Genomic DNA, 57,671 nt, shown 5'->3' on the forward strand with positions numbered 1-57,671 from the left:
CAAGCCGGGCGGTGTGCTGGTCCGCAGCGCCTACTCGCTGATCTCCACCGGGACCGAGCTCATGAAGGTGTCCGAGGCCGGCATGTCGATGCTGGGCAAGGCCCGCTCCCGCCCGGACCAGGTGGCCAAGGTCATGCAGAGCGTGGCCACCAACGGGGTGCCCGCCACCTACCGCAAGGTGATGGGCAAGCTGGACTCCTACACGCCGCTGGGCTACTCGCTGTGCGGGGTGGTCGAGCAGGTCGGCGCCGGGATCGACGACGTGAAGGTCGGCGACCTGGTGGCCTGCGCCGGCAACGAGCACGCGCTGCACGCCGAGCTGAACTGGGTGCCGAAGAACCTCTACGCACCGGTGCCGGACGGCCTCGCGCCCCGGCACGCGGCCTTCGGCACCGTCGGGTCGATCGCGATGCAGGGTGTGCGCCAGGGCGAGCCGCAGCTCGGCGAGGTGGCGCTGGTCATCGGCCTCGGGCTGATCGGGCAGCTGGTGGCGCAGCTCCTCACCGCTTCGGGGGTGCGGGTCGTCGGGGCCGACCCCGACCCGGCGCGCTGCGAGCTCGCCGCGCGCCTGGGTGCCGCGGCCTGCGGCGATCCCGCGTCCGCGGCCGTGGAGGCGGCCGTCGCCGAACTCACCGGCGGGCACGGCGTGGACCAGGTGTACCTGGCCGCCGGCGGCGGCAGCAACCAGCCCGTCGAGCTGGCCGCACGGCTGTGCCGGGACCGCGGCCGGGTCGTCGACATCGGCAAGTGCCGCCTGGACCTGCCGTGGAACGCGTACTACGAGAAGGAGCTCGACGTCCGGTTCTCCCGCAGTTACGGCCCCGGGCGCTACGACCCGGAGTACGAGCTGGAGGGCCGTGACTACCCGATCGGCTATGTGCGCTGGACCGAGCGCCGCAACCTGGCGTGCTTCCTCGACCTCCTCGCCCGCGGCAGCGTCGATGTGGAGCCTCTGGTCTCGCACATCGCCGACTTCGACGACGCCGTCGAGACGTACCGGAGTCTGAAGGACGGCGAACTGAAGGCCGTGGCCGTGCTGTTCCGGTACCCCGGCCGCCCCGAGGGAGCCGCGAAGACGGAGGCCCCGGCGGTGACCGTGCCCGCGGTGCGGCGCGCCGGCACGGCGTCCGCCCCGGCCCGGTCCGCGAACGCGCCGGTGCGGCTGGCGTTCGTCGGCGCGGGGAACTACGCGACGTCGATGCTGCTGCCGCACCTGGCACAGCGTGACGGCGTCGAGTTGTCCACGGTCGTCACCACGACGGCGCTGTCCGCGGCCAACGCGCAACGGAAGTTCGGCTTCGCCGAGGCGACCACCGATCTCGACGCGGTGCTCGGCGACAAGTCCGTCGACGCGGTGTTCGTCGTCACCCGGCACAGCTCGCACGCGGAACTGACCCGCAGGGCCCTGCTCGCCGGCAAGGCCGTGTTCGTCGAGAAGCCGCTGGCGCTCACCGAGGACGAGCTGGCCGGCGTGCTCGCGGCGGTCGAGGAGTCCGGCAACGACCGGCTACAGGTGGGCTTCAACCGCCGGTTCTCGCCGCTGCTCCAGGAGGCCAGGAAGCGGTTCGGCGCCCGGACCGGTCCGGCGAGCCTGCGCTATCTGGTCAACGCGGGCCGGCTGACGCACGGCAGCTGGTACCTCCAGCAGGGCACCGAGGGCTCGCGGTTCGCCGGCGAGGGCGGACACTTCATCGACACGGCGAGCTGGCTGCTGGAGGCCGACCCGGTGTCGGTGTACGCGGTCGCCACGTCCGGGAACGAGGACCTTCAGGTCGTACTGCGCTACCCGGACGGCTCCACCGCCACCATCAGCTACGTCACCACCGGCGCGGCCGGCTTCCCCAAGGAGACGCTGGACCTCGTCGCGGACGGCAAGGTGCTGAGGCTCGACGACTTCGTCCGTGCCTCGGTCTACGGCAGTAAGCGGTGGGTCAGTTCACGGCTGCCCAAGGCCCGGGACAAGGGTCAGAACGCCGAACTGGCCGCGTTCGTCAAGGCCGTGCGGACCGGCGGGCCGATGCCGGTGCCGCTGGAGTCACTGGTCGCCACCACGGCGGCCACCCTCGCCGTGCGGGCCGGCCTGGCCGACGGTGTGCCGGTGACGCTGGCGGGGGCGCAATGACGGTGCGCTCGGGGAGTGCGGGCTGGTACCTGCGGCGGCTGTCCCGAATGGGTCCGCGGGAGGTCGGCGGCCGGGTGGGCGACACCGTGCGCAGGCGGCGGTGGCGGTCGGCGCGGCCGGAGTGCCCGAGCGTGACCGGCGCCCGGTTCACCGCCGTGCTGCCCGCGGGGACGGTCGCCGCGGTGCCGTCGGACGCCGCGAAGCGTCTGGTCGCCGAGGCGGACCGGCTGATGGACGGACACGCCGAGTACTTCGGGGTGGAGCGCGACGACCTGGCCGATCCGGACTGGTGGTACGACCCGAAGACCGGGCGCCGGGCACCGTGGGGCTACGCCTTCGACGTGCCGTACCGCGACGAGGACGCGGTCGGGGACATCAAGCAGATCTGGGAGCTGTCCCGGCACCAGTACCTCACCGTGCTCGCCGCCGCCTACGCGGTCACCGGGGACGAGCGGTACGCCGAGCGGGTGGCCGCGCATCTGCGGTCGTGGTGGAAGGCCAACGCGCCGCTGCGCGGAGTGCACTGGACCAGCGGCATCGAGCTGGGGATCCGGCTGTTGTCCTGGGTGTGGGTGCGCCGGCTGCTCGACGGCTGGCCGGGCGCGGCCGGGCTGTTCGAGGGCAACCCGGTGGCGCTCCGGCAGATCTGGCACCACCAGCGCTGGCTGGCCGCCTTCCCCAGCCGGGGGTCCTCGGCGAACAACCACATCATCGCCGAGGCGGCCGGGCAGTTCGCCGCGGCCTGCGCGTTCGGGTGGTTCCCCTCCTCGGCGCGTTGGCGGGCCGACGCGCTGCGGTCGCTGGAGCGGCAGCTGCGCGCCAACACCTTCGGCTCCGGCCTCAACCGCGAACTGGCCACCGAGTACCACGGACTGGTGCTGGAGCTCGGCCTGGCCGCGGTGGCCGAGGCGGATGCCGCGGGCGTGCCGGTCCCGGTGTCGATCCGGCAGACGCTGCTGCGGATGACCGACGCGCTCGCGGCCGTCGTGGACGGCCGGCTGCGGCCGCCGCGCCAGGGGGACGCGGACGACGGGTACGGGCTGGTCGTCGACGGCACGGGCACCGACCGCTGGGCCTCGCTGCTGGCCACCGGGGACGCCGTGTTCGGCCGGCTCGACTGGTGGCCGACGGTGACCGGCACCGATCTGCGCACCCCGCTGCTGGCCGCGCTCGTCCGGCCGTACGCGAAAGACGCGAAGGACGCGACCGCACCGGCCGTGTCCCGCCCGGCGAGCCGGCCGGCCCATTTCGCCGACGCGGGCATGACCATCCTGCGGGGTCCGCAGGAGATCTGGTGCCGCTGCGACGGCGGTCCGCACGGATTCCTGTCCATCGCCGCGCACGCCCACGCGGACGCGCTGTCCGTGGAGGTCCGGCACGACGGGGTCGACGTGCTCGCCGACCCGGGGACGTACTGCTATCACGGGCAGCCCGCGTGGCGGCAGTACTTCCGGTCGACCCTCGGCCACAACACCCTTCAGGTGGACGGCGCCGACCAGTCCGTATCCGGCGGCCCGTTCCTGTGGACCCGGCAGGCCCGCACCCGCGTCCTGGTCGCGGACACGTCCGACGAGGCGGTGGCCCGCTGGTGCGCCGAGCACGACGGCTACGGGGACACCGTGCACCGCCGCCGGGTGGAGCTGACGGCCGCGAGCCGGGAGCTGAAGGTGGTCGACGAGGTGCGCGGCCCGCGCCGGGCCGTCCGCCTGGCGTTCCACCTCGGCCCGGCGATCGCCGCGGACCTGGCGGGCAACCGGGCGGTGCTCACCTGGACCCGGGACGGCGAGGACCGCTCCGCGGCACTCGACCTGCCCGGACAGCTCGACTGGCGGGCGCATCGCGGCGAGAGCGACCCGCCGCTGGGCTGGTACTCGGCCGGCTTCGGGCGCAAGGAACCCGCCACCACGCTGGTCGGCACCGGCTTCGCCGACGGCACGCACGGGTTCACCACCGTACTCAGGTTCCACGGCTAGGGCGGAAGGACGCTTGGGGATGAAGTGGCGGCACCGGGCATGGCCGGCGGCACCGCTGGCGCTGGCCCTGCTGGCGGCGACCGGCTGTGACAGCACGCCGGGCGCGCGGCCGGAGCCGACCGCCAAACCCTCCACGTCCGTGGCCCGGGTGTGCGCGAAGCCCTCACCCGGGCCGGCGAAGGCGCCGGCGGGCGCGGTGACGGTCGACCCCGCGGTGCCCGGTGACCTGGCCGCGAAGACCAGGAGCAGCCCGCCGCACACCACGTTCTGGCTCCGCCCGGGCAGGCACCGGCTCGAACCGGACCGCTACGCCCAAGTCATCCCGAAGGAGGGGAACATCTACCTCGGCGCGCCCGGCGCGGTGCTCGACGGCCGCGGGACCAACCAGTACGCGTTCGGCGGCACCGCCCGCGACGTCGGCATCCGCCACCTGACCGTGCAGGGGTTCGTCGCGCCGCACGACGAGGGTGTGGTCAACCACGACTCGGCCGACGGCTGGGTGATCGAGCACGCGACGATCCAGAACAACTCCGGCGCCGGGCTGATGGCCGGTGCCGGCCAGCAGGTCCGCGCCAGCTGTCTGCGCGACAACGGCCAGTACGGCATGAACGCCTACAAGGGCGGCGGTGCCCTGCGCGGCCTGGTGGTCGAGGGCAACGAGATCGTGGGCAACAACAAGGACGACTGGGAACGCAAGCGGTCCGGCTGCGGCTGCACCGGAGGCGTCAAGTTCTGGGCCGTCGACGGCGCCGACATACGCGGTAACTGGGTGCACGACAACCGCGGACCCGGACTGTGGGCGGACACCAACAACAACGACTTCCTGATCGAGGACAACCTGATCGAGGCCAACGACGGTGCCGCGCTCATCTACGAGACCAGCTACAACGCGGTCGTCCGCAAGAACACGATCCGGCGGAACAACTGGGTCGAGGGCCGCAAGTACGCCGAGCGCGGCGACACCTTCCCGTTCGCGACCATCTATCTGTCGGAGTCCGGCGGCGAACCGCGCCTGCGGGCCCGCACGGACAAGATCAAGATCTATCGGAACGTGCTGGAGAACAACTGGTCCGGGATCACCCTGTGGGAGAACGCCGACCGGTTCTGCAACAGCCCGGCCAACACCTCCTCCGGTGACTGCACGCTGCTGGTGAAGAACACCGACCGCTGCGCACAACCCGCGATCGCCACCGCGCCCCTCTACGCCGACTGCCGGTGGAAGACCCAGCGGGTGGACATCCACGACAACCGCTTCACGCTGGACAAGTCCGTCGTCGGCTGCACGGCGAAGTGCGACCGCATGGCCGTGCTCGCCAACTACGGCAGCTATCCGGACTGGTCGCCGTACCAGGGCGAGCGGGTGGCCGAGGCGATCACCACCGAGCAGGACAACCGCTGGCACGACAACGTGTACATCGGCACCTGGAAGTTCGTCGCCCACGACCCGAGCCGGATCCTCGACCCCGGACAGTGGCAGGGCACCCCGTACCGGCAGGACGAGGGCAGCACCTTCCGCGCACGGAACGGTGGTTGAGATGAGGTCCGCGGACACCGACACAGACCACACGTCGAAGATCGTCGGGACGGCCTGGGGGCTGCTGATCCTCAACACGCTCGGCTCCGCCGGGGCGAAGACCATCGTCCCGCTGCCCCGCTCCCTCATCCAGATGGCCACCATGGGCGCGCTGGTCGCCGCGTTCGCGCTGGCGCTCGCGGTCAATCTCCGGCTGCGCATCCGAGCCAGCGCCTTCCTGTTCCTGCTCACCCTGCTGCTGGTGCCGAGCGTGATCTCCAGCGTGGATCTGGAGTCCGGGTTCGGCGCGCTGTTCCGCTGCGCCCGGCTGACGCTCTTCGTCGGCACGCTGTGGCTGCTGAGCCGCTGGTGGGACGGCGGCCCGACGTTCGTCCGGCACCACATCCGGATGTACCTGGCGGTGCTCGCCTCGGTGGCCGCCGGCGCGATCGTCTCACCGGGCGCGGCCATGCCCGACCTCTACGGCGGGCGGCTGGTCGGCGCGTTGTGGCCGCTCACCCCGCCGCAGATCGGACAGTACGCCGCGGTGATCATCGGGCTCACCGTGCTGCTCCTGCTGGGCCGCCAAACCGACCGGACCAGCGCGGCGGTGGTCATCGTGCCGTCCCTCGTCCTGCTCGCGCTGACCCACACCCGGACGGCCACGCTCGGCCTGCTCGTCGGGCTGGCCCTGGCGATCGGCTCGCTCGTGATGACCAGCGCCGCCGCCCGCCGGTTCTTCACCTGGGCGGTGCTGTGCGCCACCGTGGCCGCGGTGGGCTTCGGCTCCCTGCTCCAGGCGTGGTTCCTGCGCGGGCAGAGCCAGGAGAACTTCTCCAGCCTCACCGGTCGGGCCAAGGTCTGGCAGGCCCTGCTGGCGGCGCCCCGGACGACCTCGGAGTACCTGTTCGGCGCGGGCCTGGGCGACAAGTCGTTCGGCGGGCTGCCGATCGACAACAGCTGGCTGGCCGTCTACCAGGAGCAGGGCATGACCGGCGTCGTCCTGGTGGCGGCGATCATCATCGTGCTGGGCGGGGTCGCGTTGCTGCGGCCGCCGTCGCTGTCGAGGGCCTGCGCGATCTTCCTGATCAGCTACTGCGCGCTCGCGTCGTACACCGAGGCCGGTCTCGGCGACGCCTCGCCGTATCTGCTGCATCTGGCCGTGGCCGCCTCGCTGTTGGCGGCCCCTGCCCCGGCCGCTCCCCCGTCGGCGCCCGAAGGCCCTCGACGACGCGTCCCGCGATGGGCCCAGAGATCGGAGGTGATCTGAGCATGCACGTTCTCGTGGTGCACAACCGCTACAACTCGGCGCAGCCGAGCGGGGAGAACAAGGTCGTCGACCAGGAGGTGGCGCTGCTGCGCGAGGCCGGCCACCGGGTCGAGCTGTTCGAGCGGCGCAGCGACGACATCGCCGCCCGCTCCCTGCCGGGCAAGGTCGCGGTGCCGCTGCTGGTGCCGTGGAACCCGGCCGTCCGCACCGAGCTCGCCGCCCGGCTGCGCACCGAGCGGCCGGACGTGGTGCACGTCCACAACGTCTTCCCGCTCCTGTCGCCCGCGGTGCTGGCCGCCTGCGCCGACGCCGGCGTGCCCGCCGTCGCCACCCTGCACAACTACACCCAGATCTGCCCGCCCGGCACCCTGCAACGCGACGGCCGGCCGTGCACCGAGTGCGTCGGGGCCACACCGCTGCCCGCCGTCCGGCACGGCTGCTACCGGAACTCCCGGCTGGCTACGGTGCCGCTCGCGGTCAGCCTGTCGGTCAACCGGCGGCGGTGGTGGACCGGCGTGGAGCGGTTCTTCTGCATCTCCGCGGCGCAGCGCGACGTCCTGGTGGCGGCCGGCATGCCGGCCGGGCGGCTGGCGGTGAAGCACAACTTCGTGCCCGAACCGGGCGTCCGCCGGGAGGGCGAGGGCGAGCATCTGCTCTATCTCGGCCGGCTCGCGGAGGCCAAGGGCGTCCGGCTGCTGATGGCCGCGTGGGACGAGATCGCCGCCGGCGGCGGGCTGGGCGTGCCGCTCGTGATCGCCGGTTCGGGGCCGCTGGAGCGGGAGGTGGCCGCCTGGGCGGCGGAGCGGGACGACGTGCGGTACGTCGGCCTGTACGACCAGGAGGAGTGCCGCAAGGCCATCGCGCGGGCGGTCGCCGTGGTCGCTCCGTCGACGTGGCTGGAGGCGTTCGGCCTGGTGGTCGTGGAGGCGATGGCGGCGGGGGTCCCGGCCGTCGCCGCCGGTCACGGCGCCTTCGTCGAGCTCGTCGAGGACGGGGTGACCGGGCTGCTGCACACACCGGGCGAGGCCGCCTCGCTCGCGTCCTGCCTGCGCCGGATCGCGGCCGGGCCGGCCCGCGGCCAGGAGATGGGACAGGCGGCCAGGCGCCGGTACGAGCGGGACTTCAGTCCGGCCGTCGGCCTGGAGCGCCTGGTGGAGGGGTACCGCACCGCGATCGCGGTGCGGTCGGCAGATGCTCGCGGCGGGGACACCCGCGCGAGCAGGGGGGATGGGGACAGTAGATGACACGATGCCGACTCTGCGGGTCGCACGCGACGGCGAGCGTCGTCGATCTCGGGGCGACCCCGCCGTGCGAGAGCTTTCTCGCCGCGGACCAACTGGACCGGCCGGAGCCGACGTACCCGCTGCATCTGCGGGTCTGCACCGACTGCTGGCTCGCGCAGATCCCTCCGCTGATCGAACCGGAGGAGACGTTCACGGAGTACGCGTACTTCTCCTCCTACTCGACGTCCTGGGTGGAGCACGCGCGCACGTTCGTCGACGACGCCGTGCGGCGGGTGGGTCTGGGGCCCGACGCCTTCGTGGTCGAGGTTGCCAGCAACGACGGGTATCTGCTCAAGCACGTGGTGGAGCGCGGGATCCGCTGCCTGGGCGTCGAGCCCTCGGTGAACGTCGGCGCCGCGGCGCGGGACGCGGGTGTGCCCACGCTCACGGCGTTCCTGGACCCGGACACCGGCGCCGGCGTCCGCGCCGAGCACGGTCCGGCTGACCTGGTCGTGGCCAACAACGTGTACGCGCACATCCCCGACGTGGTCGGGTTCACCCGCGGGCTGCGCGCCCTGGTCGCCGACGACGGCTGGGTCTCCATCGAGGTGCAGCACCTGCTGACCCTGATCGAGGAGAACCAGTACGACACGATCTACCACGAGCACTTCCAGTACTACACCGTTGCTTCCGCGATCCGAGCCCTTGCGAGCGGCGGACTCACCCTCGTGGACGTCGAGCTGCTGCCCACGCACGGCGGCTCCGTCCGGCTGTGGGCCCGGCCGGCCGAGGTGGCCGGCGAGCCGGCCGCGAGGGTGGCCGAGGTCCTCGACCGGGAGAAGGCCGCAGGTCTCCAGGAGCTGTCCGGGTACACCGAGTTCTCCGCCCGGGTGGCGAAGGTGCGCCGGGATCTGCTGCGGTTCCTCGTCGAGGCGGCCGAGCGCGGCGAGACGGTCGTCGGCTACGGCGCCCCGGGCAAGGGCAACACCCTGCTGAACCACTGCGGCATCCGGCCCGACCTGCTCGCGTACACGGTCGACCGCAACCCCTACAAGCACGGCAGGTTCACCCCGGGCACCCGCATCCCGATCCTGCCGCCCGAGCGGATCGCCGCCGACAGACCGGACTGGGTGCTCGTCCTCCCGTGGAACCTGCGGGAGGAACTCGTCGAGCAGCTGTCCTTCGTGCACGAGTGGGGCGGCCGGCTGGTCTTCCCGATTCCGGAACTGAGCATCGTCGAGGTGAAGGCATGAAGGTCGTACTGTTCTGCGGCGGTTACGGGATGCGGATGCGCAACGGAACCTCCGACGACGTGCCCAAGCCCATGGCGATGGTCGGCCCCCGGCCGCTGATCTGGCATGTCATGCGCTACTACGCGCACTTCGGGCACACGGAGTTCATCCTGTGCCTCGGGTACGGGGCCCACCACATCAAGGACTTCTTCCTCCACTACGAGGAGACGACGTCCAACGACTTCGTGCTGCGGGGCGGGCGGACCGAGCTGCTGTCCACCGACATCGCCGACTGGACGATCACGTTCGCGCAGACCGGCATCGAGTCGCCGATCGGGGAGCGGCTGCGCCGGGTGCGGCACCACCTGGACGGGGACGAGATGTTCCTCGCCAACTATGCCGACGTGCTCACCGACGCCCCGCTGCCGGAGATGATCGAGAAGTTCGCCGGGCGCGACGCCGGTGCGTCGATGATGGTGGTGCCGCCGCAGTCGTCGTTCCACTGCGTGGACCTGGGCGAGGACGGCCTGGTGGGCGGTATCACCGCGGTCAGCGACATGCCGCTGTGGGAGAACGGCGGCTATTTCGTGCTCCGTCAGGAGGTCTTCGACCACATCCCGGAGAACGGGGACCTGGTCGCCGACGGATGCGCTCAACTGGCCAAGCAGGGACGGCTGGTGGCGCACCAGCACCGCGGCTTCTGGAAGCCGACCGACACGGTGAAGGAGCGGGCCGCGCTCGACGAGGCGTACGCCCGCGGCGACCGGCCGTGGGCCGTGTGGGAACACGACGGCGCGGGGGTGAGCGCGTGATCGGGCTCGGGACGGGGCGCCGCCCGGACCGGATCGTCGCGGTGGGCGCGCACTGCGACGACATCGCCATCGGCGCCGGCGGCACGCTGCTGACGCTGTGCCTCGCGCACCCCGGCATCCGCGTCGACGCGCTGGTGCTCACCGGCGGTGGCGGCGAGCGGGAGCAGGAGGAGCGGGCCGCGCTCGCCGCGTTCTGCCCGGGCGCCGACCTGCGGCTGACCGTGCACAAGCTGCCGGACGGCCGGCTCCCCGCGCACTGGGACGAGGCCAAGGGCGCGGTCGAGGAGCTGCGCGCGGGCACGGAGCCGGATCTCGTCCTCGCCCCGCGCACCGACGACGCGCACCAGGACCACCGCGGTCTGGCGAAGCTGATGACCACCGCGTTCCGCGACCACCTGACGCTCGGCTACGAGATCGTCAAGTGGGACGGCGACCTCGGCCGTCCGTCGGCGTACCAGCCCCTGTCGACCGAGGTCGCCGAGGAGAAGGTGCGGCTGCTCCAGGAGCACTACCCCTCGCAGCGGCACCGGCCCTGGTACGACCGGGAGGCCTTCCTCGGTCTCGCCCGGATCCGCGGCATCGAATGCCACTCCCGCTACGCCGAGGCGTTCGCCGTCACCAAACTCACTCTCAATCTGGGGGGATGAACCTTGCGCGTACTGCTGACCGGACACCAGGGCTACCTGGGCACCGTGATGGCCCCGGTCCTCACGGCCGCCGGGCACGAGGTCGTCGGCCTGGACGCCGGCCTGTTCGCCGACTGCGTGCTCGGCCCGCCGCCCGCGGACCCGCCGGGCCGGCGGGTGGACCTGCGTGACGTCACGGCCGAGCACGTGGCCGGGGTGGACGCCGTGATCCACCTGGCGGCGCTGTCCAACGACCCGCTGGGATCGCTGGCGCCGGACCTCACCTACGACATCAACCACCACGCGTCCGTGCGGCTGGCCCGGCTGGCCCGCGACGCCGGGGTGCAGCGCTTCCTGTACGCGTCGACGTGTTCGGTCTACGGCGCCGCCGGCGGTGCCGACCTGGTGGCCGAGGACGCCCCGCTGCGCCCGGTGACGCCGTACGCGGAGTCCAAGGTGCGGGTGGAGGACGACCTGCACGCGCTCGCCGACGGCGACTTCAGCCCGGTGTACATGCGCAACGCCACCGCCTTCGGCTACTCGCCCCGGCTGCGCGCCGACATCGTGCTGAACAACCTGGTGGGGCACGCGCTCCTGTCCGGCGAGGTGCTGGTGCTCTCCGACGGCACCCCCTGGCGACCGCTGGTGCACGCCGCCGACATCGCACGGGCCTTCACGGCCGCGCTGGGCGCGCCCCGGGAAGCGGTGCACGACCGGGCGTTCAACATCGGCAGCGAGGTCAACAACGTCACGGTCGCCGAGATCGCCGAGCAGGTCGCCGAGGCGGTGTCCGGCGCGAAGGTGGTGATCACCGGGGAGAACGGTGCCGATCCGCGGTCGTACCGGGTGGACTTCTCCCGGTTCCGCACGGCGATCCCCGGCTTCGACTGCGAGTGGACGGTGAAGCAGGGCGCGCTCGAACTCGCCGACAAGTACCGCGACCACGGGCTGACCCAGGAGGACTTCGAGCGACGCTTCACCCGGCTGGCCGTGCTGCGCGCGGCGTCCGACGCCGGGACCGTCGACGACACCCTGCGGTGGCGCCGATGACCGTGGCCGGCGAGGAGATGCACCTGCTGGTGGAGCGGCTGTACCCGCTGTGCCGCAGCATCACCGGCGACGGGGTGCGCGCCACCCTGGAGATCGTCGGCGAGTACGTCCCGCTGGAGGTCCACGAGGTGCCGACCGGGACGCAGGTGCTCGACTGGACGGTGCCGCAGGAGTGGAACATCCGGGACGCGTACGTCGCCGACGCCGCCGGCAACCGGGTCGTCGACTTCGCCGCGTCCAGCCTGCACGTGCTCGGCTACAGCGTGCCGGTGTCGGCGACCATGCCGCTGTCCGAGCTGCGCGCGCACCTGCACACCCTGCCGGACCATCCGGCCTGGGTGCCGTACCGCACCAGCTACTACCAGCCGGAGTGGGGGTTCTGCCTGGCCCAGGACACCTTGGACGCCCTCCCGGACGGCGACTACGAGGTGCGGATCGACTCCACGCTCGCGGACGGCCACCTCACCTACGCCGAGCACGTCGTCCCCGGACAGGTCCCCGACGAGGTGATCGTCTCCTGCCACACCTGCCACCCGTCGCTGGCCAACGACAACCTGGCGGGCATCGCGGTGGCGACGTTCCTGGCCCGCGCGCTCGCGCAGGAGACGCCGTACTACACGTACCGGTTCATCTACGCGCCCGGCACCATCGGGGCGATCACCTGGCTGGCCCGCAACGCGGAGCGGGTGGAGCGGGTCAGGCACGGTCTGGTGCTGGCCTGCGCCGGCGACCCGGGCCGGCTGACCTACAAGCAGAGCAGGCGCGGCGACGCGGAGATCGACCGGGTGCTGCGGCATGTGCTGGCCGCCTCCGAACGCCCGCACCACATCACCGAGTTCACCCCGTACGGCTACGACGAGCGGCAGTACTGCTCGCCCGGGTTCGATCTCGGCGTGGGCTCGCTCAGCCGGACCCCGTACGCCGGCTACCCCGAGTACCACACCTCGGCGGACAACCCGGACTTCGTCTCCCCGGAGGCGATGGCGGACACGCTCGCCCTGTGCCGCGAGGCATTCGCCGTCCTCGACCGCAACCGGCGCTACGTCAACCTCAGTCCCTACGGCGAACCACAGCTCGGCCGGCGCGGGTTGTACGACTCCCTCGGCGGCCGCAGCGACGCGAAGCAGGCCCAGATGGCCATGCTCTGGGTGCTCAGCCTCTCCGACGGCGAGCACAGCCTGCTGGACGTCGCCGAGCGGTCCGGGCTGCCGTTCGGCGCCGTCGCCGCCGCGGCCGACGCCCTGCACGGCGCCGCACTGATCAAGGCATGACGCCGATGACCACCGAGGGGGAGAATCCGCGGACGGCGGCACCACCGGCCGGATCCGCCAGACGGGCCCTCGTCGGCCGGCTGTCCTGGGGACTGGCCGACCAGGCGGCCTCCAGCGTGAGCAACTTCGTGGTGGGCATCTACGTGGCCCGCTCGCTGGGGGTCACCGCGTTCGGCGTGTTCAGCCTCGCCTGGGTGACGTACGGCGTGGTGCTCAACGTCTCCCGCGGGCTGGCCACCGATCCGCTCGTGGTGCGCTTCAGCGGTGTCACGGACGCGGCCTGGCGCGGGGCGGTGACCCGGTCGACGGGTACCGCGCTCGCCGTCGGTACGGCCCTCGGCGCGGCCTGTCTGGTGGCCGGGCTCGGCCTCGGCGGCCGTGTGGGGCCCGCGTTCGCCGCCCTCGGTGTCCTGTTGCCGGGGCTGCTGCTCCAGGACGCCTGGCGGTTCTCGTTCTTCGCCGCCGGCGCCGGCCGCAAGGCGTTCGTCAACGACGTCGTGTGGGGTGTCGCGCTCGTCCCGGCCATGGTGGTGGCGGCCCGGGTGGGCAGCGTGCCCGCCTTCGTGCTCGCGTGGGGCGCGTCCGCCACGGTGGCGGCGGGGTACGGCTGCCTCCAGTCCGGCATCCGGCCCCGGCCGGCCGAGGCACGCGGGTGGCTTCGCGAGCAGCGCGATCTCGGCTACCGGTATCTGGTCGAGAACGTCAGCCTGAGCGGCGCGAGCCAGCTGCGGGCGTACGGGCTCGGCGTGATCGTCGGGGTCGGCGCGGTGGGCGCGGTGCGGGGCGCGGAACTCCTGCTCGGCCCGTTCCTGGCGGTGCTCATGGGGCTCTCCCTGGTCACCGTCCCGGAGGCGGCACGGGTGCTGCGGCAGGCCCCGCAGCGACTGGGCCGGTTCTGCCTCCTCCTCGGCGGGGGACAGGCGGCCGGCGCGCTGCTCTGGGGCGGGGCGCTGCTGCTGATGCCCGGCCGGCTCGGCGAGCTGGTGCTCGGCGACGTCTGGAGTTCCGCCTCGGAGCTCATCGTGCCGATCACCCTCGGCGTCGCGGGCGCGGGCCTGGGCACGGGCGCGGCGGCCGGGCTGCGCGCGCTCGGCGCGGCCCGGCGCAGCCTGCGCTGCCAGCTGTTCGCCTCCGCCTGTTACGTCGGCGGCGGGCTCGGCGGTGCGGCCGCCGCCGGCACGGTCGGCTCGGCCTGGGGCGTCGCCGCCGCGACCGTCAGCGGCTCGGCCGTGTGGTGGCTGCAACTGCGGTCCGCCCTGCGCGAGCACGCTCAAGAACCGATTCGCGAAGTGAGGACGTCATGACCGCGCAACCCAGGCTGAGCATCGGCCTGCCCGTGTACAACGGCGAGGAGTACCTGGCCGAGTCGCTCGACGCCCTGCTCGGCCAGACCTACGAGGACTTCGAGCTGGTCGTCTCCGACAACGCCTCGACCGACGGCACCGAGGACATCTGCCGCCGGTACGCGGCGAAGGACTCGCGCATCCGGTACCTCCGGCTGCCCCGCAACATCGGCGCGACACCGAACCACAACCATGTGCTGGCCGAGTCCCGCGGCGAGCTGTTCAAGTGGGCCTCGCACGACGACCTGTACGGCCGGGACCTGCTGCGGCGCTGCGTGCAGGCGCTGGACGAGCGGCCGGACATGATCCTCGCGCACACCGGCCAGGCGGTCATCGACGGCGACGGCCGGGTGAAGGTCCCCTACGAGTACACGCTCGCCACCGACTCCCCGCACGCGCCGGACCGCTTCCGCAGTCTGCTGTTCGAGCCGGGCGGCGACGACTTCTACGGCGTGATGCGCACCGACATGCTGCGCCGGGTGAAACCGATGGACAGCTACCATCACGCGGACCGCACGTACGTCGCCGAGATCACCCTGCACGGGGCCTTCCACCAGGTGCCGGAGCTGCTGTACTTCCGCCGCGACCACCCCACCCGCGCCGAGCGGGCGAACCCGTCCAAGCGCTCCCGGTGCGTCAACCTGGACCCGCGCCGGGCGGGCCCGCTGCACCCGACACCCCGGCTGCTCGCCGAGTACGTCTGGGGCTTCGCCTCGGCGATCCGGCGGGCGCCGCTGTCCGCGGCGGACCGGCGCGCCTGCTTCCGCCACCTGGGCGCCTGGATGACCAGCCGGATCCGGCCCGGCGCCGGCGAGCGGGTCGAGGACCGTGCCCCGGTCGACCCGGCCCGGCTCACCGTCTCGGTCGACGACCTGGTCGCCGGCCGTGAGGGGAGGCGGGCATGACGGCCCCGGTGCGCGTCGGGGTGTTCGGCCTGCTGGGCTCCGGCAACCTCGGCAACGACGGGTCGCTCGAGGCCGTGCTCGGCTACCTCCGCGCCGCACACCCGGAGGCGGTCGTGGACGCGCTGTGCGGCGGGCCCGAGGCCGTGACGACCCGGTTCGGGATCCCCGCGACGCGGCTGCACTGGTACCGCGGGGAGTACCGGACCGCGTCGCGTGCGGGCGCGATCGTGGGCAAGGGCCTGGGCAAACTCGTCGACGTCTTCCGTACCGCCGCCTGGGTGCGCCGGCACGACGTGGTGATCGTCCCGGGCATGGGCGTCCTGGAGGCCACGCTGCCGCTGCGGCCGTGGGGTTTCCCGTACGCGCTGTTCCTGCTCTGCGCGAGCGGCCGGCTGCTGGGCACCCGGGTGGCGCTGGTCGGGGTCGGCGCCGCGCCGATCCGTGACCGGCCGACCCGGGCCCTGGTGCGCTGGTCGGCGCGGCTGGCCGCCCACCGGTCGTACCGGGACGCGCAGTCCCGCGACGCGATGCGGGCGATGGGCGTGGACACCGCGCGCGACGAGGTCCACCCGGACCTCGCGTTCGCCCTGCCGACGCCGCCGACGAGCGCGCCCACGGGCCCCGCGGGCCCGGTCTGCGTCGGCGTCATGGACTTCCACGGCGGCAACGACGATCGTGCCCGCGCCGACGAGATACACCGGCGCTACCTCGACGGGACGATCCGGTTCGTCCGCGCGCTGGCCGAGGAGGACAGGGCCGTGCGGCTGCTCACCGGTGACGAGTGCGACGCGACGGTGGTCGCCGCGATCCTGGACGCGGTGGACTCGCCGCTGGTCACCGCCGCCGATCCGGCCTCACTGGCCGACCTGATGAAGGAGATGGCGGCGGCCGACAGCGTGGTGGCGATCCGCTACCACAACCTGATCTGCGCGCTGAAGACCGGTACGCCGGTGCTCGCGCTCTGCTACGCGGCGAAGAGCGACGCGCTCATGACGGAGATGGGCCTCGGCGCGTACTGCCACCCGGCGCGCGAGGTCGACCCCGACCGGCTGCTCGAACAGTTCCGTGCGCTGGAGAGGCGTTCGGCCGAACTGCGGCGGACCCTCACCGAGCGGAACCTGGCCGCCGCCCGGCAACTCGAGCACCACTTCCGCTCCTTGACCGCGGCCCTGTTCCCCGCGGCCGACCGCACCCCCACCTTAGGGAAGACGTCATGAAGGCGACCGAAGTCCCGGAGATCACCGGCGCGTACCTCTTCGAGCCGACGCCGTACGCCGACGAACGCGGCTTCTTCTGCCGCACCTTCGACGCCGACGTGGTCCGCTCGGTGGGCCTCGACCCGCACGCCTTCGTGCAGGACAGCCTGTCCCGCTCGGTCCGGGGCGTACTGCGGGGCCTGCACCTGCGCTCCGGCGCCGGCGAGGCCAAGCTGGTGCGGTGCTCGAACGGGAGGATCTTCGACGTCGTCGTGGATCTGCGGCCCGGCTCGCCGACGTTCCGCAACCGGGCCTTCTTCGAGCTGTCCGATGAGACCCAGACGACCCTGTACATCCCGGCGGGCTGCGCGCACGGCTTCCAGGCGCTGACCGGGACCGCCGACACCTCGTACCGGATCGACCGCCCGCACGATCCGGCCGAGGACGTGACGATCGCCTTCGACGACCCGGAGCTCGCCATTCCCTGGCCGCTGCCGGTCACATCGATGTCCCAGCGGGACCGCGAGGCGCCGAGCCTCGCCGAGGTCCTGAAGCACAGAGAAACGTAAAGAAAGTTGAGGTCGGCGTGGACACCCAAGACACCGCAGAGCTCCTCCTGCCGCGGTCGCGGACGGCGAACGAGCGACTGCACGCCCTGATCCCCGGGGGCGCGCACACCTACGCCAAGGGCGACGACCAGTACCCCGAGAACCTGGCCCCGGTCATCAGCCACGGCCGCGGTGCCCATGTGTGGGACATCGACGGCAACCGCTACATCGAGTACGGCTCCGGCCTCAGGTCGGTCAGCCTCGGCCACGCCCACCCGCGCGTGACCGAGGCGGCGCGCCGGGAACTCGACCGTGGCAGCAATTTCGTCCGGCCGTCCGTCGTGGAGGTCGAAGCCGCGGAACGCTTCCTGGCCACGGTGCCGACCGCGGAGATGGTGAAGTTCGCGAAGAACGGCTCCGACGCCACCACCGCCGCGGTGCGCCTCGCCCGCGCCGCCACCGGGCGTGCGCGGGTGGCCCTCTGCTCCGACCATCCGTTCTTCTCCGTCGACGACTGGTTCATCGGCACCACGCCGATGTCCGCCGGCATCCCGGCGGCGACCAACGAGCTGACCGTGGCGTTCCCCTACGGGGACCTGGCCGCCACGGAGGAGCTGCTCACCCGGTACCAGGACGAGGTCGCCTGCCTGATCCTCGAACCCGCCACCCACACCGAGCCGCCGCCCGGGTACCTCGCCGGTCTGCGCGAGCTGGCGGACCGGCACGGCTGTGTACTGATCTTCGACGAGATGATCACCGGTTTCCGCTGGTCCGAGGCCGGCGCCCAGGGCCTGTACGGCGTCGTCCCCGACCTCTCCACGTTCGGCAAGGCGCTGGGCAACGGGTTCGCCGTCTCGGCGCTGGCCGGGCGCCGCGAGCTGATGGAGCGGGGCGGGCTGCGTCACTCCGGCGACCGGGTGTTCCTGCTGTCCACCACGCACGGCGCGGAGACGCACTCCCTGGCGGCCGCGATGGCCGTACAGAGCACCTATGCCGAAGAGGGCGTCACCGCGCGGCTGCACGCCCTCGGTGAGCGGCTGGCCGCCGGTGTCCGCGACGCCGCGGCCGGCATGGGCGTCGGCGACCACATCGTCGTGCGGGGCCGGGCCAGCAACCTGGTCTTCGCCACCCTCGACGAGAACGGGCAGCCGTCGCAGCCGTACCGCACCCTGTTTCTGCGCCGGCTCCTCGCGGGCGGGGTGCTGGCCCCGTCGTTCGTGGTGAGCAGCGCGCTCAGCGACGCCGACATCGATCACACCGTCGACGTGGTGGCCCAGGCGTGCGCGGTGTACCGGAAGGCGCTGGATGCCGCCGACCCCACCCCCTGGCTGGTGGGACGACCGGTGAAGCCCGTGTTCCGCCGCCTGGCGTGACGTGAGGTGAGGTGACGTCAGCGACGCTCCAGTCGACCGGCCTCGGCCGTCCGACCGCCCAGTCGGTCGGCCGTCCGGTCGACCAGCCACGCGGTCGCCGGTGTCACCGCCAGCGCGGTGCACCAGCCGCCGAGGACGTCGGTCGGGTAGTGCGCGCCCAGGGCGACCTGTGCCCAGCCCATGGCGGCGCCGGCGACCAGCGCCGCGGCGAGCACGAGGAGCGTGCCGGCCGTCCTGCCGAGGCCGAGCAGACCGGTCGCGAGCAGCGCCACGACGACGGCGAGCGCGGTGGCGAAGGCGGTGTGCCCGCTCGGGTAGGACAGGTTCTCGCCGTGGATGGTCCGTCCGACCAGGGACTTGAGCAGGGTCGCCGTCACCACGGTCAGGCCGGCGCCGGCGACGGTGAGCACCGCCGCGCGGGGACGCCGGAGCAGCAGGCAGCCCGTCACGACGGCCAGGACCAGCGTCGCCGCTCCCACGGGCTCCCCCAGGAAGTCCGTGGCCAGGGCGATGTGCCGCCACGGCGGCCCCACGCCGTACACCGCCGCCTCGATCCGCGCGTCGGCCGTGCCGGGCTCGCTGTCGTCGGCGTACAGGACGCCGAGCACGAGCACCACCAGTGCGGCGAGGACCGCGAGGGGCCCGAGCCACCCGCGCAGCGACAAAGGCAGCGCCGCGGGCGCCGTCCGGCCGGTCATACGTCCGCCGGCCCGGCCGGACGGAGTAAGTGCCAACTCCCCACCTTCGAGCCCCCGTTGTGTCTGGCCCGGCTCGCTTGGGAGCCGTCGGCCCGTCCATCGTCCTGGTCGAGGACATCGGAATCATTCTCTGCTCGCCACCCTAACCAACGGTGCGGTCGCGGCACACGGCCGCAGGAAGATCCATGTGTCGACATGTCGCGTGGCGGAGAGCGGGCTCCCGGTTCGGGCGGTGGAGTTCGGCGAAGGGGCGACCGTCCGCCGTCCACCGACCGGTGACGATCCAGCCGGCGGTCTCGGCGGCGCCCAGCAGGGCGGTCGGGCCGACGCGGGCCCAGGGGAAGGGGCGTCCATGGCGGCCGCGGGCGTCCTCGACACGGACGGTGAGGCGCTCGTCCACGTCGTCGGCGGCGGCCTCGGCCAGCAGGCGGCCACCGGGGCGGACCAGGTCCCGCAGGCGGGCGAACAGGGCGGCCGGGTCGCCGCCGATCCCCACGTTGCCGTCCATCAGCAGGACGGTGCCCCAGCGGCCCTCACGCGGCAGGCGGTCGAAGACGGAGCGCCGCAGGGCGGTTCCGCCGTGGCGCCGGGTCCGGGCGACGGCGGCCGGACTGACGTCCACCCCCAGCGCCGGTACGCCGTCGGCGGCGAGGGCGGCCACCAGACGGCCCGGGCCGCAGCCGACGTCCAGGACGGGTCCGGCGCAGCGGCGCAGGACACCCGTGTCGGCGGGGTCGGGGCCGGCGCACCACCGCTCCACGTCCAGCGGGATCAGCTCTGCCGCACCGAGGGCGGGGGGCGCCAGGCGGCGCAGGTACAGCGGGCCGCGGCCGGTGCGCAGGGCCCGGGCGTAGGGGTCGGCCGTCCAGGGCTCGCCGGGCCGGGCGGGGGGCGGGAGGAGCACCGGTGGACGCGGCCCCGCCATCGGCGACCCGCCCCGCTCGACGGCGTCCACGGAGGAAGGAGATGTCTCGATCACCCCACTCACCCTACGAACGCAAAGCGGGCATAAGGGGTTTGGTCTCCTTACGGATCGCTGACGTCGCCGGACCCCGCGACACGCGGACGCGGGACCGCAACGGGAGGCCCGCCGGGCTCACCTCACCCGGCCCGCAGGGGGGCCGCCGCGAACTCCGCCATCCCCTCGGCGAAGCCGACCCGGGCCTTCCACCCCAGTTCGTCGCGGAGCCTGCGGGAGGACGCGGTGATGTGGCGGACGTCGCCGAGCCGAAACTCCCCGGTGACGACCGGCGCCGGACCGCCGTACGACGCGGCCAGGGCGGCGGCCATCTCCCCCACCGTGTGCGGCACCCCGCTGCCGACGTTGTAGGCCCGCAGGACGCCCTGCGCCACGCCGTCCAGGCCGTCCAGGCCGTCCAGCGCGGCGAGGTTGGCGTCGGCCACGTCCCGCACGTGCACGAAGTCCCGCCGCTGCCCGCCGTCCTCGAAGACCCGCGGCGCCTCGCCGCGCCCGAGGGCGGAGCGGAACAGGGACGCGACGCCCGCGTACGGGGTGTCGCGCGGCATGCCGGGCCCGTACACGTTGTGGTAGCGCAGTGCCGCCGCCCTGCCGTTCGTCGCGCGGGCCCACGCGGCGGCCAGATGCTCCTGGGCCAGCTTCGTGGCCGCGTACACGTTACGGGGGTCGGCGGGCGCGTCCTCGTCCACGAGACCGGGGGCGAGCGGCTCACCGCAGTGCGGGCAGGGCGCGTCGAAGCGCCCCGCCTCCAGGTGGGCCACCTCGCGCGGGCCCGGCCGTACGACACCGTGCCGGGAGCACTCGTAGCGGCCTTCGCCGTACACCACCATCGAGCCGGCCAGCACAAGCCGGCGCACGCCCGCGTCGGCCATGCCGGCCAGCAGGACCGCCGTGCCGAGGTCGTTGCAGCCGACGTAGTCCGGGGCGTCGGCGAAGTCCTTGCCCAGGCCGACCATCGCGGCCTGGTGGCAGACGGCGTCCACACCGCGCAGGGCGTCGGCGACCGCGGCCGCGTCGCGGACGTCGGCGTGCCGGTGGTCGATCCCCTCGGGAATCGGCGGAGCGGTGCGATGGGCGGCGGGCAGCAGGGCGTCGAGGACGCGCACGGCGTGCCCGGCGCCGGTGAGGGCGGTGACGAGGTGCGAGCCGATGAAGCCCGCGCCTCCGGTGACCAGGATCAACATGCCACCGACCGTAGGGCCGGGGAGCCGCCCGTGGGCCGCGCGGCGCGGCGACGTCAGGGGTTCGTAAGCCTTCGCGGCAGGGGCTACGACGGTGGCCGTCGGCGGCGAGCCCTCCGGCGTGCCGCCGTCGACAGTGCCGTCACCGCGGCCACGGCCGCCAGGGCGATCAGCCAGTTGCGCGGGTAGTCCAGCGGCAGCACCGAGGAGTTGGCCCGCGGCCCCGGGCGCAGCAGCACGGGCAGCGCGACGACCGTCAGCGAACCCGCGACGATCAGCGCCGCGCGGACCGGGCCGCGCAGCCCACCGCGCACCAGCACCAGACCGGCCAGCAGCACGGCCGGCGCGATCAGCGCGTCGTGCAGGACGACCGCCCCGCCCAGCCAGACCACGACGTCGGTCAGGTCGCGGACGTCGAGCAGCAGGGACACACCGACGCCCATGAGCGCCGCACCGGCCGCACCCGCGAGGAGACGCGTCACCTTCATGACAGCACCTCCAGCCGGCCCACCCACTTGGTCTGGAGCACACCGGGCCGGTTGGGTGCGATGAGCCGGGCCGGGTAGCCGTGGTCCGGGTGGAGTTCCGCGCCGTTCAGACGCAGGGCGAGCAGGGTCAGCGGGTCCCGGGCGTGCCGGTGCCCCATCTCCGACACCCGGTAGCCGCCTCGCAGTTGCAGGGAGACCACCCGCACCCGCGCGTGCGGTGGCGCGCCCGCCCGCTCCAGGAGATCCGCGATCCGCACGCCCGTCCAGTGCGCCGACCTGCTCCAGCCCTCCACGCAGGCGATGGGCAGCTCCACCTCGTGCTGGGGAAGGGCCCGCAGGTCGTCCAGCGTCAGCGTGTACGGCCGCGGGCCGTCGACGGCCAGGCGGTACGCCTCGCCGGGGATCCGGCCGACTCCGGCGGCCGCGGCGGTCCGGTTGACGGGCAGGGCCTGGGGGCCCTCGTCGGGGTCGCGGGGCGCGAACAGAATGAGGTCCTTCAGCGGGGTGAAGGACTGGCCCACCGTGGTGAGGGTGACGGCGCCGACCGCCGCGCCCACCGCCGCGAGCAGCGACCGGCGGTCACGGCCGTCGGACGCGGGCAGGGCGAGGGTGCCGGGCGACCGCCGGCTCCAGTGCGCCCGGATCTCGGGCGCCTGGACCGCGACATGCAGGACCAGCGCCCCGACGACCAGCCACGCGACCGCGTAGTGCACCGGCACGAACGAGAACGGCCACGGGTACCACTGGGCCGTGTTCAGCAAGCCGGTCGCCGGCTCGAAGAGGGCCCCGGCGACGAGCACCGCGACCGACAGACGCTCCAGGGCGTGCCGGACCGACCGCAGCGCCGGCCGGGCGAACAGCCGCGGGTACACGGTCCACAGCTTGGCGAGCAGCAAGGGGATCGCGGCGATGCCGGAGGCGACATGCAGGCCCTGGGTGAGCCGGTAGCCCCACGAGGGACGGCTCGGCAGGCCGTCGGCGAGCCAGCCCGGCGGATGCTGCATGAGATGGCTGACCAGACCGGTGAGGAAGCACACCGTGAACGCCAGGCCCAGCCACCGGCCGAGCGAGGTGGCCGTGCGGGCGTCATGCAGTCCGCCCTTGAACACCGGCGGGGAGACACGCAGTTTCATGCTCTCCATCCCACCGGTCGCGGGACCGCATCGGAACAAGGGAATCCTTACGGACCAGGGACGTCTCCTCGTCGCCGGTGGTGCGGTGCGGGCCGGTGCCGGCCGTGTCAGCCGCCGTGGACCAGTCGTGCGGTGACCGTCTTGGGGCGCTGGTACTCGTGCAGGGCCAGTGCGCTCAGGTCCGTGCCGTGGCCCGAGGCGCCCCGGCCGCCGTGCGGGAGTTCGGCGCTCTGCACGAGATGGCAGTTGAGCCAGGCCTCCCCCGCGTTCAGCCGGCCGGCGAGATCCAGCCCCGTGGTCAGGTCACGGGTCCACACGCTCGCCGCCAGCGCCTGCGGGACACCGTCGGCCAGCGCCACCGCCGCGTCGAGGTCCTGCGCCCACTGCACGGTGAGCAGCGGGCCGAAGACCTCCTCCAGCACCGCCGGATCGTCGTCGGGGAGGTCGGCCAGGATCCGGGCGGGCCGCCAGAAGCCGTTCTCCTCCCCGGGCCTCGGGGCGATGCCGGCCGCGAAGTTCCGCCCGGCGGCGGAGGACTTGACGATGCCGTCGTAACGGGCCAGCTGGTCGGGGTTGTTGAGCGGGCCGAAGTCCCGCCCCGCGAGGCGTTCCCGGGCCGCCGCGGCCAGCTTCTCCACCGCCTGCTCGTAGTTCTCGCGCAGGGTGATGACCCGGGCGGGGGCGGCGCAGCTCTGCCCGGCGTTGTAGGTGCAGGCGTCGGCCAGCCGCGTCCAGGTGTCGTCGGGCGCGTCGGGCAGGACGAGCGCGGGGGCGTTGCCGCCGAGTTCGAGACTGACCCGGCGGCCGCCGGCACGCGCCGCCACATCGGCCCCGGCCGCCGCGCTGCCGGTGAACGCCACCATGTCGACGTCGGCCTCGACCAGCAGCCGGCCGGTCCGCCGGTCGCCCGTCACGGCGGTGAGGACGGCGGGGCCGAGCGCTTCGGCGGCGTGTTCGGCGAGGAGTTCCAGGGTGTCGGAGGTGGTCTCCGCGGGTTTGGCCACCACCGTGTTGCCGGCGGCCAGGGCCGGCGCGCACCGCCAGGCGGCCATCATCAGCGGATAGTTCCAGGGCACGACGACACCCACGACCCCGAGGGGTTCCCAGCGCACCCAGCTCTCGTGGCCGTCGATCAGCCGTCCGGCGGCCGGTGCCGACTGGGCGCGGACGGCGGAGGCGTAGAACCGGAAGAGGTCCGCGACCTGGGCCACCTCGCCCGCCGTCTCGCTGTCCGGCTTCCCGGTCCCGGAGGCCTCCCGTGCGACGTAGGCCGGGGCATGTTCCTCCAGCAGCGTGGCCAGCCGCTCCAGCCGGCGCGACCGCTCCCTGGGGGTGAGGCCGCGCCAGCCGGGCAGGGCCGCGCGGGCGGCGGCGACCGCGGACCGCACCTCGTTCTCGCGGGCGACGGGGGCGGTGCCCCGGACCCGGCCGGTGCGGGGGTCGATGAGGGTGGTGTTCACGGTGCGGTTGCCTCCATGGTTCCGTTCACGGGCGATCGGCCCGCTCGGCGAGCGGGTGCCGGTTCACAGGTCGTACGCCCGCAGCCACAGCTCCAGGGTGAGCACCAGCCACAGCTTGCCGCCCTGCCGGGGCAGCAGCGCGCCCCGGCCGCGCATCCAGGTCCGTACGGTGTCGGGCCGGAAGAGCCCCCGGCGTCGGGCGGCCCGGCCGAGCAGCAGATCGCCGACCGGCTCGCGCAGCGGCCCGCTCAGCCACTGCTGCACCGGCACCCTCATCCCGCTCTTGGGGCGGTCCACGACGGTGGCGGGCAGCAGATCCCGTACGGCTTCCTTCAGCACCCATTTCTCGGCGGTGCCCCGGAGTTTGAGGGCGGGCGGGGTGGCGAAGGCGTGGTCCACCACCCGTCGGTCGAAGAGCGGGGCGCGGCCCTGGATCCCCTGGGAGGCGGTCAGCCGTTCGACCTTGGTGAGGATGTGATGGGCGCCCTTGGTCCGCAGGTTGCAGTGGAGCAGCTGGTTGAGGAGGTGGGTCATGCGGTCGGGGCCCGTCAGATAGGGCTCGACGAAGCGTTGCGGGGGCGGCGCGGACTCCAGCGCGGACAGCGCGTCGGCGGTCAGCAGGTCCGCAAGGTCGGTCCCGCACTTTCGGTAGGAGCGCAGATAGGCGGTGGCCCGGTCCTCGTACCAGGGCGACCCGGGCGCTCCCGGAGCCCCGGCGTGCATCTCCTGGACCAGCATCGGGAGGTTCTTCGGCCCGCCGAACACGGGGTCTCCGCCCTCCCCGTTGAGGGCGACACTCAGCCCGTCCGCCGCGACCGCCTCGGCGAGCATCAGGTTCGGCACGGTCAGGGGGTCGCCGACCGGGCTGTCGAGCAGGGCGGCCGTGTCGGCGAGGCGGGCGGCGACCGCCTCGCCGGAGACCGTCAGCACCCGGTGCCGGGTGTGACAGTGGGCGGCGACGAGGCCCGAGTAGCCGAGTTCGTTGGGGAGTTCGTCGCCGAAGCTGATGGAGTAGGTGCGCACGGGGTGGCTGTGCAGCTTCGCGGCGAGCGCGGTGACCAGCGAGCTGTCGATGCCGCCGGACAGCAGGACACCGACGGCCTCGGCCTCGGGCAGCCGTCGTGCGGTGGCCTCTTCGAGGAGGGCACGCAGGGCGAGAACGTGATCGTCGGAGCTGTCGGATCCGTGGGATTCGTCGGCCCCCTGCTCGGGGATGCGTTCCTGGGGTTCCCAGTGGACCGTCTCGGTCACGGTCCCGTCGGCGGCCAGCCGCAGCACCCGGCCGGGCAGCACCTCGCGCACGCCCTCCAGCAGCGTCTCCTCGCCCGGCAGATAGGCGAAGGTGAGGAAGGAGCGTACGGCGGACAGGTTCACGCGGGTGCCCAGCGCGGGCCAGCGGCGCAGGGCGCGCAGGGAGGTGGAGGCGGCCCAGGCGTCGGCGGCACGGGCGTAGAAGAGGGTGCGGGCGCCGACGTGGTCGCGGATCAGCACGAGGTCGCGGCCGTCGAGGACGGCGAGCGCGAACATGCCCTCGGCCAGCGCGACGCCCTGTTCGCCGAGCCGGGCCCAGCAGCGCAGCAGCAGTTCGCCGTCACGGGCGCCGGGTGGGGCGGGGGCGCCGTCGGCGGCCAGCGCGGCGAGGAGTTCGGCGCGGTTGTGCAGGGTGACCTCTCCGACGGCACGCATCCCGTGCGCGTCGAACGGCCCCTGGGCATGACCGGGTTCGTCCCGCACGAGGGCCAGTCCGGGCGCGACGGCCGAGGCGCCCATCGCGGCGAGATGCGCGTCGGCGGGGCCGGGCCGGCCGTCGGAGCGCCGATGCCCGTTCTCCGTGGCGAGACAGACGCAGAAGCGCGCCATCGACAGGGTCCTTTCCTGTTGCCGGACGGCCGGAATTGCCGAACGGGTCGGACGTGCCGAACGGGCCGAACGGGCCGAACGGGCCGAACGGGCCGAACGGGCCGAACGGGCCGAACGGGCCGGTCCGGGGCGCGCGGCCCTCGTGTGCTGTGGCGCGTTCGGTCAGCCGAAGTCGTCGTCGCTCCAGCCGCCGTCGTCGTCGCCCCAGTCGCCGCCGTCCCAGTCGTCCCCGCCGCCGCCGCTCCCTCCCTCGGACGAGCTCTGCGCCTGCCGGCGCAGTTCCTCTTCCTCCTCGGGTGTGAGGTCGAGCGGCGGAAGCTGGGAGGCGGTGACGGCGAGTCCCGCCACGCCGAGGCCGACGAGGGCGGCCCCCATCCGGCCGCCGAACGACGTCCGGTTGACCATGAGGGTCTCGCCGCGCCCCCAGAGGGTCCGGCCGTAGCCGATGTCCCGCCCGTAGGTCACCGTGCCATCGGCGAGCGTCCGCTTGACGATCTTCTTGCCCAGCAGTTCGTCGGTGCCCGCGCCGCCCCGATCGTCGTGCCAGTGCACCACGCCGCCGGAGCCGCGCCGACGCCACTCCTGCCGGCCGTCCTCGTAGGTGCGGTGGACACTGCCGTCGGCGAGCAGTTCGTCCGTGTAGCCGACTTCGCGTGGGCGGATCATGCGCTTCGGTCCTTGGGTCTGCGGTGCTCGGGCATACGGTCACAGGTCGTCGTACGGTCGTCGGGGCGGGGTCGGCCTCGGGGGCGGGTCATCCGTCGGGCCAGGTCATGAAGCCGGCGGTGCGCAGTTCACGCAGATCGCCCCAGACGGACTGACGGGCCGGCCGGGGGCCGCGGGTGAGCCGGAGCACCGCCCGCAGGAGCCGGGCCGGCGGTACCGCGGCGACCTCGGCGAACCGGCCCCCGGCGAGCCAGGCGGCCTCGGCGGGCCTGAGGCCGCGCGGCAGCGGTGCGAGCGGCGGCACCGGGGCGGGCCTGCGCCCGGACACCAGGCGCAGGGCCTCGGCGTGCCGGGGCACAAGACCGAGCGAGGCGACCCGGGCGGAGGCCGGTCCCAGCGCGTCGCGCACCCGGGCGGGCAGGGCGATCCCGGTGGGGCTCGCGTCGTGCAGGACGTGCACGGTGGCGCCTTCGGCCCGCTCCAGGGCTGCCACCAGCCGGGGGTCGAGCGGCAGATCGTCCTCGGCGCTCAGGACGGGACAGGCCGCCTCCAGGTGCGCGTGGTTGGCCAGCAGCATCCCGGCGATGGCACGGTCCTGGCAGATCAGCAGCCGGGGCAGCCCGTAGGCGTAGAGGTCGGGTTCCCGGGCCGGGCCGCCGATCGTCGGGGCGGCGGTCACCGGAGCGGGGAGCAGTCCGGCCGGTTCCCTGCCGCGCAGCGCCTCGGTGAACCGGGACAGGCGCAGCGGCGGGGCCGGGCTGTGCGGGATGCGCCGCACCGGTGCGGGTGTCGGACGCAGGACGCGGCAGGTCTCGTAGTACAGCTGCCGCTCGGTGAAGCGGAGGTTCCCGGGTGCGGCGGCGCGCCGTGCGGCGACGGTGATCGCCCGCTCCAGCAGCAGCCGGCCGACCGGGGTCGTGGACGTCGGCATGTCAGTTCCCGTCCTTCGCCGGTGGTTCCGCAGGCCGCGGCCAGGTCATGAACCCGACCGCCGCGGCCTTGTCCTGCTCGCCGTCCGAGGCGCCGCGGGCCTTGTCCACGGCGCGCTCCACGGCCGACTCCACCAGGGCGGGCGGAGCCGCGGCGACGGGGCTGAACCAGCCCTCGACCAGCCAGGCGGCGTCCCTCGGGGCGTGCTCCTCCATCCGCCGCAGCCAGGCGGGCGGTTCCGTCCGCAGGTGCGCGGGGGGTTCCTCGTGGAGCGTCAGGACCCGGCGGTCGCCGGCGACCGCCCGCACCGGCAGCCCGGCGTCCACGACGACCTGCCCGGGCCGGCTCGCGCGGGCGTCGGCGACCAGTTGGAGGCCGCTCGCACTCGCGTCGTGGAGCACCACCACGGGCCCGGTCCCGGTCAGTTCCTCCAGCTCGGCGGCGACCGTGAGGTTCAGCCGTCGCGGAAATCCGTTGGCCGCGAGGAAGACGCGGACGGCCGGGTCCGGGCAGAGCAGTGCGACCGTCTCCGAACGCGGTTCCCCGCCCGTGCGCCGGCCCGTGCCCCGGCTGTCCCGGCTGTCCTCGTCAGGGGTCCGGTACGTCCGGTCGTCCACGATCCCGGGCGGCAGGCTTCCGTACACCTGGACCCATCGCCCGCAGATCATCGTGCGGAACTCGCTCGGCGAGGGCGACAGATGCGCACCGGCGCGGCGCGCGGGCCGGTACGGCTTGCCACGCGCCACCACGTACAGGAGCACGGCCGCCCCCGCGCTCCCCCACCAGACGAGGCCGGCGGAGGGCATGTCCGCCACGAGGAAGGCGAGCGCCACGAGCCCGGCGGCCAGGACGGTCCCCACCACGCGCCCCACCCATGGCCGGCGTCCGCTCTCCGGGGTCTTCGGCCAGGTGTGATGGGCGGTCCGGGCCAGGTACCCGAACTGGGTGACGGTGACCTTGCGGCGGCCGCCGTCGGTCAGCTTCTCGGCGACACGCCGGATGCGGGTGTCGTGCATGCCCCGGCCGTGCACCTTCGGGTCGAGGGCGAAGGGGCGCTCGCAGGTGGCGCACACCTGGCCGGCGCGTTCCTTGAGCAGCAGGGAGGCGTGGCAGTGGGGGCAGATCATCCGCCCTCCTCGGCCGGCTCGTCCGTTCTCCCCGGCCGGGTCATCCGGCCTCCTCGGGCCAGGTGAGGAATCCGAGGGAGGCGGCTCGGCGCCGCTCCGGATCGGCCGCGGCGCCCGCCTTCTCGACGGCCCGGGAGACGACGGCCAGCAGTTTGGCGGGCGGCACCCCGACGAGCGGGAAACCCCAGCCCCCGCCCAGCCACTTCAGCTGCGCCGGGGTGAACTCACCGCTCTGCCGAAGCAGTTGCACGATGCCCGCGTCCGGCGCGCCGCCGCGCACGGGTACCGCGCGTTCCAGGCCGTGCACGGCGCCGAGCGGCAGGCCGATGTCGACGACCGGGCGTCCGGGCTGCGCGGTGCGGACCCGGTGGGCGAGCAGCAGGCCCTCGGCGTCGGCGTCGTGGAGCACCAGGACGGGTCCCCGGCCGGGCAGGGCGCCCGGGGCGGCCGCCAGGGTGAGCCCGTGGCGGGTGGTCAGGCCGGCCGCGTCGAGGAAGACGGCGACGGACCGGTCGGGACAGAGCAGGACGAGCCCGTCGCCCCGGGTGCCCGGGGTGCCCTGGGACGGAGGGTGGCTGTCGTCGATCACGCCGGGCGGCAGGGAGCCGTAGACGCTCTTCCACTCCGCCAGCGGGCCGGTGCGGAAGGCCTCCCGGGTGAGCCGGGGCCGGCCCCGGCCCACACCCCTCACCTGTGCGACGACGAAGCCCAGCGCCGCGAGCAGCGACAGGCCGCCGACGACGGCGAAGAGGGTGACGTCGGAGCCCAGTCCGACGAGCACGGCGACGATCCCGATGATGATCAACGCGACGGCGCAGCCCATCTCGACCCGGGTGTCCCGCAGCGACCTGCGGGACAGCGCGTACCACAACTGCCCCGTCGTGCAGGGCACCCGGCCGCCGTCGGTGAGCTTGAGGGTGATCCGGCGGACCCGGAGGTCGTTCAGGCTCAGCGGGTTGGTCTTGGGGTCCAGGGCGTACCTGCGCCCGCACTTGCCGCAGACGTTGCCGGGCCGCTCCTTGCGCAACAGGGACATCTGGCAATGCGGACAGATCACCGTCGGTCCTCCAGTCCCTGCGCGACCCTGCGCAGCCGGGCGGCCAGTCGCTCCCGCACGGTGGTCACGCCCGGCCCGCGCACCTCCTGGACCCGCTCGATGTCGCGCAGGGCGGCGGCGAGTTCGAGGTAGCCGGCGCGGGCGAGGGTGCCGGTGCGGGCGCCGGGGGGCGCGGTGGTGGCGCCGTGCGGCGGACCGGCCGCCCTGCGCTCCGCCTCGGGGGCGGTGATCGCGTAGTCCTCGTGATCGATGCCGTAGCCGGTGTTGGCGGCCAGGATGGTCAGCGGGGTGGTGTCCCGGTTGGCGAAGGAGTGCGGCATCATCTCCGGGATCCGGATCAACCCGCCCGGCGCGAGCGGGACCTCGGTGACCTTGCCGCGCTCGCTGTCGTACAGGCCGCAGGCCGCGTAGCCGAGGCTGAGGACGAAGTGCTCCCCGCCGTGCGCGTGCGGGGTGAAGGCGCTGCGAGGGCCGACGATGCCGAGTTTGACGGTGGCGTTGGAAGGGCGCTCGGGGGACGTGGCCGCGTCCCCGACGAGGTAGTGGGCGAACTGCCCGTCGTCGATGAACCGCAGGAGGTCCCGCTCGGGTCCCAGGTCCCGGGCGCCGTCACGGTCGGCGAGGACGACGGAGCCGTCGGCCCGCAGCCGGTACAGCCGCACGCCGCGGGGCAGCTCCCCCGGCCCCCCTCGACCGTCCGGCGTGTCCGATATGGCCGGGTCCGCCGTGCCTGACACCTCTTCACGCGTGCTGCCGAACAAGCGCGCCTCCCCCACGTGCCGCTCCCGTACGCATGCGATGGTAAGCCGCTGATCCGGAATGCGACGAGGTCACGCGGGGACCAACGGGCGACATCGGACCGAACGGCGGGTGAACGGAACCCCCGCGCGCGAGCGTCCCCGCGCCGGCGGTCCGTGGCGGCGGTCCGCGGCGGTCCGCGGCGGTCCCTCTTCCCGAAAGGATGAATGCCCCGTCGGCACGGCGTGTCGCGGAGGCGGGAGCCAGCACGCTTCGTCTCCGGGAACCGTGCGGCGGACGTCAGGGGGCAGGTGTGGCAGAGCGGCAGCGGCCGACTTCGTTACGGGACCGGGCGCGCTACCTGTTCGACCGGACCCTCGCGCGCAGCACGGGGGCGCTGCTCGGATGGCTGGCCGTGGGCTGTCTGGCGATCGTCGTCCCCGTCAGCGCCCTGCTGGTGTGGACGGACCCGGACGCGCCGCGCTCCCTGTCCGGCCGGCTCACGGCCGTGTGGCGCACCAGCGCGGAGACCCTGCGCCTGGGCGGGGTGACGGGCGCGCCGCTGCGGATGCTGCTGTCCGTGCTGCTCGGGCTGATCACCCTGCTGTGCGTGTCGACGCTGGTGGGAGTGATCACCACGGGTCTCGGCGACCGGCTGACGGAACTGCGGCGGGGCCGTTCGACGGTGCTCGAGCGGGATCACGCGGTGGTGCTGGGCTGGTCGGACCAGGTGTTCACGGTGGTCGGGGAGCTGATCGCCGCCCGGGCCGACCGGGGGCGGGGCGTGGTCGCCGTCCTCGCCGACCGGGACACGGCCGAGATGGAGGCGTCGCTGACGGCCGGGCCGGACGCCGTCGGTGCCGTCCGGCTGGTCTGCCGTACCGGGTCGCTGACGGATCCCGAGGCCCTCGGGCTGGTCACCCCGGACGCGGCCGCCTCGGTGCTGGTCCTGCCGGCCGAGGGCGCCGACGCGGACCTGGAGGTCGTACGGATCCTGCTGGCGCTGCGGGCGTTGCTCGGTGTCCGGACGGGGCCGCCGGTGGTGGCGGCCGTACGGGACGAGCGCTATCTGTCGGCCGCGCGGCTGGCGGCCGGGCCCCGCGGGACCGTGCTGGAGACCGATCTGACGACGGCGCGTCTGCTGGTGCAGTCGGCGCGGCGTCCCGGGCTGTCGGCGGCGCTGCGCGACCTGCTGGACTTCGCCGGCGCCGAGTTCCGGGTGGTGGACGCGGCGGATTCCCTGGTGGGCCTGCCCTTCGCGGAGATCGCGTCGTGCTTCGAGGTGTCCTGTGTCGTCGGGTTCCTGACGGCCGACGGCCGTCCGCTGATCGTTCCGCCGCCGGGGACCGTGCTCGGGCCCGGGGACCGGCTCGTGGTCGTCGCCCGGGACGCCTCGCCCGTCCCGCCCGTCGACTGCCGCGCGTACGTCGACCGCACGGCCGTGGCGCCGCCCGGACCGCGGCCGGAGGAGCCCTCCCGGGTGCTGCTGCTGGGCTGGAACCGCCGCGCGCCGCTGGTCGTCGACCTCCTGCGCCGCACCGCCCTGCCGGGATCCCGCCTCGACGTGGTCACCGGCCCGGACGCCGGCCCCCCGCGGCCCGTCACCCCACCGGACGAGAGCGGGCGGCTCGACGTCGTGCACCACCCGGGCGACCCGATCCGGCCCGAGACGCTGCGCGCCCTCGACCTGTTCGGCTACGACAGTGTCGTCGTGTCGGCCGGGGAGGTGGGGGCCGGTCCCGAGCGGCCCGACGACCGGACTCTGCTGACGCTGCTGATGCTGCGGTCGCTGGAGGAGGAGGTGGGCCGGGCGCTACCGGTGGTCGCCGAGCTGTGCGACCACCGCAGCCGGGCGCTGGCGCCGCTGGGTCCGGCGTCCGACACGGTCGTCCGGGGCGAACTCACCGCGCTGCTGATGACGCAGATCTCCCAGAGCCCCGAACTGGCCGTGGTGTTCGAGGAGGTCTTCGCCGCCCGGGGCGGTGCGCTCGCCCTGCGCCCGGCCGGGCACTACGTGCTGCCGGGCCGTGAGGCGTCCTTCGCCACGGTGGTGGCGGCGGCCCTGGAGCGCGGCGAGTGCGCGATCGGATACCGCGCGCACGGTCCGCGCACCGCCCGCCGTGACGACGGTGTCCGGCTCTGCCCCCACAAGGCCGAACGGCGCGTCTGGGGCACCGGGGACGAGGTCCTCGTCGTGTGGGCGGGCCCCGCCGACAGGGGTGGCGCGGGCGGTGCGGACGACCGGGTGCCGCGGATGCGCCGGTCCCACGAGGGGGGCGACTCACCGGCCGGTGTGCCGCTGGGGTGAGCGCGTTCAGTCGCGCACGGGCGGGTTCTCGGCGGACGCGGCGGCGGCCGGACCACCCGGGTGGCGCAGCGCGCAGAAGAACCCGATGCCGAGGGCGACGGCCATGCCGTAGAACACCCGCTGATTGGCCTCGGCGAAGTCCATGCGGATCGCGGACATGGCGTCGCGCAGGGTCGTCGCGACCCGGCCGTCGCCGGTGGGCGTGCGGGAGTCCGCGTTGCCGGTGACCGCCTCGGTCACGTCCCGGGCCACGGAGTGCGCCGTGTCGGAGGGGACTCCGCGCTGCTGGAGGGTGTCCACGACGTTGTCGGTCATGGTGTGCGTCAGCAGGGTGCCGTAGATCGCCATGCCGACGCACGCCGCGTAGTTGCGGACGGTCTGGGTGATGCCGGTGACCTCGCCGTAGGAGGCGTCGACGGCACGGTTGACGGCGTCCGTCGAGGCCGGGGCGAGGAGAAAGCCGATGCCCGCGCCGGCCAGCGCCGCGTAGGGCCACTGGTCGTGCATGGACAGGTCGGTGAGCTTGCCGGCCCAGAGCGCGAAGCCGACGGCACCGACCGCGCAGCCCGTCTTCAACGCCGGCCGGGCGCCCCGCTTGTCGAGGATCCGCCCGCCCCACTGGGAGGCGATCGCGAACCCCACGAAGAAGTACAGCAGGTACAGGGCCGCCTGGTTGGGCGAGGCGCTGAGGGAGACCTGGGCGTACACCGAGGCGAAGAAGAACAGCGGGACGAACGCCAGCATGGCGAAGAACAGCACGAGCGCGTCCACGGTGAAGGCGCGGTCGCGGAAGACCGCGAGATTGACCAGCGGGTGACGGGTGCGCAGTTCGTAGCGGCAGAAGACGTACAGCACGGCCAGACCGCCCACGATGCAGGCCCAGGTCGCCACGCTGTCCCAGCCCCAGGCGGACGCCTGCTGGAAGCCGAGGACACTGGCTCCCATCCCGACGGCGATCAGCACCGCGCCCCTGACGTCCAGCGACTCCGCGCGCCGCCGGTCGGAGATGTGGGCGATCGCGGTGAGCACGAGCGCGACGATCGCGACGGGCACGTTGACCCAGAAGATCGCCCGCCAGGTCCACGCGGTCAGCCAGCCGCCGAGCAGCGGTCCCAGGGCCGTGAGGGCGCCGGTGAGGCCGAAGAACAGCGCGAGGGCGCGTCCGCGGCGCTCGACCGGGAACACCGCCACGACCACGGCGAGCGCGGCCGGGAAGAGCAGCGCGGCACCCAGCCCCTGGGTCGCCCGGAACACGATGAGCCAGGTCAGCGCGTAGTCGCCCCGCGGCACGCAGCCGCACAGGACGGAGGAGACGACGAAGACGAGGGTGCCCGCGACGACGATCCGGCGCGGTCCCCACAGGTCGGCGAGGCGTCCGCCGAGGGCGAAGAAGGCGGCCAGGGAGAGCAGATAGGCGTTGACCACCCACTGCATGCCCGAGCCGGACAGTCCGAGTTCGGAGACGATGTCGGGCGCGGCGATGGACACGATCGTCTGGTCGATGAAGGTCATCGCCACCGCGAACATCATCGCCGCGAGCGCCAGCGGCTGGGAGGCCGCACGTCCGGCGCCGAGCGAGCCCTCGTCGCGGTGCGTGTGCGTTCGGCTCACCCGGCCAGTCTGTGCCGGGGCCGGTGGAGCCGCACGCCGGGCACGGCCGACCGGGGGTGGGTGGGTCCGGCGGGGCCGCGGTGCGTCGGGCCGGCCCCGGGTGCGTCCGGCAGGGTCCGGGTGCGTCCGGGGCCGTGGTGGGTCCGGCGGGGGCCGGGTGCGTCCGGCGGGGCCGTGGTGCGTCCGGTCGGCCCCGGGCGCCGCGCTGTGGTGCCGGAGCCACGACGTCACGAGGTGACGTATCCGGGCCTTCTGATGACGATGGAGCAGACCCGTGGGGCAGAACCCGTCGGTGGGCCCGGCTCCCGTCGGCCCCGCGAGTCGTCGCCCGAGGAGGAGAGCATGGCCCGGTCGAGCACGCCCCAGGACGCGCGGCCGAGCGCCGCCGGCACCCCCCGCAGAATCGCCCTGGACGGCGCGGGGGTGCGGTTGTCCGCGCTGCTCGCCGAGCCCTCCGGCGGTACGCCGCGGGCCGCCGTCGTCGCACTGCACGGCAGCGGCATGAACGCGGCGTACTTCCATGCCAGGGCCGACCCCCGGCTGTCGCTGCTGACCCTCGGACCGAGGCTCGGCTACACCGTCCTCGCGCTCGACCGGCCCGGCTACGGACGGTCCGCCACGGCGGTGCCGGACGGGCAGCGGCTGGCGGAGCAGACCAGGACCGTGCGGGCCGCGCTCGGGGACTTCGCCGCGCGCCACGCCACCGGTGCCGGCACCTTCCTGCTCGCTCACTCGTTCGGCGGCAAGGTCGCGCTGACCGCCGCCGCGGACGACGGTGTCCCGGGGCTGCTGGGGGTGGACGTGTCGGGCTGCGGCCACGAGTACGCCGTCGCGCCGCGCACGGTGTCGGACCTGGACGGACCGGAACGACGGCGCCGCAACTGGGGCCCCCTGCGGCTCTATCCACCGGGAACCTTCGCCGCCGGCGGGTCCTTCGTCGCCGCGGTGCCGCCGCGGGAGTACGCGGACCTCGAGGACTGGCCGCGGGTGCTCGACGCCGCGGCGCCGCGGATCCGTGTCCCGCTCCGGTTCACCTTCGCCGAGCACGAGGCCTGGTGGCGGCACGACGACAACCGGCTGCGGAGCCTGAAGACCCGTTTCACCGCGGCTCCCCGCGTGGTCGTCGACCGGCAGGCGGACGCCGGACACAACATCAGCCTCGGCTGGGCCGCCCGTTCGTACCATCTGAGCGCCCTGGCGTTCCTGGAGGACTGCCTGGTGAGCGACGAGGCGGCGCCGCCCCGGGCGAGGGTCTCCTGACCATGCCCCGAGGCATCGTCAAAACCGCCTTCCTGTCCCTGTCCGTACGCAACTTCCGGCTCTTCGCCGCCGGTCAGGTGCTGTCGGTGTCGGGCACCTGGATGATGATCGTCGGCCAGGACTGGCTCGTGCTGTCCCTCACGGACAGCCCGGGGACGGCCTTGGCCGCGGTGACCGCCGCCCAGTTCACGCCGATGCTGCTGCTGACGCTGTACGGCGGGCGGCTCGCCGACCGCCACGACAAGCGGCACCTGCTGATCCGGTGCAACGCCGCGTCCGGGGTCGTCGCGCTCGGTCTCGGGGTGCTGGTGGCCACGGACGCCGCCCGGATGTGGCACCTCCTGCTGTTCGGCTGCTGCCTGGGCACGGTGAACGCCGTGGAGGTGCCCACCCGGATGGCCTTCGTCGGCGAGCTGGTCGGCCCCGCGCTGCTGCCCAACGCCTCGGCGCTGAGCGCCGCCTACTTCAACGTGGCCCGGGTGGTGGGACCGGCGGTGGCCGGCCTGCTGATCGCGGTCTGCGGGGTGGGGCCGCTCATGCTGCTCAACGCCGTGAGCCATCTGGCCGTCATCGCGGCCCTGCGGCGCATGGACCCCGCCGCGGTGCTCCGGGTCCCGCCGGGTGCCCCGGGGCGGGTCGTCGACGGGCTGCGCTACGTCAGGGGGCGCCCCGACCTGGTCGTGACGCTGACGCTGGTGTCGTGCGTCGCCGTGTTCGGCATGAACTTCCACCTCACCCTGCCGTTGACGGCCAAGACCGTGTTCCACGCGGGTCCGGGCACGTTCGGCCTGCTCACCACGGCGTTCGCCCTGGGCTCGCTGGCCGCCGCGCTCGCCACGACGGCCCGCCGGACCCGCCCCTCCGCGCGCCTGGTGGCGACCACGGCCGTGGTGTTCGGCGCCCTGGAGACGGCTGCGGGCCGGGCCCCGGACTACTGGTCGGCGGCCGTCCTGCTGGCCGCGACCGGATGCGCGTCGATCGCCTTCGCGCAGGCGGCCAACCACCGGGTCCAGCTGGGCAGCGACCCGCGCTACCGCGGCCGCGTGATGGCGATCTACACCCTCATCCTCCAGGGCTCCACCCCGATCGGCGCCGTGCTGATCGGCTGGCTCACCACCCGGCTGGGCTCCCGCGCCGGGCTGTACGCCGGCGGCCTGCTCTCCCTGGTGTCGACGCTCGGTGTGCTGCTCGCCGCCCACGCGCGCCGACGGCACCTGCGGGTGCGCACGGAGAGTGAGCGCGCCCAGCCGGCCGCACGCCACCCGCGGTGACCGGCCGGTAGTACGTACCCCCGTACGTAGCTCTACGGATGTGTCCGCCCGCCGCCTCGGATTGGCTTGCCGTACGCCGGAGGGGATCGTCTCGCGTGCCCGCCCGTCGGCGGGTCCTCGGCGCCTTTGACGGTCGATCGCCGGACACCCCGGACCGAATGTCAGTGGCCGCCGCTAACGTTTCACCCATGGTCGCACTGGGGCCGGGATTCCCCCGGCTGAACTGTGCTTTCTTCTGATGCTCTTGACGCGGAAGGCTGTGGCTCGTGGGTTGGCTGTCGGCGGGTGACGGGTATGAAGTCGCCCTGGTGGAGGGGCGGGTGGCGGCACGCGCCACCTCGGGCCGGGCGGCGGGACGGCAGTTGAAATCGCTGCCGCGCGCGCTGAAGGACCACCCGGAGGTGGACCGGCTGCGGCGGTTCGCCGAGTGGCTGGACCGGCACGCCGCCGGGTGTGTCGCGCAGGTCGACACATGGATGGTGTCGTCACTGCCCGTGCCCACCCGCCTGCTGGCCCGGGTCTGGCCGGACGAGGCCTGGCAGTCGGCGCTGCGCGACCTGGCCGTGGTCGGCGACGACCCCGACGAGGTGGGCTTCCTGCGCGGCGCCACCGAGTCCGGCGAGCTGCGGATCGTGAACCTGGACGGCGAGACGGTCCGGCTGTCCCCGCGCACGGTGACGCTGCCCCACCCGGTCCTGCTGCCCGACCTCGACGACGTGCGGGAGTTCGCGGCGGAGCTGGGCATCGTCCAGGGCGTCGAGCAGATCCACCGGGCGACCTGGCGGCGCCCGGACGACCTCGACGCCAAGGCCACCGAGGTACGGGACTTCACCGGGGGCTCGTTCCGCTCCCGCTTCGCGCTCGCCGCGCGCGCGTCCTCGCTGGGCTACCGGGTGTCCGGCGGCTACGCCACCGCCCGGGTGCGGGACGGCGGGCGCACCGTCGAGGCCTCCGTGTGGATCGGGGAGCCGTACTGGGACGACGAGGTGGAGACCGGCAGCCTCACCTGGCAGGACCAGGACGGCCGCGCCCTGCCGCTGCGCGAGGTGGGCCCGGTGGCCTGGTCGGAGGGGATGCGGATGGGCGCGGCGCTGTACGCCGGGCGCGTGATCGAGGAGGGCAAGGACGCATGAGCGGGGGGACGCGGGTGTCGTACGAGGATGTGCTGACGGCGGGCGGGGTGCTGCCGCCGGAGACGGAGGGGGCCGGGGAGCGGGCGGTGCCGCTGACGACGCGGACGTACCGTCACCCGGGGCTGGACGACCGGGTGGTGGTGCGGCTGGTCGCCGGGGAGCTGGGCTCGGCGGAGGACCTGGCCGCGGGCTTCCTCGGACTGGTGCAGGACGCGGAGCCGGCCGTGGTGGGCCTCGGACTGCGCCAGTCGCTGGGCTTCCCGGAGTGGGTGCTGGTGCACCACCCGCAGGACGGTCACCACGCGCTGGGTGTCGTACCCGATCTGGAGCGGGCGGCCCGGCAGGCGAAGTCCAAGCCGAAGGCGGCGCTGGACGCCTACCTGGAGCTCGGCGCACGGCTCGCGGCCTCGGTGCCGCACTTCCTGCCGACGTTCTACGAGCAGGCCGGCCGGGTGTTCCTCGCGGAGGAGAACGCCACCTACGCGGCCCAGTTGTTCACCCGGGCCCGCAAGGCCGAGGCGGAGCACGGGCTGACGGTCGAGGAGGAGCGGCTGGACGCCGTCTTCCTGGAGTTCGCGCTGGCGGGCGCGCTCCCGGTGAAGGTGCTGTCGGCGTACGCGAAGGAGCTGGCCGCGCGGGTGCCCGCCGAGGAGGCGCTGCGGCGCTTCACCCGGCTCTGCCTGCGCCGCACGGCGGGCGGCCTCCCGCCGTCCGCCCAGATGGCGAACGACCTGCGCAGGCTGGCCCGCGCCGCCGGCCGGGACGCCGACCTCACCGAGCAGGAGTACCTGACCGAGCTGCTCGGCCTGCCGGCCACGCTGCGCGCCGCGGCGGGCTGGTGGAAGGGCCACCGGGCGGCCCTGGTGGGGCTGGCCGCACGGCAACCGCGGGTGCGGGGCACCCTGCTGGACCTGATCCCCTCCTCCCACGACGACGAGATGCCCGACATGTGGCTGGGCGTCCTGGAGGCGTCCGGTGCCACGGTGGGCCTGTGGGACGGCTCGCTGCCCGAGGAGGAGCGGCCGCACGACGGCACGGTGGGCTGGCTGGAGCGGTTCCTGGCGTTCCGGGAGCGGGCACGGTCCTGGCGCGGCTCCACCCGGATGCCGGAGCTGTACCCGCTGGTGGAGCGGGCCACGGACCGGCTGCGGGCCGAACTCGGCGTGTCCGGGGGCGCGTTGAGGGTGACGCACGACATCGACCTGATCGACCTGCTGCTCTCCCTGGACGTGCCGGTGGCCGCCCCGGAGCAGGGCGCAGGCCTGCCGCTGGCCCAGTGGGCGTCGGGCGAGGGGCACCGGGAGCTGCTGTCGCTGGCCGCCGACGCCCGCTTCCACGAGGCCTTCCTGCGGGGCACCGACCAGTTCGGTGACAACGACCACGGGCTGCGGGCGATCCGGCTGCTGGCGCGGTCGCCGGGCGGGCGCCCGCTGCTCGCGGAGTGGGTGCGCCGCGTCGTCCGCCGGTTCACCGCGGTCGGCCTGCCCCAGCTGCCCGACGCGCTGACCCGGCTGAGGTGGCTGCCCGCCGAGGCGCTGGCGCTGGCCGAGGACGAGGTGCGCGAGGCCGTCGGCACCGACCTCGCACCGGTGCTCTCGCGCACGCTGCGGGCCGGGCTCTTCGACGAACTCGGCTGGCCCGCCTGGGAGGAGGCGGCCGCCGCCCTCGTCCCGAAGAACGACGTCGAGGACCTGATCGTCGCCGACGCCTGGCCCCACCTCGTCGTGGCGGGCGCCGCCCAGGCCCGCGTGATCGGCGCCGAGGGCACCGTCCTCACCCACGACCTGCGGATCCCGGCGAACGACAGCTGGGGCGACCCGGGCTTCCACCATGTGGACGGCGAGCTGCTGGTCTACTGGAGCCACCGCGGCGACGGCCTGCGCGGCTACTGGCACACCCGCGCCGACCAGCCCCAGACCCTCCAGGGCCACCGGTCCACCCGGGGCACCGAGATGGACTGGTACAAGGGCGACCTGCCGATCACCCTTCCGCTGCCCGGCGGCGGCCGGACCACCGGCGAAGGCGTCCTGTACGCCGGGGACACCACGCTGCCCGAGGAGCGGGGACTCCTCTCCGACGGCGTGGCGTACTGGGTGTGGCGGGCCGGCGACGGCGAGGAGAGCGGCTGGTACGAGTACGACCCGGCGACGGGCGATCTCGGCCGGTCGAGCCTGCCCGCCTTCCTGGCCGACGCGCTGCGCACCGCCCCCGAGGGCAGCAGCCTGGAGGCCGCCCGGCTGCGCCCCTCTCCGACGACGGGTCCCGCGCCCGCCTCCGCACCCGTGGACGGGCTGATCGGCCTGCGGGTGGTGCGGCTGCCCGACGGCTCCCGGCGCGCCGAGGACCTCGCCGGTCACACCGTCACCCTGCCCCCGGACCGGGGCCGGCCGTCCGCGCTCGTGGTGTTCCCCGGCGACGACCGGGCCCGTGCCGTGGTGCGCAACGGCTGGCAGCTCGAACTGGTCGACCCGGACGGCGTCGTCACCTCCGTGGCCAAGACGGACCGCACCCCGGGCATCTTCGGCGAGGGCACGCTGCTGCTGCCTCCCGTGCAGTACTGGGAGTGCCTGACGCCCCGTGACCCGGAGGGGTCGACGGCACTGCGGCGGATCGACCGCGACACCTCGGCGGCCCTGCTGGCGGCCGCCGCGGACGAGGACGAGAAGGCACTGCCGCTCGCGATCCGCACCCTGCTGCCCGTCACCCACGACGCGCTCGTCACGGGCATCGCCGGAGTGGTGCGGCACGCCGCCGGCCAGCAGGCCGTGCTGGACGCGGCGGCCGCCCGGCTCACCCGGGCGCTCGACGGCGATCTGGAGCAGGAGGGCCCGGCCGGGCCGCCGGACGCCGTGCTCCGCGACGCGATGAGCGGTCTCGGCGCGCCCCGCGGCTACTGGTGGAACCGCGACGAGGAGGCCGACACCGTCTTCCGCACCCTGCGTGTGCTGAACCGGGCCGCCGGGCTCAGCGACACCGCCGTCGTACCCGAGGAGCGGACCGTGTCCCTCCATCTGGACGGGCCCGAGCTGCCGACCGGACAGCCGGACCTGGAGACCCTGCTCGACCGCCTGCCGGCCCTGGCGTTCCGCGCGGCGGCGGGCACCACCACCGAGGAGCACCGCGAGGTGCTGCGCACGCTGCTCACCGGGTTCGGCACGCTCGGCCTGGCGGGATCCGGGGCCGCGCGCTGGCGCAAGGTGGTCCTGCACCTGACCGCCGGACCGCTGCGCACCCCGGCGGGCGAATGGCGCGAGGGCATGTGGAACGGACTGCTGCCGCTGGGCGGCGGTGCCTTCGTGGCCTTCGTGGGGCGCCGCTCGCAGGGCGACGACGGCTGTGTGTTCACCGGGTTCTTCCACGACCCGTCCGAGCGGTTCGAGACGCCCGAGCCCTACACGCTCCGGGAGTCGGCCCGGCTCGCCGGGGACGCGGAGGCGGGCCGGCTCGGCGCGTTCCTCGCGGAGCTGGCCGCGCGCGGACCGGCGCCCTGGTTCCCGGCGGCCGCCGAGGAGTTCGCCCGGCTCACCGGTGTCACCGAGACGATGGCCCGGCTGATCGTGGCCGGACTGCCGAACGTCGAGGAGTACGAGCGGACGTTCCTGACCACCGAGGCGCGGGCCGCCATCGGGGTGAAGGTCGCCCCGGCGGCCGTCGCCAAGGACGAACTGCGCGGCCTCGACGACGACATCCGCGCCGCGGTGGTCGCCGCGCTGCTGCCCGCCGACCCCGCCCTCCTGTGGACCGACGGACCGGACGTGCCGGCCGCGGCCGAGGTCTGGAACAGCAGGATCGGCAAGCGGACGGCCGTCCCCGAGGAACTGCTCAGCGACGCGCTCCGCGCCGTCAAGCACGCCCAGTGGGAGGTACGGCAGGCGCTGCCGGCCCTGCTGCACCCGGCCGATGAGCCCCGGCTCACCCGCGACCTGGAGTGGGCGGTCAACGGCGACCGGGTCCGGCCCGTCGGCGAGAACCAGGTCGGGTTCACGGCGGAGACGCTGGTGGGCTCGGTGGGCCTCGCCGCCTGGCTCGCCCACCGGCTGCCGGCCGGCGACCCGATCCGGGCCGCGCTGCCGCCCGCCCTCAGCGCCGTGCGCGCCCGGCTGGCACACCCCGGCCTGGTCCTCGACCTCGGGCGGTACATCAGCCTCCCGGAGTTCCGCAGGACCGCGGGCTCCCCGACCGAGACCGGCCCGGGCTACGAGCGGTACGGCGCCGTCATCCTCGCCACCCACGACGACCAGCCGGCCCCGGGTGTGCGGGTCGCCCTGCTCGACGAGGCCGGGCAGGACCCGTACCTGCCCGCGCTGCGCCTCGGCGACCAGCAGCCCTACGCCGCCGAGGTGGCGCTGCGGCTGGCCCGTGACCCCCGGTTCGCGGCGCATCTCGCCGACCCGGGCGAGCCCATCGCGGGCGAACGGGGCAAGGACGGCACCTGGTGGCCGCAGGACCCGAGCCGTTCCGTGCCCGACCTGGTCACCGAGGCGGCCAAGGAGCACGGCATCGGCGAGGACGCCGCCACGCTCCATCTGATGCTGCTCGCCATGCCCGACCCCACGGACCGTATGACGGCCCGGTGGACCGGGTGGAAGCCGGCCCGGCTCAAGGCCGCCCGCGCCGAACTCGCCGCCACCGACCTGGTGGTGGAGGCCAGCAGGACCCGGGCCGGACGCTCGCTCTTCCTGCCCGGCGGCTGGGTCGACCTCGGCGCCCCGCGCGTCCCCCTGGAGCGGTGGAAGCTGCCGCTCTACGGCGACCTGCTGAACGGCGAGCACACACCGTTCGGCATCATCGTGCCGGCGGAACCGGCCGCGGACCTGTACCGCAGGGCGTGGCAGCGGATCCAGGACGGCGACGCGCCCCGGTTCGAGGAGCTGAAGGTGCGGCGCGGCCGACGCCGCTGACCGCCGGGGAGTGGGTGGTGGGGTGCCGGTCCGGTCCGGCGCCCCACGCCCCGGCACGCTGCCACCACCCCTGCGACCCGCATCACCCCGAGACGACAGACCGACCTACCCAGCAAGGAACATCCATGGCTCCGACCGACACGGCGACGGCCCTTCCGGCCCGGCAGACCCTGCCCGCCGAAGAGCGCCACGCCACCGAACTCGCCTTCCTCGCCGCCCATGACGAGGGACCCCGCCCGCCCGGCTGGCGGCTGACCCCGCGTGCCGTGATCACCTTCGTGTGCGGCAGCGGCGGCGAGACCCTGAAGCTGCCCAAGCCGCACGAGACGCTGCCCGACCGGCTGGTGATCGCCCCGAAGTTCGTCGGCGAACGCGCCCTGGTGGAGCGGTGCGTGGTCACGCTCGCCGGTGAGCGCGGCCTGCTGCTCGTCGGCGAGCCCGGTACGGCCAAGTCGATGCTCTCCGAGCTGCTGGCGGCCGCCGTCTGCGGCACCAGCGCGCTCACCGTGCAGGGCACCGCCGGCACCACCGAGGACGCCCTGCGCTACGGCTGGAACTACGCCCTGCTGCTGGCCCAGGGCCCCACGCCCCAGGCGCTGGTCGACTCGCCGGTGCTCGGCGCGATGCGCAGCGGGCGGGTGGCCCGGGTCGAGGAGATCACCCGCTGTCTGCCCGAGGTGCAGGACGCCCTGGTGTCGATCCTGTCCGACCGGCGGATCAGCGTGCCCGAGCTGTCCGGCACGGACGACGCCCAGGTGGCGGCCGCGCCCGGGTTCACCGTCATCGCCACCGCCAACCTGCGTGACCGCGGTGTCTCGGAGATGTCCGCCGCGCTCAAGCGCCGCTTCAACTTCGAGACCGTGCACCCGATCGCCGACGTCGACGCCGAGACCGCGCTGGTGCGGCGGCAGGCCACGGCGGCCGTCGAGCGGGCGGGCGCGGCCTTCGCCGTCGACGACGCGGTGCTCGACGTGCTGGTGACGGTCTTCCGTGATCTGCGGGCCGGCCGGTCCACCGAGGGCTGGGACGTGGAGCGGCCGGGCACGGTGATGTCCACCGCGGAGGCCGTGCAGGTCGCCACCTCCCTCGGGGTGGCCACCGCGTACCTGCCCGGCGGGGACGCCCTCGACCTGGTGCCCGGCCATCTCCTCGGTGTGGTCCGCAAGGACGACCCGGCCGACCACGCGCGGCTCCTCGGCTACTGGGACGGCCCCGTGCGCCGTCGCGCCGAGGACGGCTCGGCGACCTGGCGCCGGCTCTGGGACCTGCGGGAGAACCTCCGGTGACACTCGCTCAGGACCCGCGGGAGGCCGTCGAGGCCCTCGCCGACTCCGCGGTGCCGTACCTGCTGGGTGTTCGGCACCACAGCCCGGCGCTCGCCGCGGCGGTGCCCGCGCTGCTGGACGCCTTCGGCGCCGAGGTGGTCTGCGTGGAGCTGCCCGCCGACTTCCAGCCGTGGATCACCCATCTGTCCGCGCCGGGGACCCTGGCGCCGGTGGCGCTGGCCGGCGCCGGTGAGGGCGGGCGGCTCGGCTTCTACCCGTTCGCCGACTTCTCCCCCGAACTCGCCGCGGTGCGCTGGGCGCGGCAGCGAGGGGTGGAGGTCATGTGCTGCGACCTGCCGATGTCCGATCCGGCATGGAACGCGGACGCGGCGACTTCGGTGGGCGACGCGCAGGGCACCTCGGAGGGCGAAGGAACCGGGCACGCACGCGGCGCCGTCGCCGAGGCCCGGCCCGTCGACCCGCCCACCGCCTTCGCCGACGCGCTCACCGCCGCCGGCACCGGGCGCGACGGTGACGATCTGTGGGACCGCTGTGTGGAGGTCGTCGCGCCCGGCTGCACCCCCGAGGCGATCCGTCGGGCCGCCCTGGGGGTGGGGTGGGCGCTGCGCCGTGACGCCGAGTCGGCGGGCGGCGTGCCGTCGGTGGATCTGGCCCGCGAGGCACGGATGCGCGCGACGATCGCCCACGCCTCCACGGGCGGGCGCCGGGTCGCGGCCGTCGTCGGCGCCTTCCACGCCCCGGCCCTGACGGCCGGGACGGCGGTGGACGGCACGGTGCCGGCCCCGCGCGCGGGCGACGGGGCACCGGTGGCGGTCGGCTCGCCCCTGACCGGAACCCCCCTCGGGGGAGAGCGCCCGCCCGCGGTGACCTCTCTCGTCCCGTACGCCTTCGATCTGCTGGACTCCCGTTCCGGCTACCCCGCCGGCATCCGGGACCCGCGCTGGCAGCAGGCGGTGTTCACCTCCGGCGGCGACCCGGAACTGCTGCTCGGCGCCGCGGCCCGGGCGATCACCGACGTGTGCCGGGAACTGCGCGCGGCCGGCCACACCGCGGGCACCGGCGAGGCCGCCGAGACCCTGCGGATGGCCTGCGACCTGGCCGCCGTGCGGGGGCTCGCGGCCCCGGGGCGGGGCGAGGTGCTGGAGGCGCTGACGACCGTGATGGGCCAGGGCGAACCGCTCGGCCGCGGCCGGGCCCTCGCGCGGGCCCTCGAAGTGGTCCTGGTCGGCACCGACCGCGGCCGGATCGCGCCGGGCACCCCGCGCTCCGGGCTCGGTCCGTCCGTGGAGGCGGAGCTGGCCGCGCTGCGGCTGCCCGGCCCGGACGACCCGGCCTCGCGCGAGCTGCGGCTCGACCCGCTGCGCTCCGCCCTCGACGGCCGCCGCGAGATCCTGCTCCAGCGTCTCGACGTGTGCGGCGCGGGGTACGCCGAGGCGGTCGAGGTGGCCGGCACGGGCGACGGCACGGCGCTCACCACCCGGTGGCGGCTGTCGTGGAGCCCGGCGGTCCCGGTCCGGCTCGATCTGGCCGGGATCCGGGGCGTGACCGCGGCGCTGGCCGCCGAGGGCACCCTGCGGGAGACGTTCCGCCGGGAGTCGGCGGACGGCGGGCCCACCTGTGCCCTCGTTCTCACCGGGCTGCGGGCGGCCGCCCGCTGCGATCTGCCCGCGCTGGTGGCCGAACGGCTGGCCGACGCGGCCGCCGTGCTGCCCGCCGCCGCCACGCTCCCCGAACTCCTGCACGCGCTCGACCTGTTGGAGGCGTTGCGCCGGGGGCATCTGCCCGGCACCACGGCCGAGGGCCGGCACACGGCCGCCGAACTCGCCGCCGATCTGCTGGAGACGGCGGTCCGGTCGCTGCCCGGCCTCGCGGGCAGCGACGAGCCGGAGGACGCGGCCGCGCTGATCGCGCTGGCCTCGCGGGCCGGCGACCACCGTCTCGGGCTGCGGATGGACGACGCGCTGGGCACCCTGGCGCGCACCGGCTCCCCGCTCGTGCAGGGCGCCGCGCTGGCCGCCCGGGTCCTGCTGGACCTCGACGAGGCCGGCACGCTCGGCGGGCGGGCGGCCGGCTGGATCGACACGGCCACGGGCCCGGACGGGCGGCACGCGCTGTCCCGCCGGCTCACCGGGCTGCTCAGCGGTGCCGCCCCGTTGCTCCAGTCGGCGCCGACCGCGCTGGATCCGCTGCTCCAGCGCATCGACACCCTCACCGACCAGGGGTTCCTTGACCGGCTGCCCGCGCTGCGCGGCGGCTTCGACACGCTCAGCCCGGCCGGTCGCGACCGGCTGCTGGGCACCGTCACCGAGCGCCTCGGCGACCGCCTCGACCTGTCGCTCGGCGCCTCGCCCCGGCTCCTCGCCCTGTGGACGGCCGCGGACGCGGCGGGACGCGCGGCGGTGCAGGCCCTGGGCCTGCCGACCGGTGCACCGGCCACGGCGTCCGAGGACACGGGCACCACCGCCGGTATCGCGACCGGCACGGACACCGACACCGGCACCGACACCGACGACACCGGCACCGAAGCCGCCGAACAGGCCATGTCCGAAGGCGTGGGCGGCGGCACGCCCACGCAGGGGTCTCCCGGGCAAGGGACCCCCGGGCAAGGGACCCCCGCGCAGGCTTCCCCCGCGCCCCACCTCTCCCCCACCGACCGCTGGCGTCTGCTCCTCGGCCGGGAGAGCGACAGGCTGCCGCCCGGCGCCCGCCGCTACGCGCACGCGCTCGACGAGCTGTACGGCGCCGGACGGGGCGAGGGCGGCTCGGACTTCGGCCGCGAGAACCGCGAAGGCGGCCAGGGCGGCGGCCAGGAGGCGTCCTTCCCCACCGCCCGCGAATGGGCCGAGGAACTGGACGCGCTGTTCGGTGCGGAGGTCCGCGAGGAGGTGCTGGCGCGCGCCGCCGACCAGGGCCGCAGCGATGTGCTGGCCGAGCTGGACCCCAAGGCGGTCCGCCCCTCGGTCGACCTGCTGACCTCGGTGCTGTCCCTCGCGGGGGGCATGCCGGAGCAGCAGCTGGCCAAGCTGCGTCCGCTGGTGCGCCGTCTGGTCGACGAGCTGGCGAAGGAGCTGGCCACCCGGATGCGCCCGGCGCTGACCGGACTGGCCTCACCGCGTCCGACCCGCCGTCCCGGCGGCCGGCTGGACCTGCCGCGCACCCTGCGGGCCAACCTCGCGACCACCCGCCGCACGGCGGACGGCCGGACCCTGGTGGTCCCGGAGAAGCCGGTGTTCAGCACGCGCTCCCGCAAGGAGGCGGACTGGCGGCTGATCCTGGTGGTCGACGTGTCCGGGTCGATGGAGGCGTCCGTCGTCTGGTCGGCGCTGACCGCGGCCGTGCTGGGCGGGGTACCCACGCTGTCCACGCACTTCCTCGCGTTCTCGACCGATGTGATCGACCTGACCGACCGGGTCGACGACCCGCTGTCGCTGCTGCTGGAGGTGCGGGTCGGCGGGGGCACGCACATCGCCGCCGGACTGGCGCACGCCCGCTCCCTGGTGACCGTGCCCAGCCGGACCCTCGTGGTGGTGGTGAGCGACTTCGAGGAGGGCTACCCGCTGGGCGGGCTCCTCGGCGAGGTACGGACCCTCGCCGGCTCCGGGGTGCATTTGATGGGCTGCGCGGCCCTGGACGACACCGGTACCCCGCGCTACTCCGTGCCGGTCGCCCAGCAGCTCGTCGCGGCCGGTATGCCGGTCGCCGCCCTCAGTCCCCTCGCCCTCGCCCGCTGGGTGGGCGACCGCCTCCGCGGAGAGACCCGATGAACGCCGAACTGCCCCCGGTGGCGCCCGACGTGGTCGCCGCCGCCGTCGAGAGCCTGACCGCCCGGCTGCGCAAGAAGCTGGACGCCGCGATCGAGTCGTACGCGGCGCTGCCCGTCACCACCGCCGACGGCGTCCTGCGGATCCGGTGCGGTGAGGACGCCGAGGTCGCCCTCACCCCCGGTCCCTCGGGCGTGGTCGCGGACGCGGGACAGGCGGTGTGCAGCTGTCTGCTGGCGCCCCGGTGCCTGCACCGGGCCGCGGTGCTCGGCGCCTGCCCGGTGGCCGACGCGGACGCGGCGGCCGAACCGGCGCCGGCCCCGGCGGCGGACGCCGACGGCGCCGGGACACCCGAAAGCACCGGGGCCGCGGAGCCCGGCGAACCCGCCGAGCCTGCCGCGCCCGCGGCCCCCGCCGGTCCCACGCCCGCCCAGGTCGCCGCCGCGTCCGGGCTGTGGGCGGCCGCCGCGGCCGTGCTCGCCGCCGGGGTGCCCGCCGCGGGCGCGGTGCCGCAGGCGGAGCTGTTGCGGGCCGCGCACACGGCCCGGCTCGCCGGGCTGCACCGCGCGGAGGCCGCCGCCCTGCGGGTGGTGCGCGGGCTGCGCGGCGCCCGCGCCCGGTACGACGGCCACCGGCTGGCCGACCTGGTCGAGAGCGTCGGGGAACTGCTGCTCACCACCGGCCTGTTGGCGGCGGCGGACCCGGATCCGGCGCTGGTCGGCACCGCCCGCCGCAGCTACCGGCCGGGCGGCGGGCTGCGGGTGTACGGGGTGTGCCGGGAGCCGGTGATCGCGGCCACCGGCTACGGCGGGGTCGTCACGCATCTGGTCTCCGACGACGGGCGCTGGTTCTCCGTGGCCGACGTCAAGCCCGGTGGCCCGGCGCGGGCCCGGGGTGCCGCCACGGCCCCGGTGGCGCTCGGCTCGGGCACCGTGGACCACGCCCAGCTCTCCCGCGGCGGGCTGCTGATCTCCGGGGCGACGCTCTCGCCGGACGGCCGCCTGGGCTCCGGCAAAGGCGTGCGGGCCACGCCGGTCGCCGGTCTGTCCTGGACGTCGGGGCCGCTCGCCGCGCTGTTCGCCCGTCCGCCGGCCGAGGCCGTCGCCGCACGGCTCGCCGGGCCCGCGGGGACCGACCCGGAGCGGGCCGAGCAGTCGGCCCGTGAGCTGATCGGCTGCGACGTGGTCCTCGTCGGCGCGGCCGGCGACCAGCTGCTCGCCCGGGCGCTGACCCCGGGGCGACCGGACGACGAGGGCCTGCTGATCCGGCTGACGCCCGCCAACGGCCACCCCGACCTCGCCCACACGGCCAACTTCCGCCGGCTCGCGTCCCGGCCGGGACTGCGGCTGCGGGTGCTCGGCCGGCTGGACCCCGACCGGGCCGCCACGCTCCGGCCCCTCGCGGTCGGGCCCGTGCCGGACACCGAGGCGACCCTGCGGCTGCCCGCGGAGTGGCAGGGCCACGCGGACCTGGGCTACGACCGCATCCAGGGCGCGCACTTCCCGCCGCCCGAGGTCCTGCCGCCCGCGGGCGGTCTCGAGGCCGTTCCGCCGGACCCGCTGGCGCAGGCCCCGCTGTGGCGGCTGCGCAGGCTGGTCGAGGTCGCCGTGTCCGGCGGGCGCCGGGCCGTCGCCGAACCCGCACGCGACGGCGACCTCGGCGGGGGCGGGGCGGCACTGCGGCGCAGCGGGTTCCGGGCGGCGGCGGACCTGTCGGCCGCGCTCACCGCGGAGGCCGACCGCCGTACCCGGGACGTCTTCGGCCGCACCGGCGAGGCCGACCCGGACCGTTACGCCCGGGCGTGGCTGGCCGCGGCCGTCTATCTGGCGGGCACCGAACGGGCGCTGGTGCAGGCGACCTGGGAGCAGCGGGAGGTGGGCGTCTAGGGCGGACGCGGCCCGGGGCGTCACCCTCGGACGTCTGAGGTTCACGGGAGGAGCGGTGAGGCCGTTCACTGCTCGTTGACCGGTGACCCGGCGAGCCCGCCGGGAGCGGCGGTGCGGCCCGGGTCGATGAGGATCGGGGGATCCGAGGCTATGTACGCATCAGTCCGAGGCGGCCTGACGGCCGTCGTCCTGCGGTGGTGTCTGCTGGCCGCGGTGCTGGCCGGCGCGGCGGCGGCCCCCGCCCGCGCCGCCGGGCCGCCGTCCGCACCGCACGGCACACCGTCCGCCGTGAGGGCCGTCGTGGTGCCGCCGGGGGTGACCGCGGGGGTCGCGGTCTTCGACCGGCAGACCGGGACGTTCACCGAGCAGCTCAACCCGCGGACGCAGTTCCGCTCCGCGTCGGTCGTCAAGCTGCTCATCGCTCTCGACCATCTGTGGAACCGCGGCCCGCAGTACACCCTGACGGCCGCCGACCGCGCCCGGTTCGACCTCATGCTGCGCTCCAGCGACGACGACACGGCCTCGGACTACTGGAGGGAGAACGGCGGCGCCGCGATCGTGACCCGGATGGTCTCCCGGCTCGGGCTGGCCGACACCGCGCCGCCTCCGGCGGGCCAGTCGGGCACCTGGGGCTACACGGCCCTGTCGGCGGCCGACACCGTACGGATCTACCGCTATCTGCTGGACACCGCCCCGGCCCCCGTGCGCACGATGATCATGGGTGATCTGCGGCAGTCCACGCGGTGCGGCACCGACGGGTTCGACCAGCGCTTCGGCATCCCGGCGTCGTTCGAGCGGCCCTGGGCGGTGAAGCAGGGCTGGTCGGGCTTCGGCGAGACCGGCACCTGCTCGGACACGGGCAGCGCCGCCGCCGCTGCGACGGCACGGACGCCGGGTGTGGCCGCCGGGGCGGACGACGTGGATCTGACGCGGCGGGCGCTGCACACCACCGGGACGGTGGGGACCGGTGACCGTTCGATCGTCGCCGTGTACACCCTCCAGCCGACGAGCACCTCCTTCGGAGCGGCCTACACCAACCTCGGCCGGCTGGTCCGGTCGCTGGACGTGCCGGGGAGCGTGCGGCCGGAGGGCACCTGGTTCGGCACCTGGGGCACGGACGTCCGGGTGCGGGCCGGCACGGACACCTCGTCGGACGTGCTCACCCGGCTCCCGGCGGGGGTCGAGGTGCTGATCCGCTGCCAGCAGCGCGGCCAGGAGGTCGAGGTGCCGCCGTACGTGAACGACTGGTGGGCCGAACTGCCGCTGTACGGCGGCTACATCACCAACATCTACGTCAGCTCGCCGGAGAACGAACTGCCGGGCGTCCGGCTCTGCTGACGACGGGCGGAAGACGAACGGTGCGGGCGGGGTCCGGGGCGACCGGGACGCCGTCCGCGTCCGCTACGCCACCGTCTCCCGGTGGGCGAGGTCCCGTACGAAGACGGGCTTGAGGTGCTTCTCGGGGAGGGCCTCGGGGAGCTGTTCCCAGTCGAGGACGTGGGAGACGACCCGCTCGGGGGCGACCGTGCCGGTGAGGGCCAGGTCGAGGGCGTCGGGGAGGTGGGCGCGCACGTTGTCGCGGGCGACGCGCAGGGTGACGCCGGTGAGGTACATGTCGAGCAGGGGCAGCTCGCCGGGCCGGAAGTGGTTGCCGGCGGACTCGCAGACACCCTCCGGCGCCAGGGACCTGAGCGCGAGGGCGAGCTGGTCGACACGGCCCGTCGCCTCGACGGCGAGGTCGAAGCCGTGCGGGACGGGTTCCAGGGTCTCGGCGGTGGCGGCGCCGTAGCCGCGCGCGATCTCGCGGTGCCCGGGGTCGGGGTCGACGTACAGGACCTCGCCGGCGCCGAGCGCGCGGGCGATGTCGCACACGTACAGGCCGATGCTGCCGCGGGCGACGACGAGGACGCGGGCGCCGGGCCGCGCCTTCAGATGGGGTGCCACGAGCCGCCAGGACAGCGACCAGTTGTCGCTCGCCGAGGCCATGGCGACGGGGTCCAGGCCGTCCGGCAGCGGTACGAGCATGGCGTCCGCCCAGGGGACACGGACGAGGTCGGAGAAGAGGCCGCCCCAGTCGCCGCCGATCGGCGCGCCGTACATCGCCATGTGCGGTACGGCGGTGCAGTGGGCGGTGAGTCCGGCACGGCAGTGGCCGCAGCCGCCGCAGTTGACGGACCAGGGGACGACGACCAGGTCCCCGGGGGTCACGGACGTCACCGCGTCGCCGATGTCGACGACTTCGGCCACGCATTCGTGGCCGAGGGCGAACGGCGGGTCGAGGAAGCCGTGCCCGGCCAGGATCGCCGAGTCGACGTCGCAGGAGGTCGCGGCGACCGGCGCGACGATCGCCTCCTGGCCGGAGCGGAGTTTCGGGTCGGGCGCCTCGCGCCATCGCACGGTGTGCCGGGCGACGTAGGTCAGTTCACGCATCGGTCCGCCGCCCCTGCGCCAGGGCCACCAGGTCGGCGTGCCGGACGACGGCTCCGCCCGCGCCCCAGGTGCCGTCGGGCTGCTCGTGGACCAGCACCCACACGCGCAGGGCGTCGTCCGGGGCGAGCCCGGCGGCCGCCAGGACGGTGTGCGTGACGTCCTGGACCAGGCCGGCCCGGCGCCGCTCGGAGAGCGCGCCCTGCGGGACGGTGACCTCGACGAGGAAGCGGGGCGTGTCGTCCTCGGCGGTGGTCTGCGCGCCGTCGGGCAGCTCGACGAGGTAGCTCCACGCCTGGGCGCGGAAGAAGGCGGTGTCGGGCGCGCCCTCCCAGCGCAGCAGAACGGCGGCCAGGTCGCGGCGGACCGTGGCGCGGCCCGCCTCGGTGAGCGCGCCGACGGGCACGGTCAGTCTGATCATCGGCATGGCGATCTCCCTCGGCTGCTCCGGCGCAGCTCTGCTCTATGACAGTCGTTATAAACGGAGGTCACGCTAGACTATGACGGTCGTTATAGCCAGAGGGGAGCGCACGCGTGCCCAGAACCAGCCCGCAGGCGCGCGAGCGGATCGTGGCCGGTGCGGCCGACATGATCAGCCGGCGCGGTCTGAACGCCACCAGCATCCGGGAGATGGCCAAGCACGCCAGGGCGCCGCTGGGTTCGACGTACCACTACTTCCCCGAGGGCAAGCAGCAGTTGGCCACGGAGGCCGTGCGGTACGCGGGCGACACGGTCGCGCGGATGCTGCGCAAGGAGCTGGAGGCGGGGCCGGTCGCGGGGCTCACCGCGTTCCTGGCGCTGTGGCGCCGGATCGTCGTCGAGACCGGCTTCCGGGCCGGGTGCCCGGTCCTGGCCGTGTCCATCGAGGAGCCGCCGACGGACGAGATCCCGCCGGCCGTGGCGGCGGCGGCCGAGGTGTTCGAGACCTGGGAGAACCTGCTGGCCACGTCCCTGCGGGAGCACGGGGTGCGGGCCGAGCAGGCGGAGCAGCTCGCGACGCTCGTCGTCGCGGCCGTGGAGGGCACCGTGGCCATGTGCCGCGCCCAGCGCAGCACCCGCCCCCTCGACCGCACCGCCGCGCAGCTCGAGGCGCTGATCGCCGGCGCGGTCGAGGGCTGAGGCGCTCCGCTCCGGCAGCGCCCGGGTGTCGTGCGTACGGGGTCCGAAACCCGCGCGGGGTCAGGGCCGAACGTGTGGCCGGTCGCCCGCGTACGCCGCCCTCAGCAGCTCCCGGACGTCGTCCGGTCCGGCCGCGCGCGGATTGGGGTAGGCCCGGCCCGTCGCCTCGCGCGCGGCGACCGGCAGATCGGCTTCGGTGAGACCGAGCGCGGCCAGCGAGCGGGGTGCGCCGAGGCGGCCGGCGAGGTCCCACAGGGCGTACGGGACGTCGTCGGTGCCGAGGGCCCGGCCGAGCGCCGTCATCGCCGCGGGCACGGCGGGCGCGTTGAACGCGAGGGCGTACGGCAGGACCACGGTGTGCGTCTCGGCGTGCGGCAGGCCGAAGGTGCCGCCGAGGACGTGGCACAGCTTGTGGTGCAGGCCCATGGTGGTGGCGCCCAGGGCGGTGCCGCAGAGCCAGGCGCCGTAGAGGGCACGGCCGCGGGCGTCGAGGTCGCGCGGGTCCGCCGCCAGGTCGGGCAGAGCGGCGGTCATGGCCCGGGCGCCCTCCTCGGCCGTCAGCGACGTCAGCGGGGTGGTGTCCGGGGCGTACAGCGCCTCGGCCGCGTGGGCCACGGCGTTGATGCCACTGGTCACCGAGAGCGCCACCGGGAGCGACAGGGTGAGTTCGGGATCGTAGACGACACTGCGCGGCCGGACCGACGGGTCGCGGCCGGTGCGCTTGGCGCCGTGTTCGGTCAGGCCCCAGACCGGGGTCATCTCGGAGCCGGAGTACGTCGAGGGCACGGCGATCAGCGGCAGGCCCGTGCGCAGCGCGATCATCTTGCCGAGGCCGACCGCGGAGCCGCCGCCGACCGCCACGCAGCCGTCGGCGCGGGTCCGGCGCGCCACCGCCACGGCCCGGTCGGCGACCTCCGCGGGCACATGCATCCGCGCCTCGGGGTGCAGTCCGGCGCAGGCGTCGCCGAGGGCGTCGGCGACCGCGCGGGCGGTCCCGGCGCCGCGCGGCCCGCTGACCACCAACAGGCGTCGCAGTCCCAGGCGTTCGGCCTCGCCGGGGGTCGCGGCGACCGAGGCGCCGGGCCCGAGGACGACCCGCACGGCAGGGCTCTCGTGCACGAACCCCCTCATGACCGGGCCGGTTCGAGGACGAGGTCGAAGCGCGCGTGACGGAAGGGGTTCGGGATGCCGAACTCCCGGGCCAGGGGCGGGTCGTCGGTCTCGGCGAAGTCCTGGACGAGGCTCGCCCGGACCGCGAACACGGCGTCCGAGTCGAGGTGGTCGTCGCCGGCCACGAAGAGGTGTGTGGTGACCGGCAGGTGCCCGTCGGCGGAGGCGATGAAGTGGATGTGCGCCGGGCGGTAGGACGGCCGGCCCGTGGCCCGCAGCAGGTCCCCGACGGGGCCGTCCGTGGGGATGGGGTACGGGCTCGGCACACAGGTGCGGAACCAGAAGCGGCCCTGGTCGTCCGCCGTGAACAGCCCGCGCCCGTTGCCCGCCGGCTGGACGTCCGGCTGCTGCACGTCGTAGTAGCCCTCCGCGTTCGCGTGCCAGACGTCGAGGACCGCGCCGGGCAGCGGGGTGCCGTCCCCGGACAGCACCCGGCCGCTGACGACGCACGGCTCGCCGCCGCCGACCAGGTCGAGGTCGGCGCCGAGCGCCCGGACCGGGGACTCGGTCATGTGGAAGGGGCCGAGGACCGTCGGCTCGGTCACGTCCCCGTGCCCGTGGCTGTTGATCGTCTCGACGAGCATGGAGACACCGAGCACGTCCGACAGCAGGACGAACTCCTGCCGGGTGTCCGAGCACATCCGGCCGGTCGCCGTGAGGAAGCCGACGGCGCGCTCCCACTCCGCCATGGTCGGCTCCGTCTCCCGGACGAAGGCGTGCAGATGGCGGGTGAGGGCGGTGAGCAGCTCGCGCAGCCGGGGGTCGGCCGCGCCCTGGAGGCTGTCGACGACGGCCTCGGTGAGGTGGGTGGTGGATTCGGTGGTCACGTCCGGAAGTCCTTCCCGTCGGACATGTCCGAGAATCCGGCGCACCGCCCCGGTCGGCAAGCGCTCGGCCCCCTTCGTGCCGCGCGGGGACGGGCCGGTCCCGGACCCGGCCCGTCCCCGGGGGCCGCGTCCGGGGCCCGGGGACGCCTACTTCTGCGGCGCCTCGCCCACGGCGACGTACACCCAGCCGCCGTACCGGGTCAGCATGCGGTGGCGGGCCGCGCCCTCCTGGACCGGCTCCCACGGGTGCCGCTGGACCATGCTGACGTCGCCGCCGAACGGGGCGATCATCGGGCCCAGCGCGGGGATGAGCCGGTCCGGCCACCAGCGCGGCAGCCGGTAGTCGAGCACCACCCAGCGCCCGCCCGGGTCCAGCGCCTCGTACCCCCGCTCGACGATCTTGGCGTACTCGCCGATGAGGGTCAGGGAGAAGCAGGCGATGATCCCGCGGACGTTCTCCGGATACTGATACGTCGTCAGGTCGCCCTGGACGAGCGAGACCTGGGAGAGACCGGCCCGCCTCACCCGGTCCTCCGCCTGTTCCAGCATGGCGTCGGTGAGGTCCACGCCGATCACCCGGCCGGTCGGTCCCACCGCCTCGGCGAGCAGGGGGAGGTTGTGGCCGGTGCCGCAGCCGGCGTCGACGACGGTGTCGCCGGGGCGCAGGGCGAGCTGCTCCAGGGCCAGGTGCTTGTAGGCCATCGTGCGCTGGCCGATGAGGTAGAGACGGTTGGAGGTGACGTCGTACCGCTTGGCCCGCTTGCGGTAGACCTCCACCATGCGCTGGGACTCGGTGGTCATGGGCGTTCCTCGGGGAGGCGGGCCCCGCCGGCGCGGCCGGGGGGCGAGGTGGTCGGGGACGGCGCGTTCCGCGGACCGCGCAGCACCGAGGCGAGCACCCTCGGCCGGAGCACGACCTGGGGCGGGGCCAGCAGGTGGGTCATGTCGAACAGGGCCGTGGCCACGGTCCGGTCGGTGGTCGCCACCTTCAGCAGCCGGTCGGTGTAGCGCTTGCCGAGCCGTGCGGCGAGCGGCAGCGGGCCGTCGGCGGCGCCCGGGTACGCCAGGTCGGCGTTGCCCGACAGCATCCACGCGGCGTCCACGCAGCGGGCGATCCGCTTGCGCAGGGGGCTCGTGAGGCCGACCGGGATCCGGCCGGTGCCGCGGGTCCCGGCGCGTTCCAGGGCCCGGCGCAGGACGAGCGCGCTCATGCCCGCGACGGAGATGCCCTGCCCGTACGCCGGGTTGAAGGCGCCGACGGCGTCGCCGAGCACGAGGAAGCGGTCGGGCCAGCGCGTCAGCCGCTCGTAGTGGCGCCGGCGATTCTCCGTGCGGCCCGATCCGTACACCTCGCCCAGGGGTTTCGCGTCGCGGATCGCGTCGTACAGGACGGTGCTGCGCAGGCGCTTGGCGAAGTCGACGAAGCCCGCGTGGTCGAGCGGCGGCCGTTCGCCGCCGAGGCCGGCCACGGAGACCATCCAGCGGTCGTTCTCGATGGGGTTGAGGATCCCGGAGCGGGGCTCCTCGGGGGTGGACTGGAGCAGGACGCACTTCCAGTCGGCGGTGTGGCCGGGCGGGGGTTCGAAGACACAGGTGGCATAGGCGCAGCCGGCGTCCACGACGGTCTCCTCGGGAGCGCCGTAGCCGAGGCTCTGGAGCCAGGCCGGGGCGCGGGAGCCGCGCCCGGTGGCGTCCACGACGAGGTCGGCCTCCCGCTCGTAGGGCTCTCCCCAGCCGGTGCGGGCCGAGGAGTCCCGGTCGCGGAGCAGCACCCCGCGGACGGTGTCGCCCGCTCCGGCGACGAGTCCGACCGCCTCCGACTCCTCGCGGATCTCCACACCGGCCAGCTCGCGCAGCCGGCGGCGCACGGCCCAGTCGAGCAGGTCGCGGGAGCCGGACAGGACCACGTGGCGGCTGTCGAAGCGGTCCACCCAGCC

At 74.6% G+C, this 57,671-nt stretch carries 44 protein-coding genes (2 of these 44 running past the window's edge); 25 read left to right on the forward strand and 19 right to left on the reverse strand.

Annotated features, from left to right (window positions below):
* The 15 genes in view from IE275_RS24555 to IE275_RS24625 are tightly spaced (at most 17 nt apart) and all read left to right on the forward strand, a layout consistent with a single transcriptional unit that may run on beyond the window.
* Nucleotides 1-2,122: the 3' portion of a bi-domain-containing oxidoreductase gene (locus IE275_RS24555; RefSeq protein WP_189713558.1), read on the forward strand. It extends 68 nt beyond the left edge of the window; the window shows 2,122 of its 2,190 coding nt (coding positions 69-2,190); the start codon falls outside the window, past its left edge; its stop codon occupies nucleotides 2,120-2,122.
* Nucleotides 2,119-4,095 (forward strand): heparinase II/III family protein, encoded by a 1,977-nt coding sequence (locus IE275_RS24560; RefSeq protein WP_189713559.1) that lies wholly within the window; start codon nucleotides 2,119-2,121, stop codon nucleotides 4,093-4,095. Before IE275_RS24555 ends, IE275_RS24560 begins: the two co-directional genes overlap by 4 nt.
* A gap of 13 nt (nucleotides 4,096-4,108) precedes the next feature.
* Complete coding sequence (locus IE275_RS24565) at nucleotides 4,109-5,629, forward strand: right-handed parallel beta-helix repeat-containing protein (RefSeq protein ID WP_189713560.1); 1,521 nt, start codon at nucleotides 4,109-4,111, stop codon at nucleotides 5,627-5,629.
* 1 nt (nucleotide 5,630) lies between these two features.
* Nucleotides 5,631-6,878, forward strand: a complete 1,248-nt coding sequence (locus IE275_RS24570) for an O-antigen ligase domain-containing protein (RefSeq protein ID WP_189713561.1) — start codon at nucleotides 5,631-5,633, stop codon at nucleotides 6,876-6,878.
* 2 nt (nucleotides 6,879-6,880) lie between these two features.
* A complete protein-coding gene (locus IE275_RS24575) occupies nucleotides 6,881-8,122 on the forward strand; it encodes a glycosyltransferase (protein ID WP_189713562.1) in 1,242 nt (413 codons plus the stop codon).
* Complete coding sequence (locus tag IE275_RS24580) at nucleotides 8,119-9,354, forward strand: class I SAM-dependent methyltransferase (RefSeq protein WP_189713563.1); 1,236 nt, start codon at nucleotides 8,119-8,121, stop codon at nucleotides 9,352-9,354. The genes IE275_RS24575 and IE275_RS24580 overlap by 4 nt, the downstream gene beginning before the upstream one ends.
* On the forward strand, nucleotides 9,351-10,145 hold the full coding sequence (locus tag IE275_RS24585) for a glycosyltransferase family protein (RefSeq protein ID WP_189713564.1): 795 nt from the start codon (nucleotides 9,351-9,353) through the stop codon (nucleotides 10,143-10,145). Before IE275_RS24580 ends, IE275_RS24585 begins: the two co-directional genes overlap by 4 nt.
* Entirely contained in the window at nucleotides 10,142-10,792 is a 651-nt protein-coding gene (locus tag IE275_RS24590) for a PIG-L deacetylase family protein (protein WP_189713565.1), read from the forward strand. The genes IE275_RS24585 and IE275_RS24590 overlap by 4 nt, the downstream gene beginning before the upstream one ends.
* A gap of 3 nt (nucleotides 10,793-10,795) precedes the next feature.
* Nucleotides 10,796-11,821 (forward strand): NAD-dependent epimerase/dehydratase family protein, encoded by a 1,026-nt coding sequence (locus IE275_RS24595; RefSeq protein ID WP_189713566.1) that lies wholly within the window; start codon nucleotides 10,796-10,798, stop codon nucleotides 11,819-11,821.
* Nucleotides 11,818-13,092 (forward strand): DUF4910 domain-containing protein, encoded by a 1,275-nt coding sequence (locus tag IE275_RS24600; protein WP_189713567.1) that lies wholly within the window; start codon nucleotides 11,818-11,820, stop codon nucleotides 13,090-13,092. The genes IE275_RS24595 and IE275_RS24600 overlap by 4 nt, the downstream gene beginning before the upstream one ends.
* On the forward strand, nucleotides 13,089-14,396 hold the full coding sequence (locus IE275_RS24605) for an MATE family efflux transporter (protein WP_373299281.1): 1,308 nt from the start codon (nucleotides 13,089-13,091) through the stop codon (nucleotides 14,394-14,396). The genes IE275_RS24600 and IE275_RS24605 overlap by 4 nt, the downstream gene beginning before the upstream one ends.
* Entirely contained in the window at nucleotides 14,393-15,340 is a 948-nt protein-coding gene (locus IE275_RS24610; protein WP_189713569.1) for a glycosyltransferase family 2 protein, read from the forward strand. Before IE275_RS24605 ends, IE275_RS24610 begins: the two co-directional genes overlap by 4 nt.
* Nucleotides 15,337-16,557: a polysaccharide pyruvyl transferase family protein gene (locus IE275_RS24615; protein WP_189713570.1), complete on the forward strand. Its 1,221-nt coding sequence runs from the start codon at nucleotides 15,337-15,339 to the stop codon at nucleotides 16,555-16,557. Before IE275_RS24610 ends, IE275_RS24615 begins: the two co-directional genes overlap by 4 nt.
* Nucleotides 16,554-17,105 (forward strand): dTDP-4-dehydrorhamnose 3,5-epimerase, encoded by a 552-nt coding sequence (rfbC, locus tag IE275_RS24620; protein WP_189713571.1) that lies wholly within the window; start codon nucleotides 16,554-16,556, stop codon nucleotides 17,103-17,105. Before IE275_RS24615 ends, rfbC begins: the two co-directional genes overlap by 4 nt.
* 17 nt (nucleotides 17,106-17,122) lie before the next feature.
* Nucleotides 17,123-18,457, forward strand: a complete 1,335-nt coding sequence (locus IE275_RS24625; RefSeq protein ID WP_189713572.1) for a glutamate-1-semialdehyde 2,1-aminomutase — start codon at nucleotides 17,123-17,125, stop codon at nucleotides 18,455-18,457.
* Between the two features lie 17 nt (nucleotides 18,458-18,474).
* On the opposite strand, the gene IE275_RS24630 is transcribed toward IE275_RS24625, so the two are convergent.
* The 12 genes from IE275_RS24630 to IE275_RS24685 form a co-directional block, all read right to left on the reverse strand.
* A complete protein-coding gene (locus IE275_RS24630) occupies nucleotides 18,475-19,155 on the reverse strand; it encodes a phosphatase PAP2 family protein (protein WP_189713653.1) in 681 nt (226 codons plus the stop codon).
* Nucleotides 19,156-19,297: 142 nt separating this feature from the next.
* Nucleotides 19,298-20,080 (reverse strand): class I SAM-dependent methyltransferase, encoded by a 783-nt coding sequence (locus IE275_RS24635; RefSeq protein ID WP_189713654.1) that lies wholly within the window; start codon nucleotides 20,078-20,080, stop codon nucleotides 19,298-19,300.
* 176 nt (nucleotides 20,081-20,256) lie between these two features.
* Nucleotides 20,257-21,318 (reverse strand): NAD-dependent epimerase/dehydratase family protein, encoded by a 1,062-nt coding sequence (locus IE275_RS24640; RefSeq protein WP_189713573.1) that lies wholly within the window; start codon nucleotides 21,316-21,318, stop codon nucleotides 20,257-20,259.
* A gap of 83 nt (nucleotides 21,319-21,401) precedes the next feature.
* Nucleotides 21,402-21,803, reverse strand: a complete 402-nt coding sequence (locus tag IE275_RS24645; protein WP_189713574.1) for a hypothetical protein — start codon at nucleotides 21,801-21,803, stop codon at nucleotides 21,402-21,404.
* Nucleotides 21,800-22,945, reverse strand: a complete 1,146-nt coding sequence (locus IE275_RS24650; RefSeq protein WP_189713575.1) for a molybdopterin-dependent oxidoreductase — start codon at nucleotides 22,943-22,945, stop codon at nucleotides 21,800-21,802. Before IE275_RS24650 ends, IE275_RS24645 begins: the two co-directional genes overlap by 4 nt.
* Nucleotides 22,946-23,043: 98 nt before the next feature.
* On the reverse strand, nucleotides 23,044-24,396 hold the full coding sequence (locus IE275_RS24655) for an aldehyde dehydrogenase family protein (protein WP_189713576.1): 1,353 nt from the start codon (nucleotides 24,394-24,396) through the stop codon (nucleotides 23,044-23,046).
* 63 nt (nucleotides 24,397-24,459) lie between these two features.
* Nucleotides 24,460-26,256, reverse strand: a complete 1,797-nt coding sequence (locus IE275_RS24660) for an asparagine synthetase B family protein (protein WP_189713577.1) — start codon at nucleotides 26,254-26,256, stop codon at nucleotides 24,460-24,462.
* A 162-nt stretch (nucleotides 26,257-26,418) separates the two neighbouring features.
* On the reverse strand, nucleotides 26,419-26,922 hold the full coding sequence (locus tag IE275_RS24665; RefSeq protein ID WP_189713578.1) for a hypothetical protein: 504 nt from the start codon (nucleotides 26,920-26,922) through the stop codon (nucleotides 26,419-26,421).
* 88 nt (nucleotides 26,923-27,010) lie between these two features.
* Nucleotides 27,011-27,853, reverse strand: a complete 843-nt coding sequence (locus IE275_RS24670; RefSeq protein ID WP_189713579.1) for a hypothetical protein — start codon at nucleotides 27,851-27,853, stop codon at nucleotides 27,011-27,013.
* Between the two features lies 1 nt (nucleotide 27,854).
* Entirely contained in the window at nucleotides 27,855-28,979 is a 1,125-nt protein-coding gene (locus tag IE275_RS24675; protein ID WP_189713580.1) for a hypothetical protein, read from the reverse strand.
* A gap of 40 nt (nucleotides 28,980-29,019) precedes the next feature.
* Nucleotides 29,020-30,015: a hypothetical protein gene (locus tag IE275_RS24680; RefSeq protein ID WP_189713581.1), complete on the reverse strand. Its 996-nt coding sequence runs from the start codon at nucleotides 30,013-30,015 to the stop codon at nucleotides 29,020-29,022.
* 17 nt (nucleotides 30,016-30,032) lie between these two features.
* The gene (locus tag IE275_RS24685; RefSeq protein WP_229870523.1) at nucleotides 30,033-30,698 is read right to left on the reverse strand and encodes a cupin domain-containing protein; all 666 of its coding nucleotides are present in this window, start codon (nucleotides 30,696-30,698) and stop codon (nucleotides 30,033-30,035) included.
* Between the two features lie 389 nt (nucleotides 30,699-31,087).
* Here IE275_RS24685 and IE275_RS24690 point away from each other — a divergent pair, with 389 nt between their 5' ends.
* Nucleotides 31,088-33,082, forward strand: coding sequence for a CASTOR/POLLUX-related putative ion channel (locus IE275_RS24690; protein ID WP_229870525.1), 1,995 nt, complete (start codon nucleotides 31,088-31,090; stop codon nucleotides 33,080-33,082).
* A gap of 6 nt (nucleotides 33,083-33,088) precedes the next feature.
* Here IE275_RS24690 and IE275_RS24695 read toward each other — a convergent pair whose 3' ends face one another.
* Complete coding sequence (locus tag IE275_RS24695; protein WP_189713656.1) at nucleotides 33,089-34,612, reverse strand: MFS transporter; 1,524 nt, start codon at nucleotides 34,610-34,612, stop codon at nucleotides 33,089-33,091.
* A gap of 423 nt (nucleotides 34,613-35,035) precedes the next feature.
* Between IE275_RS24695 and IE275_RS24700 the strand changes: the two genes are divergently transcribed.
* The 8 genes from IE275_RS24700 to IE275_RS24735 all read left to right on the forward strand — a co-directional run bounded on the left by IE275_RS24700 (nucleotide 35,036) and on the right by IE275_RS24735 (nucleotide 51,529).
* Nucleotides 35,036-35,953, forward strand: coding sequence for an alpha/beta hydrolase (locus IE275_RS24700; RefSeq protein WP_189713583.1), 918 nt, complete (start codon nucleotides 35,036-35,038; stop codon nucleotides 35,951-35,953).
* A 2-nt stretch (nucleotides 35,954-35,955) separates the two neighbouring features.
* Entirely contained in the window at nucleotides 35,956-37,224 is a 1,269-nt protein-coding gene (locus tag IE275_RS24705; protein WP_189713584.1) for an MFS transporter, read from the forward strand.
* Between the two features lie 266 nt (nucleotides 37,225-37,490).
* Entirely contained in the window at nucleotides 37,491-38,357 is an 867-nt protein-coding gene (locus IE275_RS24710; protein ID WP_189713585.1) for a DUF4132 domain-containing protein, read from the forward strand.
* On the forward strand, nucleotides 38,354-43,258 hold the full coding sequence (locus tag IE275_RS24715; protein WP_189713586.1) for a DNA-binding protein: 4,905 nt from the start codon (nucleotides 38,354-38,356) through the stop codon (nucleotides 43,256-43,258). Before IE275_RS24710 ends, IE275_RS24715 begins: the two co-directional genes overlap by 4 nt.
* A 125-nt stretch (nucleotides 43,259-43,383) precedes the next feature.
* Entirely contained in the window at nucleotides 43,384-44,544 is a 1,161-nt protein-coding gene (locus IE275_RS24720; RefSeq protein WP_189713587.1) for an ATP-binding protein, read from the forward strand.
* Nucleotides 44,541-48,308, forward strand: a complete 3,768-nt coding sequence (locus tag IE275_RS24725; RefSeq protein WP_189713588.1) for a vWA domain-containing protein — start codon at nucleotides 44,541-44,543, stop codon at nucleotides 48,306-48,308. Before IE275_RS24720 ends, IE275_RS24725 begins: the two co-directional genes overlap by 4 nt.
* On the forward strand, nucleotides 48,305-50,191 hold the full coding sequence (locus tag IE275_RS24730) for a hypothetical protein (protein WP_189713589.1): 1,887 nt from the start codon (nucleotides 48,305-48,307) through the stop codon (nucleotides 50,189-50,191). Before IE275_RS24725 ends, IE275_RS24730 begins: the two co-directional genes overlap by 4 nt.
* A 150-nt stretch (nucleotides 50,192-50,341) precedes the next feature.
* A complete protein-coding gene (locus IE275_RS24735; RefSeq protein ID WP_189713590.1) occupies nucleotides 50,342-51,529 on the forward strand; it encodes a serine hydrolase in 1,188 nt (395 codons plus the stop codon).
* Nucleotides 51,530-51,592: 63 nt separating this feature from the next.
* Here the strand turns inward: IE275_RS24735 and IE275_RS24740 are convergent, their stop codons facing one another.
* Together IE275_RS24740 and IE275_RS24745 are read right to left on the reverse strand one after the other, a co-directional pair.
* Entirely contained in the window at nucleotides 51,593-52,621 is a 1,029-nt protein-coding gene (locus IE275_RS24740; protein ID WP_189713591.1) for a zinc-dependent alcohol dehydrogenase, read from the reverse strand.
* Nucleotides 52,614-53,045 (reverse strand): tautomerase family protein, encoded by a 432-nt coding sequence (locus tag IE275_RS24745; protein ID WP_189713592.1) that lies wholly within the window; start codon nucleotides 53,043-53,045, stop codon nucleotides 52,614-52,616. Before IE275_RS24745 ends, IE275_RS24740 begins: the two co-directional genes overlap by 8 nt.
* A gap of 107 nt (nucleotides 53,046-53,152) precedes the next feature.
* Here IE275_RS24745 and IE275_RS24750 point away from each other — a divergent pair, with 107 nt between their 5' ends.
* On the forward strand, nucleotides 53,153-53,737 hold the full coding sequence (locus IE275_RS24750; RefSeq protein WP_189713593.1) for a TetR/AcrR family transcriptional regulator: 585 nt from the start codon (nucleotides 53,153-53,155) through the stop codon (nucleotides 53,735-53,737).
* Between the two features lie 60 nt (nucleotides 53,738-53,797).
* On the opposite strand, the gene IE275_RS24755 is transcribed toward IE275_RS24750, so the two are convergent.
* The 4 genes from IE275_RS24755 to IE275_RS24770 form a co-directional block, all read right to left on the reverse strand.
* Nucleotides 53,798-54,868 (reverse strand): maleylacetate reductase, encoded by a 1,071-nt coding sequence (locus IE275_RS24755; RefSeq protein ID WP_189713594.1) that lies wholly within the window; start codon nucleotides 54,866-54,868, stop codon nucleotides 53,798-53,800.
* A complete protein-coding gene (locus IE275_RS24760) occupies nucleotides 54,865-55,734 on the reverse strand; it encodes a dioxygenase family protein (RefSeq protein ID WP_189713595.1) in 870 nt (289 codons plus the stop codon). Before IE275_RS24760 ends, IE275_RS24755 begins: the two co-directional genes overlap by 4 nt.
* Before the next feature lie 147 nt (nucleotides 55,735-55,881).
* Nucleotides 55,882-56,535 carry a class I SAM-dependent methyltransferase gene (locus tag IE275_RS46840; RefSeq protein WP_268255286.1) on the reverse strand — a complete coding sequence of 218 codons (654 nt, stop codon included), beginning with the start codon at nucleotides 56,533-56,535 and terminating at the stop codon, nucleotides 55,882-55,884.
* A protein-coding gene (locus IE275_RS24770; RefSeq protein WP_189713596.1) for an NAD(P)/FAD-dependent oxidoreductase crosses the window boundary here: on the reverse strand, nucleotides 56,532-57,671 show its 3' portion. Its footprint extends 309 nt past the window's final position; the window shows 1,140 of its 1,449 coding nt (coding positions 310-1,449); its start codon lies beyond the right edge, outside the window — the gene reads right to left on this strand; the stop codon is at nucleotides 56,532-56,534. The genes IE275_RS46840 and IE275_RS24770 overlap by 4 nt, the downstream gene beginning before the upstream one ends.

Source organism: Streptomyces phaeofaciens, from assembly GCF_014648915.1.
Taxonomy (GTDB): Bacteria; Actinomycetota; Actinomycetes; order Streptomycetales; family Streptomycetaceae; genus Streptomyces; species Streptomyces phaeofaciens.

Bases quoted from the DNA above. Each gene is read 5' to 3' on its own strand.
- IE275_RS24560 (WP_189713559.1), top strand. From the start codon at position 2,119: ATGACGGTGCGCTCGGGGAGTGCGGGCTGGTACCTGCGGCGGCTGTCC.
- IE275_RS24570 (WP_189713561.1), top strand. From the start codon at position 5,631: ATGAGGTCCGCGGACACCGACACAGACCACACGTCGAAGATCGTCGGG.
- IE275_RS24575 (WP_189713562.1), top strand. From the start codon at position 6,881: ATGCACGTTCTCGTGGTGCACAACCGCTACAACTCGGCGCAGCCGAGC.
- IE275_RS24580 (WP_189713563.1), top strand. From the start codon at position 8,119: ATGACACGATGCCGACTCTGCGGGTCGCACGCGACGGCGAGCGTCGTC.
- IE275_RS24585 (WP_189713564.1), top strand. From the start codon at position 9,351: ATGAAGGTCGTACTGTTCTGCGGCGGTTACGGGATGCGGATGCGCAAC.
- IE275_RS24600 (WP_189713567.1), top strand. From the start codon at position 11,818: ATGACCGTGGCCGGCGAGGAGATGCACCTGCTGGTGGAGCGGCTGTAC.
- IE275_RS24605 (WP_373299281.1), top strand. From the start codon at position 13,089: ATGACGCCGATGACCACCGAGGGGGAGAATCCGCGGACGGCGGCACCA.
- IE275_RS24610 (WP_189713569.1), top strand. From the start codon at position 14,393: ATGACCGCGCAACCCAGGCTGAGCATCGGCCTGCCCGTGTACAACGGC.
- IE275_RS24615 (WP_189713570.1), top strand. From the start codon at position 15,337: ATGACGGCCCCGGTGCGCGTCGGGGTGTTCGGCCTGCTGGGCTCCGGC.
- rfbC (WP_189713571.1), top strand. From the start codon at position 16,554: ATGAAGGCGACCGAAGTCCCGGAGATCACCGGCGCGTACCTCTTCGAG.
- IE275_RS24630 (WP_189713653.1), bottom strand. From the start codon at position 19,155: ATGACCGGCCGGACGGCGCCCGCGGCGCTGCCTTTGTCGCTGCGCGGG.
- IE275_RS24635 (WP_189713654.1), bottom strand. From the start codon at position 20,080: ATGGCGGGGCCGCGTCCACCGGTGCTCCTCCCGCCCCCCGCCCGGCCC.
- IE275_RS24640 (WP_189713573.1), bottom strand. From the start codon at position 21,318: ATGTTGATCCTGGTCACCGGAGGCGCGGGCTTCATCGGCTCGCACCTC.
- IE275_RS24645 (WP_189713574.1), bottom strand. From the start codon at position 21,803: ATGAAGGTGACGCGTCTCCTCGCGGGTGCGGCCGGTGCGGCGCTCATG.
- IE275_RS24650 (WP_189713575.1), bottom strand. From the start codon at position 22,945: ATGGAGAGCATGAAACTGCGTGTCTCCCCGCCGGTGTTCAAGGGCGGA.
- IE275_RS24660 (WP_189713577.1), bottom strand. From the start codon at position 26,256: ATGGCGCGCTTCTGCGTCTGTCTCGCCACGGAGAACGGGCATCGGCGC.
- IE275_RS24665 (WP_189713578.1), bottom strand. From the start codon at position 26,922: ATGATCCGCCCACGCGAAGTCGGCTACACGGACGAACTGCTCGCCGAC.
- IE275_RS24670 (WP_189713579.1), bottom strand. From the start codon at position 27,853: ATGCCGACGTCCACGACCCCGGTCGGCCGGCTGCTGCTGGAGCGGGCG.
- IE275_RS24675 (WP_189713580.1), bottom strand. From the start codon at position 28,979: ATGATCTGCCCCCACTGCCACGCCTCCCTGCTGCTCAAGGAACGCGCC.
- IE275_RS24680 (WP_189713581.1), bottom strand. From the start codon at position 30,015: ATGTCCCTGTTGCGCAAGGAGCGGCCCGGCAACGTCTGCGGCAAGTGC.
- IE275_RS24695 (WP_189713656.1), bottom strand. From the start codon at position 34,612: ATGATGTTCGCGGTGGCGATGACCTTCATCGACCAGACGATCGTGTCC.
- IE275_RS24700 (WP_189713583.1), top strand. From the start codon at position 35,036: ATGGCCCGGTCGAGCACGCCCCAGGACGCGCGGCCGAGCGCCGCCGGC.
- IE275_RS24705 (WP_189713584.1), top strand. From the start codon at position 35,956: ATGCCCCGAGGCATCGTCAAAACCGCCTTCCTGTCCCTGTCCGTACGC.
- IE275_RS24715 (WP_189713586.1), top strand. From the start codon at position 38,354: ATGAGCGGGGGGACGCGGGTGTCGTACGAGGATGTGCTGACGGCGGGC.
- IE275_RS24720 (WP_189713587.1), top strand. From the start codon at position 43,384: ATGGCTCCGACCGACACGGCGACGGCCCTTCCGGCCCGGCAGACCCTG.
- IE275_RS24730 (WP_189713589.1), top strand. From the start codon at position 48,305: ATGAACGCCGAACTGCCCCCGGTGGCGCCCGACGTGGTCGCCGCCGCC.
- IE275_RS24735 (WP_189713590.1), top strand. From the start codon at position 50,342: ATGTACGCATCAGTCCGAGGCGGCCTGACGGCCGTCGTCCTGCGGTGG.
- IE275_RS24740 (WP_189713591.1), bottom strand. From the start codon at position 52,621: ATGCGTGAACTGACCTACGTCGCCCGGCACACCGTGCGATGGCGCGAG.
- IE275_RS24745 (WP_189713592.1), bottom strand. From the start codon at position 53,045: ATGCCGATGATCAGACTGACCGTGCCCGTCGGCGCGCTCACCGAGGCG.
- IE275_RS24755 (WP_189713594.1), bottom strand. From the start codon at position 54,868: ATGAGGGGGTTCGTGCACGAGAGCCCTGCCGTGCGGGTCGTCCTCGGG.
- IE275_RS46840 (WP_268255286.1), bottom strand. From the start codon at position 56,535: ATGACCACCGAGTCCCAGCGCATGGTGGAGGTCTACCGCAAGCGGGCC.